Raw genomic sequence first — 56,526 nt, 5'->3', positions numbered from 1 at the left:
GCGGGTGCGGATTCCACCCCCAGGCTTGCAACGCCGCGTCCTGGCGCATAGTCGTCGTAATACCACTCGCCGCCGACGTTCACGATGCCCGAGGGCGGATTGGCCGACAGCTCGGTCACGGGCACGCCCTTGATGGCGGTTTCCATGTAGGTGATCCAGATCGGCAGGCTCAGGCCGCCGCCGGTCTCGCGGTCGCCCAGGTTGCGCGGCGTGTCGTAGCCGATCCACGAGATGGCCGTCATGGTGGGCTGGAAGCCGGCGAACCATGCGTCGAGCGAGTCGTTGGTGGTGCCGGTCTTGCCGTACAGGTCGGGGCGCTTGAGCATCGCCTGCGCCTTCGCGGCGGTGCCGCCGCGGGCCACGGAATTCAGCAGCGTGTCCATGATGAAGGCATTGCGTTGCGGGATGACGCGCAGCGATTCGCTCAGCAAGGGCGGCTGCTTGTCGACCAGTACCTTGTCCTTGTGGTCGGTGATGCGGGTCACGAGGTAGGGATTGACGCGGTAGCCGCCGTTGGCGAACACCGAATAGCCCACCGCCATCTGCATCGGCGTGACCGAGCCTGCGCCGAGCGCCATCGGCAGGTAGGCCGGGTGCTTTTCCTTGTCGAAGCCGAAGTTGGTGATCCATTCCTGCGCATAGCGCGTGCCGATGGACTGCAGGATGCGGATCGACACGAGGTTCTTCGATTTCATCAGCGCGGTGCGCATCGACATCGGGCCGTCGTAGCCGCCACCGTAGTTCTTCGGCTCCCAGGGCTGGCCGCCGGTGGTGCCGGCGTCGAAGAAGAGCGGGCCGTCGTTGATGACCGTGGCGGGGGTGAAGCCTTTCTCGAGCGCGGCCGAGTAGATAAAGGGCTTGAAGCTCGAACCCGGTTGGCGCCATGCCTGCGTCACGTGGTTGAATTTGTTCTTGCCGAAGTCGAAGCCGCCGACCAGCGCCTTGATGGCGCCGTCGCGAGGGTCCATCGCGACGAATGCGCCTTCGACCTCGGGCAGCTGAGTGATTTCCCAGGTGTTCTTCGGCGTCTTCACCACGCGGATGACCGCGCCGCGGCGGATCTTGATGTTCGGCGGGGCCTTGTCGGAGAGGCCGGACTGCGCGGGCTTGAGGCCATCGCCAGTGATCTGCACCGGGTCGCCGTTGCCGCGGACTGCATCGATCTGCTTGGGCGTGGCCTTGAGCACAACCGCCGCCATCACGTCGCCGTTGTCGGGGTGGTCGGTGAGCGCATCGTCCACGGCCTCGTCGAGTTCCTTGGGATCGTTCGGCAGGTCGACGAACTTCTCGGGGCCGCGATAGATCTGGCGGCGCTCGTAGTCCATGATGCCCTTGCGCAGCGCCTTGTAGGCGGCGGCCTGGTCGGCAGCGACCAGCGAGGTGTAGACCTTGAGGCCGCGCGTGTAGGTGCTGTCGCCGTACTGCGCGTACATCAGCTGGCGAACCGTTTCCGCGACGTACTCGGCGTGCAGGCGATTCGGGTCGGCGGCATCGCGCAGATGCAGCTCTTCCTTCTTGGCTTCCGCGGCTTGCTCGGCGGTGATGAAGCCGGCTTCCTGCATGCGGTCGATCACGTAGAACTGGCGGCCGCGCGCGCGCTGCGGGTTGTTGACGGGGTTGTTGGCGCCGGGTGCCTTCGGCAGGCCGGCCAGCATGGCGGCCTGCGCGATGGTGAGCTCCTGCAGGGGCTTGCCGAAGTAGGCTTCGGAGGCGGCGGCGAAGCCGTAGGCGCGGTTGCCGAGGTAGATCTGGTTCAGGTAGATCTCGAAGATCTGGTCCTTGGTCAGCAGGTGCTCCAGCTTGAAGGTGAGCAGCACCTCGTAGATCTTGCGGGTGAGCGTTTTCTCGGAGCTCAGGTAGACGTTGCGCGCCACCTGCATGGTGATGGTCGACGCGCCCTGGCTCTTCACGCGGTTCATGTTGGCCAGGCCGGCGCGCACCATGCCCTTGTAGTCGACGCCGCCGTGGTCGTAGAAGCGAGCGTCTTCAGCGGCCAGGACGGCATCTTTCACGACCTTCGGAATCGCCGAGATCGGGGTGAGGTTGCGGCGCTCCTCGCCGAACTCGCCGATCAGGATGCCTTCGGCCGAGAACACCCGCAGCGGCAGCTTGGGCCTGTAGTCGGAGAGCTCGCTGATGTCAGGCAGGTTCGGGTAGGCGACCGCGAGGGCCACGGCGACTACGCACAGCACGGCAAGCACGCCGGCCAGCGCGATGCCGAAGCTCCAGAAGAAAAAGCGCAACAGCCATTTCAGCCAGGTCGGGCGCTTGGTGGGAGGGGTCTTGGCTGGCCCTTTGGGGCTGGAAGTTTCTTGCATGAGGGGCCGCACAGAGTCACCCGACATTATAAAAAGCCGCCCCCTCCACACGATCCGATCTTTGAGGGGCTTGCATTGCCCTAATTCAAAAGTTACAAAATGCGGTTTTGACGTCAGGTTTTGACAACGCTTCAGGGTTTTGCCCTGCGGCGTTGCTTGGTTGCCGCTACGCCTGCTGCTAGCATGCAACCGAATTCAATTTTTTCTATTGGTTACAAATACAGGGGAAGAGGAACCTAACTTGGCTGCTCTTGGATCATTGTTTCGTCGTCAGAACGCTCCCCTGCTGGGGCTGGACGTAAGTTCGTCCAGCGTCAAGCTGGTCGAGCTCGGCCGCGAGGCCAGCGGCAAGCTGGTCCTGGAGCGCTGCGCCATCGAGCCCCTCGAGCGCGGCTGGATCACCGACGGCAACGTCGAGAAGTTCGACGAGGTGGCCGAAGCCGTCCGCCGCGTCATCCGCAAGAGCGGCACGCGTACCCGCAACGTGGCGCTCGCGCTGCCGCCCTCGGCCGTCATCACCAAGAAGATCATTCTTCCCGGCGGCATGAGCGAGCAGGAGCTCGAGATCCAGGTCGAATCCGAGGCCAACCAATACATCCCGTTCTCGCTGGACGAAGTCAGCCTCGATTTCTGCGTGACGGGACCGAGCACAACTTCCGCCGGCGACGTCGAAGTGCTGATCGCCGCATCGCGCAAGGAGAAGGTCCAGGACCGTGAAGGCCTGGCGGAAGCCGCCGGTCTGAAGGCGATGATCCTCGACGTCGAGTCCTATGCTTCGCGACTGGCAACAGCCCGCCTGATCGAGCAGCTGCCCGGCAAGGGCGTTGATTCGATCGTGGCTCTCTTCGAGGTGGGTGCCTTCACCACCAGCATGCAGGTGCTGCGCAACCAGGAAGTGCTGTACGACCGCGACCAGGCGTTCGGTGGTGCCCAACTCACGCAGCTTATCGTGCGCCAGTACGGTTTTTCCGCGGAAGAGGCCGAAGCGAAGAAGCGTAGCGGCGACTTGCCTGACGACTACGGCTCGGGTGTCCTGAAGCCCTTCGTGGAAAGCATCGCACAGGAAATCGCGCGCGCGCTCCAGTTCTTTTTCACCAGCACGCCGCACAACCGCGTCGATTACGTCCTGCTGGCGGGTGGATCGGCTTCGCTGCCGGGCCTGACCAATGCCGTCACGCGGCAGACGTCGTTCGCCTGCTCGTTGCTCAATCCCTTCGAAGGGATGGAAATCAGCTCGAACGTTCGCGAGAAGAAGGTACGTCGCGAGGCGCCGTCCTATCTCACCTCGTGCGGGCTGGCCATGCGGAGGTTCCTGCAGTGATCCTCATCAATCTGCTTCCGCACCGCGAAGCTGCGCGCAAGCGCAGGCGCGAGGCGTTCTATGGCACCCTGGGCGCCGCGGCGGTTCTGGGCGTCCTGATCGCAGGCCTGGGTTACCTCTGGTTCGAGGCCCAGATTTCGGCACAGCAATCGAAGAACAGCTTCCTCCAGGCCGAGATCAAGAAGCTCGAAGTCGAGATCAAGGAAATCTCGACCCTGCAGGAAGAAATCGCCGCGCTGCGCGCGCGCCAGCAGGCGGTCGAAGATCTCCAGGGCGACCGCAACCTTCCTGTGCACCTGCTCAACGAGCTGGTCCGGCAGTTGCCCGATGGCGTCTACCTGACCAACATGAAGCAGGACAACCAGACTGTCACGCTGCAAGGCATGGCGCAGTCGAACGAGCGTGTCTCGGAACTGCTGCGCAACCTTGGTAACAACAGCCCGTGGCTGGTGAAGCCCGAGCTGGTCGAAATCACGTCGGCGAACGTGAACCTGAATCCACGCGACCAGCGTCGCGTGGCGAACTTCACGATGCGCATTGGCCTGAAACGCCCCACCGATGCTCAGAAGGCCGCCGCCGATAAGGCGCTGGCCGCAACGGCGCAGTCCAAGGGGTAACCGATCATGGCAAGCAATCGCCCCTCCCAGAAAATCGACGTCGCCGCTGCATTGCAGCGCTTCGGCGACCAGTTTCGCGGGCTCAATCCGAACGATCCGTCGGCATGGCCGTCGGTGCCCCGTTATGCGCTCTGCCTGGCGGTCACCGCATTGGTGCTCGTCGCCCTCTGGTTCGCCTGGCTGACCAATTCGAACGACGAGCTCGAGAACGAGCGTTCCAAGGAAGTCGCGCTCAAGGCCGATTACCAGAAGAAGGTGGCCCAGGCAGCCAATCTCGAGTTGCTGAAGAAGCAGCGCGAGCAGGTGCAGCAGTACGTGACCCTGCTCGAGAAGCAGCTGCCCAGCAAGGCCGAAATGGATGCCCTGCTGTCGGACATCAACCAGGCGGGCCTTGGTCGCAGCCTTCAGTTCGAACTGTTCCGTCCGGGGCAGGTGTCGGTCAAGGACTACTACGCCGAGCTTCCGATCGCCGTTCGCGTGACCGGGCGCTACCACGACATGGGAGCTTTCGCCGCCGACGTGGCGGGCCTCTCGCGCATCGTGACGCTGAACAACATCTCCGTCACCCCGCAGAAGGACAAGGACGTGCTGACGATGGATGCCACCGCGCGTACCTACCGTTACCTCGATGACGACGAGCGGGCCGCGCAGAAGCGCGCTTCCGCACCGAAGGCGAAGAAATGAAGATCGTCGCCAAAGTACTGTGGCTGACGCTGGCGGCGTCGGCACTGAGCGCCTGCGATTCGGACCAGGAAGACCTGCAGCGGTGGATGGCCGAGCAACGCGCCCAGGTGAAGCCCTCGGTGCCGCCTATCTCCGAGCCCAAGAAGTTCACCCCGCAGGCGTACACCGAAGCCTCGGCGTTCGAGCCTTTCAACATCCTGAAGCTGACCCAGGCGCTGCGCCGCGAATCGAACCAGCCGAGCACCTCCGAGCTGATCGCGCCCGAACTGGCGCGCCGCAAGGAGGCGCTCGAGGCCTTCCCGCTCGACTCGATGGCCATGGTGGGAAGCATGAATCGCAACGGTCAGCCGGTGGCGCTGGTCCGTGTCGACAAGCTGCTCTACAAGGTGCGCGTCGGCGAATACCTGGGACTCAACTACGGGCGTATCACCCGAATCAACGAAACCGAAGTCGCCCTGCGTGAAATCGTGCAGGACGCCGCCGGTGAATGGATCGAACGCGTCGCGACGCTGCAGCTGCAAGAGAGTGCGAAATGAACCATAAGAAATCAACGATGGCACAGTGGCTGCGCGCTGCCGGCCTGGGTCTGCTGGCTTTCGGCGCATTGGCCGTGGCCCATGCGCAAAATGCCATCGAAGCCGTGACCAGCTCCACGCAGTCCGGCTCGGAAGTGATCCGTATCGATCTTGCGCAACCGCTCGCCGCGGTGCCCGCCGGATTCACCGTGCAGACGCCGGCGCGCATCGCGCTCGACTTCCCGGGCGTCACCAATGCCATCGGCCGTTCCGCCATCGAAGTGAATCAGGGCAACCTGCGCTCGGTGAACGTGGTGCAGGCCGGTGAACGCAGCCGCGTGGTGCTGAACCTGAAGCAGGCGACAGCCTACAAGGCCGAGATCCAGGGCAAGTCGCTGCTGGTTGTGCTGGAGCCGGTCGCCGGCGCCGCGCTTGCCGCATCGGCGGGCACGACCTTCGCGGAAAACCGCAACCGGGACACGCTGCCTCTCAAGGACGTCGATTTCCGCCTCGGCTCCGACAGCACGGGCCGGGTCATCGTCGATCTTCCGAACAACCAGGTGGGCGTCGACGTCAAGCAGCAGGGCAAGAGCCTTGTCGTGGAGTTCACCAAGTCCACGTTGCCCGAGGGCCTGCGCCGTCGTCTCGATGTCGCCGACTTCGGAACTCCGGTTCAACTGATCACTTCGCAGCAGTCGGGCGACCGTGTCCGCATGACGATCGACGCCAAGGGTGACTGGGAGCACAGCGCCTACCAGAGCGAGAACCAGTTCGTTGTCGAAGTTCGTGCCCGCAAGGTCGACCCGACCAAGCTGACCCAGGGCGTGGGCTACAACGGCGAGAAGCTGTCGCTGAACTTCCAGAACATCGAGATCCGCTCGCTGCTGCAGGTGATCGCCGACTTCACGAACTTCAACATCGTGACCTCAGACTCTGTGAGTGGTGCCCTGACGCTGCGGCTGAAGGACGTGCCCTGGGACCAGGCCCTCGACATCATCATGCAGGCGAAGAACCTGGGCATGCGCAAGAACGGCAGCGTGCTGTGGATCGCGCCGAAGGATGAGATCAACGCCAAGGAAAAGCTCGAGTTCGAGGCCAAGGCCGCGATCGAGAATCTGGAGCCGCTGCGGACCCAGTCGTTCCAGCTCAATTACACCAAGGCGATTGCCATTGCGCAGGGTCTGACGGGTACGGGGGCATCGTCTGGTGGCGGTGGGGGTAGTGGTACGACGACGCGTATCCTGAGCCCGCGCGGTAGCGTCATCGCCGAGTCGCGCACGAATCAGCTCTTCGTCTCCGACATCCCGTCGCGCTTGGCCCAGGTGACCGACTTGATCCAGAAACTGGACGTCCCGGTTCGCCAGGTGCTTATCGAGGCCCGGATCGTCGAAGCTTCCGACACCTTCGGTAAGTCGCTCGGTGTGCGGCTGGGCGGCGGTATCTCCGGCGAGCGTTTCGCCTCCTCTGCTGGTAATCGGGCCTACGGCAACATCGGCGTGATGCCTGTCGTCACGCCAGGCACCAACGGTAGTGCCAGCACCGCCACCACCACTTGGACTAACTCCAACTTCATCAACCTCCCTGCAGGCGACGCCGGCGGCACCGGTAACGCTGCAGGCACCTTCGCGATCTCGCTCTTCAATTCGAGCTTCTCGCGCATGCTGAACCTGGAAATCTCGGCGCTCGAGGCCGACGGCAAGGGCAAGCTGGTGTCCAGCCCCCGCGTCATCACGGCCGACCAGACCAAGGCGCTGATCGAGCAGGGCGAGGAAATCCCGTACCAGCAGGCCACGTCCAGCGGCGCTACTTCGATCTCGTTCCGCAAGGCGGTGCTGAAGCTCGAAGTCACGCCCCAGATCACGCCTGAAGGCAACATCATCCTGACGCTGGACGTGAGCAAGGACGCCCGTGGCGTGAACACGTCGGCGGGCCCGGCCATCAACACCAAGCACGTGCAGACCGAGGTGCTGGTCGAGAACGGCGGCACGGTTGTCATCGGTGGTATCTTCGAGCTCACCGAAACCAATGACGAATCGCGCGTGCCGGTGCTGGGTGAAGTGCCCTATCTGGGGGCACTGTTCCGCAAGCGCGAACGCGTTGCCAACAAGACTGAAATGCTCGTCTTTATCACCCCGAAGATGATTACCGACCGCAACGCCGCGCGCTGACGCGCGGGCGTAGCAGCCACCGCGTGGCGGTCGCACTCGTCGGCTTGCCCGGCGCCGGAAAATCCGCAGTGGGCCGGCGCCTGGGGATGCGGCTGGACCTTCCTTTCGTGGACACCGATCACGTGATCGAGCAGCGCATCGGCTGCTCGATCCGTGATTACTTCGAGCGCGAAGGCGAAATCGCCTTCCGGGATCTCGAACAGACCGTGATTGCCGATCTGGCGGCCAACGCCCAGGGCGTGCTGGCCACGGGAGGCGGTGCTGTTCTGCGGGAAGCCAACCGCAAGCAGTTGCGCGATCACTTCCACGTGATCTACCTGCGCTCCTCCCCTGAAGACCTGTTCCGGCGCCTGCGCCACGACGTGAAGCGCCCCCTGCTGCAGGTGGCCGACCCACTGGGGCGGTTGCGGGAGTTGCACGATGCGCGCGACCCGTTCTACCGGGAAACCGCCCATGACGTGGTCGATACCGGCCGCCCGACGATCGCCATGCTGGTGAACATCATCGTGATGCAGCTCGAGCTGGCGGGCGTCGTCGAACCGGGTGCTCATCCGGAAGATCCCCCCGCCTGAGCCTGCCGGCCGCGCAGCGCCTAAACTCGCTGCCCATGTCCCTGTCCGAACTCTCCGCTCCGCCAGAACGCGTCGACATCCAGCTCGGCGACCGCAGCTACCCGATCCTTATCGGCGCCGGCCTGCTGGACGACCCGCGGAGCTTCGCCGCCGTGCCCGCTTCGGCGACGGCCCTGATCGTCAGCAACACCACTGTGGCACCGCTCTATGCCAAGGCGCTGCAGGCGGCGCTGGCGGGCCGGTTCCGGGCGGTCCACCTGCTCGAGTTGCCCGACGGCGAGGTGCACAAGAATCTCCAGACGCTGAACCTGATCTTCGACGAGCTGCTCGGCCACGGCAGCGACCGCAAGACCGTGCTTTTCGCGTTGGGCGGCGGCGTGGTTGGCGACATGACCGGCTTCGCGGCCGCCAGCTACATGCGTGGCGTTCCCTTCGTGCAGGTGCCGACCACGCTGCTGGCGCAGGTCGATTCCTCGGTGGGCGGCAAGACGGCCATCAACCACCCGCTCGGCAAGAACATGATCGGCGCGTTCTACCAGCCCCAGCTCGTGGTCTGCGACCTGGGCACGCTGCAGACCCTGCCGCCGCGGGAGCTCAGCGCTGGCCTGGCCGAAGTCATCAAGTACGGCCCGATCCACGACATGGCTTTTCTCGACTGGATCGAGGCGAACATCGGCGCCCTCGTCGCGAGGGAGCCGGCCGCGCTGGCCTACGCGGTCAAGCGCAGTTGCGAGATCAAGGCGCTGGTGGTCGGGCAGGACGAGCGCGAAAGTGGCCTGCGGGCCATCCTCAACTTCGGCCACACCTTCGGCCACGCCATCGAATCGGGGCTCGGCTATGGCGAGTGGCTGCATGGCGAGGCCGTCGGTTGCGGCATGGTGATGGCGGCACGGCTGTCGCAGCGGCTCGGCGGCGTCGACGCCGCCTTCGTCGAACGGCTCACGCGGCTGATCGAACGGGCCGGCCTGCCGATCGTCGGCCCGGCGCTGGGCGCGGACCGCTACCTGGAGCTGATGCGCGTCGACAAGAAATCGGAGGCCGGCGAGATCCGTTTCGTGGTGATCGACCGGCCCGGCTCGGCGGTGGTCCGCAGCGCGCCCGACGCGCTCGTGCGCGAAGTGCTCGCTCAGAGCTGCGCGCAGCAGTAATGAGCCTCGCGGCCTATGCCTGCCTGCCCGCGCGCTCGCGCGGCCGTCGGCATGCGGAGCCGCCCGCGCCCACGCGCGATGCCTTCCAGCGCGACCGCGACCGGATCGTGCATTCCACGGCCTTCCGCCGGTTGGTCTACAAGACGCAGGTCTTCCTGAACCACGAGGGGGACCTGTTTCGCACCCGGCTCACGCATTCGCTCGAAGTGGCCCAGCTCGGCCGATCGATCGCGCGGGCGCTGCGCATCAACGAGGATCTGGTCGAGGCTATCGCCCTCGCGCACGACCTGGGCCACACGCCCTTCGGCCATGCGGGCCAGGATGCGCTCAACGACTGCATGGCCGGGCACGGCGGCTTCGAGCACAACCTGCAGAGCCTGCGCGTGGTCGACGCGCTGGAGCATCGCTATCCGCAGTACGACGGCCTGAATCTCAGTTTCGAGACCCGCGAGGGCATCCTCAAGCATTGTTCGCGCGCGAATGCCGAGCGCCTGGAGGCCGCGGAGCCCAACGGCGTGGCGCGGCGTTTTCTCGACCGCACGCAGCCGGGGCTGGAGGCTCAGCTGTGCAACCTGGCCGACGCCATCGCCTACAACGCCCACGACATCGACGACGGCGTGCGCTCGGGGCTCATCACGGTCGAACAGCTGTCCGACGTCGAGCTGTTCGCGCGCCATCGTCGCGAAGCGCTGGCCGAGCATCCGCACCTGCAGGGGCGCCGCGTGCTCTACGAGACCATCCGGCGCATGCTGAGCGCGCAGGTCTACGACGTGATCGACGCGACGCGCGCGGCGCTGGAGGCTCTGGCACCGGCTGATGCCGACGCGGTGCGCAAGGCCCCGCCCGTCGTCGCATTCAGCGACACCATGCAGGCCCAGTCGGAAGACCTGAAGCGCTTTCTTTTCCACAACCTCTACCGGCATCCCCAGGTCACCCAGACCACCGACCAGGCGCGGCAGGTGGTGCGGGAGCTGTTCGCGGCGTACCTGGAGCGTGGAGCCGAGATGCCGGCTTCCTACGACGAACGCCAGGACAGGCCCCGCGCGGTCGCCGACTACATCGCCGGCATGACCGACCGCTTCGCCGTGCGCGAGCATGAACGGCTGACCGGCCGGCGGGGCATCGCATGAGTGGGCAGGTCGTGCGACCGCGCGTTCCGGCTGCCGCATTCGCTGTCCTGCTGGGCGGTGTCAGCGGGGCCTTGCACCTGGGCAAGCTGCCGCCTGCCGTGCCGGCGCTGCAGGCATCGCTGGGCATCGGGCTGGTCGAGGCGGGGTTCCTGCTGTCGCTGGTGCAGGTCGCGAGCATGACGCTCGGGCTGCTGGTCGGGCTGGCCGCCGACACCATCGGCCTGCGCCGCAGCATGCTGACCGGGCTCGTGGTGCTCACGGTTGCCAGCCTGCTGGGCGGCCTGGCGGGCACCGAGCTGGGCGGGGCGCATGCCGTGCAATGGCTGCTGGTGCTGCGTGCCGTGGAAGGCGTCGGTTTCCTGCTGGCCGTGATGCCAGGGCCTGGCCTGATCCGTGCCCTCACGCCGCCCGGTGCCGACAAGGCGGCGCTGGGCCTCTGGGGTGCCTACATGCCGCTGGGCGTGGCCCTCGCGCTGCTGCTGGGGCCGGCCCTGATCGCCCGGGGCGGGTGGGCGGACTGGTGGTGGGCGCTCTCGGCCGTGTCCGCCGTGTCGGCCGTCTGGCTCTGGATGGCGGTGCCGGCCGACCGGCTCCGTCCCGCGTCGGCGGGGCCGGCTTCCGGCGGCTGGTCGTCCCGGCTGCGCGCCACCGTGGGGGCGCGTGCGCCGTGGCTGGTCGCGCTGACCTTCGCCGTGTACTCGTCGCAGTGGATGGCGGTGATCGGCTTCCTGCCCGCCATCTACGCGGGTGCCGGCGTGCCGGCTGCCTGGAACGCGGTGCTCACCGCGCTCGCCGCCGCCATGAACATCGTCGGCAACGTCGCCGGCGGGCGCTGGCTGCAGCGCGGCGTGGCTCCCGAGCGGCTGCTGCAGCTTGGTTTTCTGACGATGGCGCTGGGCGGCGTGGCCGCGTTCGCGCAGGCAGGGCAGGGTGCCGACGCCCTGGGCCTGCCGCCGGTGCTGCGCTACATCGCCGTCTGCGCCTTCTCGCTGGGGGGCGGCATGGTGCCCGCCACGCTGTTCCTGCTGGGCGTGCGGCTGGCTCCCGGGCCTTCCACCGTGTCGACGACCGTCGGCCTCATGCAGCAGGCCTCCTCGCTCGGCCAGTTCCTGGCGCCGCCAGCGGTGGCCTGGCTGGCGAACCGCGTCGGCGGCTGGCACTGGACCTGGACGGCCACGCTGGCCTGCTCGCTGATCGGCATGGCGATCGCCCGGCGCCTCGGGCGCATTCGCCCCGCCGCGGAGATGGCATGACGCACCCGGCGACAATCGGGGCCGCCCAGGCCGAGGCCGACACGCGGCGCTGGCTCGAACGCGCGGTGATCGGCCTCAACCTGTGTCCCTTCGCGAAAGCCGTGCACGTGAAGGGGCAGATCCACTACGCCGTGTACGAGCCCGCCGAAGAGCCCGACCTGATCGACGCGCTGCTTGCCCAGGCCGAAGAACTCGTGGCGCTGGACGCCGCCGTGCGCGACACAACCCTTCTGATTGCACCGAACGCCTTGGCCGACTTTCTGGACTTCAACGACTTCACGGCGCGAGCCGAGCGCCGGCTGGCGCGCGCCGGATTCGACGGCGTGCTGCAGCTGGCGAGCTTTCATCCGCGGTTCCAGTTCGCCGGCACCGAAGCCGACGACATCGGCAATGCCACCAACCGCGCGCCGTATCCCACACTGCATCTGCTTCGCGAAGACAGCGTGAGCCGTGCGGTCGAGGCGTTCCCCGAGGCCGAGGAGATCTTCGAGCGCAACATCGACAGGCTCGAGGCGCTGGGGGCCGAGGGCTGGGCTGAGCTCGACGTCGGGCCGGGGAGCGCAAGGCCATGAACACGAAGACTGCACCGAAAACGAACAAGGCCGCCAAGGCCGACGCCGAGCTGGCCGAGGCTCTGCGCCCCGGCCAGTCGGTCGAGCTGCTCAAGGAACTGCACATCCTGACCCGAGAGGGCCGACTCAACCAGGACTCGCGGCGCAAGCTCAAGCAGGTCTATCACCTGTTCCAGTTCATCGAGCAACTGCTGCGCGAACTGCCGGAAGAGGGCGCGGGCGCCACGCTGGCCGACCATGGGGCGGGCAAGTCGTACCTGGGCTTCATCATCTACGACCTGTTCTTCCGGGCCCGGTCGGGCGGCGGCCACGTCTATGGCATCGAGACGCGCGGCGAGCTGGTCGAGCGGTCGCGCGAGTTGGCGAAACGCCTGGGCTTCGAGCGCATGTCGTTCCTGAACCTCACGGTGGCCGAATCGGCCCAGGCGGGCGAACTGCCGACGCAGATCGACGTGGTCACCGCGCTGCACGCCTGCGACACCGCCACCGACGATGCCATCGCCTTCGGCCTGGCCAAGAAGGCTCGCTGCATGGTGCTCGTGCCCTGCTGCCAGGCCGAGGTGGCCGCCTGCCTGCGCGAGACCAAGGCGCTCGCGTTGTCGCGCACGCCGCTGGCCGAGCTGTGGCGCCATCCGCTTCACACGCGCGAGATCGGCAGCCAGCTCACCAACGTGCTGCGCTGCCTGTATCTCGAGGCCAACGGCTACAGCGTCACGGTGACCGAACTGGTCGGCTGGGAGCACAGCATGAAGAACGAGCTGATCCTGGCGCGCTACACCGGCCAGCGCAAAGCGAGCGCAGCTGCGCGGCTGCGCGAACTGCTGGCGCAGTTCGGGCTCGACAAGCTCGGCGACACGCGCTTCCGGCTCGCCTGAGCGCGGGCGCGCAACCCGCGTCTGCCGGATCGGATTCATCCATGGCCCGCCTTCCGCGCCTCACGCTGGCCGACATGCCGCACCACGTGATCCAGCGCGGCAACAACCGCCAGCCGATCTTCACGGACCGCGCCGATCACGAGAAGCTGCTCGCGCTGCTGGCCGAGAACGCCGCGCGCTTCGGCGTCGCGGTGCATGCCTACGTGCTGATGGACAACCACTTCCACCTGCTGGCTACGCCAGACAGCATCACCGGCCTGCCGCAGTTCATGCAATCGGTGGGGCGCAGCTACGTGCGCTACTTCAACGACCGCCACGGCCGCAGCGGCACGCTGTGGGAAGGACGCTACAGGTCGACGCTGATCCAGACCGATCGCTACTTGATGACCTGCATGGCCTACATCGACCTCAACCCGGTGCGGGCGGGCATGGTGGCCGATGCGCGCGACTTCCCGTGGTCCAGCCACGGCCACTACGCCGGCCTGCGGCACGACCGGCTGCTGACGCCGCACCCGCTGTACTGGGAGCTCGGCAACACGCCGTTCGCGCGGGAGGCGGCGTATGTCGAACTGGTGCGCGCCGGGGTGCGCGCAGCCGATCAGAAAGCCCTGACCGAGGCCACCCTGCGGGGCTGGGCTGCCGGCGACGACGACTTTCTCGAGAGCCTGCAGAAGTCCACCGAGCGCCGCGTGGTCAAGGCAAAGGCCGGACGGCCGCCATCCAACTCCCAATCCTGATCCGGAAAGCATGCCTCCATGCGTTGCATGGATTGGCTTTTTTGCTCCTGATTTTGATATGTCCCCAATTTAATTCCTATCGAAAAACTCAACATTTAAATGGAATCTGACCCCTATTAAAGTGTTTGGCATTCTTTGTGCAACGCAATATGCTCCGATTCCCTGCGAAAACTGAAGGAGCGCGCCATGACGACGGCTGCCGAGATCAAGCATCTCCAAGAACACGGTCTGTATTCCGCTGCCGACGAGCACGATGCCTGCGGCGTCGGCTTCGTTGCACACATCAAGGGCGAGAAAAGCCACGCCATCGTGCTGCAGGGCCTGAAGATCCTCGAAAACCTCGACCATCGCGGCGCAGTGGGCGCCGACAAGCTGATGGGCGACGGCGCCGGCATCCTGATCCAGCTGCCCGACCACCTCTACCGCGAGGAAATGGCGAAGCAGGGCGTCACGCTGCCCCCGCCGGGCGAATACGGCGTCGGCATGATCTTCCTGCCGAAGGAACACGCCTCCCGCGAAGCCTGCGAGCAGGAGATGGAACGCGCCATCAAGGCCGAAGGCCAGGTGCTGCTCGGCTGGCGCGACGTGCCGGTCAACCGCGACATGCCCATGTCGCCCACCGTGCGCGAAAAGGAACCGCTGCTGCGCCAGGTCTTCATCGGCCGCGGCAACGACGTGATCGTGCAGGACGCGCTGGAGCGCAAGCTCTACGTGATCCGCAAGACCGCCAGCGCCAACATCCAGCGCCTGAAGCTCAAGCACAGCAAGGAATACTACGTTCCCAGCATGTCGAGCCGCACCGTGGTCTACAAGGGCCTGCTGCTGGCCGACCAGGTCGGTACCTACTACCTCGACCTGCAGGACAAGCGCTGCGTCTCGGCCCTGGGCCTGGTGCACCAGCGCTTCTCGACCAACACCTTCCCCGAGTGGCCGCTGGCCCACCCGTACCGCTACGTTGCCCACAACGGCGAAATCAACACGGTCAAGGGCAACTACAACTGGATGAAGGCGCGCGAGGGCGTGATGTCCTCGCCGGTGCTGGGTGCCGACCTGCAGAAGCTCTACCCGATCAGCTTCGCCGGCCAGTCCGACACCGCCACCTTCGACAACTGCCTCGAGCTGCTGACGATGGCCGGCTACCCCATCAGCCAGGCCGTGATGATGATGATTCCCGAGCCCTGGGAACAGCACGCCACCATGGACCCGCGCCGTCGCGCGTTCTATGAGTACCACGCCGCCATGCTCGAGCCGTGGGACGGCCCGGCCTCCATCGTGTTCACCGACGGCCGCCAGATCGGCGCCACGCTCGACCGCAACGGCCTGCGCCCCTCGCGCTACTGCGTGACCGACGACGACCTGGTCATCATGGCTTCGGAGTCGGGCGTGCTGCCCGTGCCCGAGCAGAAGATCGTGCGCAAGTGGCGCCTGCAGCCCGGCAAGATGTTCCTGATCGACCTGGAACAGGGCCGCCTGATCGACGACGAGGAGGTCAAGGCCAACCTCGCCAACAGCAAGCCCTACAAGCAGTGGATCGAGAACCTGCGCATCAAGCTCGACAGCGTGAAGGCCGAGGCCGCCGAAGCGGTCAAGGCGCCGCTGTCGCAGGTGCCGCTGCTCGACCGCCAGCAGGCCTTCGGCTACACCCAGGAAGACATCAAGTTCCTGATGAGCCCGATGGCACAGGCCGGCGAAGAGGGCATCGGCTCCATGGGCAACGACAGCCCGCTGGCCGTGCTCTCGAGCAAAAACAAGCCGCTGTACAACTACTTCAAGCAGTTGTTCGCGCAGGTCACGAACCCGCCGATCGACCCGATCCGCGAAGCCATCGTGATGTCGCTGGTGTCCTTCATCGGCCCCAAGCCGAACCTGCTGGACATCAACCAGGTCAACCCGCCGATGCGGCTCGAAGTGAGCCAGCCGATCCTCGACTTCGCCGACATGGCGAAGCTGCGCGACATCGGCAAGTACACGCAGGGCAAGTTCAAGAGCTACGTGCTCGACATCACCTACCCGCTCGCGTGGGGCGACGAGGGCGTCGAAGCCAAGCTGGCCTCGCTGTGCGCCGAAGCCGTGGACGCCATCAAGGGCGGCCACAACATCCTGATCGTCAGCGACCGCGGCGTGAGCCCCACGCAGGTGGCCATTCCCGCCGTGCTGGCGCTGTCGGCCGTGCACCAGTACCTGGTGCGCGAGGGCCTGCGCACCACGGCCGGCCTGGTGGTCGAGACCGGTTCGGCGCGCGAAGTGCATCACTTCGGTGTGCTGGCCGGCTACGGTGCGGAAGCCGTGCACCCCTACCTCGCCATGGAAACGCTGGTCGCGATGCACGCCGACCTGCCGGGCGAGCTGAGCGCCGACAAGGCGGTCTACAACTACGTCAAGGCGATCGGCAAGGGTCTGTCGAAGATCATGTCGAAGATGGGTGTCAGCACCTACATGAGCTACTGCGGCGCGCAGCTGTTCGAAGCCATCGGCCTGAACAGCGAGACGGTGAGCAAGTACTTCACCGGCACCGCCAGCCGCGTGGAAGGCATCGGCGTCTTCGAGATCGCCGAGGAAGCCATCCGCATGCACAAGGCCGCCTTCGGCGACGACCCGGTGCTCGCCAACATGCTCGACGCCGGCGGCGAATACGCCTGGCGCACGCGCGGCGAGGAGCACATGTGGACGCCCGACGCCATCGCCAAGCTGCAGCACAGCACGCGCTCCAACAACTGGAACACGTACAAGGAATACGCGCAGCTCATCAACGACCAGAACCGTCGCCACCTCACGCTGCGCGGCCTGTTCGAATTCAAGATCGACCCGGCCAAGGCCATTCCGGTCGACGAGGTCGAGGCGGCGGCGGAAATCGTCAAGCGCTTCGCCACCGGCGCGATGTCGCTGGGCTCCATCAGCACCGAGGCGCACTCGGTGCTGGCCGTGGCCATGAACCGCATCGGCGGCAAGAGCAACACCGGCGAAGGCGGCGAAGACCCCGCGCGCTACCGCAACGAGCTCAAGGGCATCCCGATCAAGCAGGGCGACACGCTGCGCAGCATCGTCGGTGCCGAGAACGTCGAGGTCGACCTGCCGCTGAAGGACGGCGACTCGCTGCGCTCGCGCATCAAGCAGGTCGCGTCGGGCCGCTTCGGCGTCACTGCCGAGTACCTGCACTCGGCCGACCAGATCCAGATCAAGATGGCCCAGGGCGCCAAGCCGGGCGAGGGCGGCCAGCTGCCGGGCGGCAAGGTCACGCAGTACATCGGCAAGCAGCGCTATGCCGTGCCGGGCGTGGGCCTCATTTCGCCGCCGCCGCACCACGACATCTACTCGATCGAAGACCTGGCGCAGCTGATCCACGACCTGAAGAACACCGCGCCGCACGCCAGCATCAGCGTGAAGCTGGTGAGCGAGATCGGCGTGGGCACCATCGCGGCCGGCGTTGCCAAGTGCAAGAGCGACCACGTCGTGATCGCCGGCCATGACGGCGGCACGGGCGCCTCGCCCTGGTCGTCGATCAAGCACGCGGGCAGCCCGTGGGAAATCGGCCTGGCCGAGACGCAGCAGACGCTGGTGCTCAACCGCCTGCGCAGCCGCATCCGCGTGCAGGCCGACGGCCAGATGAAGACCGGCCGCGACGTCGCCATCGGCGCGCTGCTGGGTGCCGACGAGTTCGGCTTCGCCACCGCGCCGCTGGTGGTCGAGGGCTGCATCATGATGCGCAAGTGCCACCTGAACACCTGCCCGGTGGGCGTGGCCACGCAAGACCCGGTGCTGCGCAAGAAGTTCTCGGGCAAGCCCGAGCACGTCGTCAACTACTTCTTCTTCGTTGCGGAAGAAGTGCGCCAGATCATGGCCCAGCTCGGCATCCGCAAGTTCGACGACCTGATCGGCCGTGCCGACCTGCTCGACATGCGCAAGGGCATCGAGCACTGGAAGGCCGCGGGCCTGGACTTCAGCCGCCTGTTCGCGCTGCCGAACGTGCCGGCCGAAGTGCCGCGCTTCCATGTCGAGAACCAGGACCACGGCCTCGACAAGGCGCTCGACGTCAAGCTCATCGAGAAGTCGCGTCCCGCCATCGACAAGGGCGAGAAGGTGCAGTTCATCGAGGTGGCGCGCAACGTCAACCGCTCGGTGGGCGCGATGCTCTCGGGCGCGCTGACCAAGGTGCATCCGCAGGGCCTGCCCGACGACTCGATCCGCATCCAGCTCGAAGGCACGGGCGGCCAGTCGTTCGGCGCCTTCCTGGCGCGCGGCATCACGCTGTACCTGATCGGCGACGCCAACGACTACACCGGCAAGGGCCTCTCGGGCGGCCGCGTGGTGGTGCGTCCCAGCCTCGACTTCCGCGGTGAAGCGGCACGCAACACCATCGTCGGCAACACCGCGCTGTACGGCGCGACCACCGGCGAGGCCTACCTGTGCGGCGTGGCCGGCGAGCGCTTCGCGGTGCGCCTGTCGGGCGCCACGGCGGTCATCGAAGGCACCGGCGACCACGGCTGCGAATACATGACCGGCGGCACGGTGGCCGTGCTCGGCAAGACCGGCCGCAACTTCGCGGCCGGCATGAGCGGCGGCGTCGCCTTCGTCTACGACGAGGACGGCCAGTTCGCTTCGCGCTGCAACCTCTCGATGGTCTCGCTCGACAAGGTGCTGACCTCGGCCGAGCAGACCGCCAGCGTGCACCGCAAGATCTGGCACGGCGGCGAGACCGACGAGGCCCAGCTGAAGAAGCTGCTCGAGGAGCACCACCGCTGGACCGGCAGCAAGCGTGCGCGCGAACTGCTCGACAACTGGTCCGTGTCGCGCACCAAGTTCGTGAAGGTGTTCCCGAACGAATACAAGCGCGCGCTGGCCGAGCTGCACGACCGCAAGGTCGAGCTCACGAGCAGCGGCAACAACGCGCACATCGGCCTGGAGCCGCACGCGCTTGCCGCCCCCGCACCGCAGACGGTCCCCGCCGCGGCTTGAAGATCAACCAAAACAGAATGAACCTCTGTAAGGCATGCAGCGCGTGAAACTGTCACAGCCCCTTCGGGGAACACCGCGGAACCGGCTTTGCCGGGCCGCTGGTGTTGCCCCCTTGAGGGGGGAGGCGGCTACACGCAGTGAGCAAGCAACGGGGGTGTAAAGGAATCACGATGGGAAAGATCACCGGCTTCATGGAGCATGAGCGTATCGAAGAGGGCTACAAGCCCGTCGACGAGCGCCTCAAGCACTACAAGGAATTCGTCGTCGGCCTGGACACCGAACAGGCCAAGGTGCAGGGCGCGCGCTGCATGGATTGCGGCACGCCGTTCTGCAACAGCGGCTGCCCGGTCAACAACATCATTCCGGACTTCAACGACCTCGTGTACCGCAACGATTGGCAGAACGCCTTCGCGGTGCTGGACTCGACCAACAACTTCCCCGAGTTCACGGGCCGCATCTGCCCCGCGCCCTGCGAGGCGGCTTGCGTGCTCAACGTGAACGACGACGCGGTCGGCATCAAGTCGCTGGAGCACGCGATCATCGACCGCGCCTGGGACGAAGGCTGGGTGGCGCCGCGCGTCGCCAAGCACAAGACCGGCAAGAAGGTCGCGGTGGTGGGCTCGGGCCCGGCCGGCATGGCGGCCGCGCAGCAGCTCGCGCGCGCCGGCCACGACGTGACGCTGTTCGAGAAGAACGACCGCGTCGGCGGCCTGCTGCGCTACGGCATTCCCGACTTCAAGATGGAGAAGTCGCACATCGATCGCCGCGTCGAGCAGATGAAGGCCGAAGGCGTGGTGTTCCGCTCCGGCGTGATCGTCGGCGCTACGAAAGACCCGCTGGGCAAGGGCTCCAAGGTCACGAACCTGGCCAAGGAAACCGTCACGCCCGAGCAGCTGCAGAAAGAGTTCGACGCTGTGCTGCTGACCGGCGGCGCCGAGCAGTCGCGCGACCTGCCGGTGCCCGGCCGCGATCTCGACGGCATCCACTTCGCGATGGAGTTCCTGCCGCAGCAGAACCGCGTCAACGCGGGCGACAAGGTCAAGGGCCAGCTGCGCGCCGACGGCAAGCACGTGATCGTCATCGGCGGTGGCGACACCGGCTCCGACTGCGTGGGCACGAGCAACCGCCACGGCGCCGTCAGCGTCACGCAGTTCGAACTGATGCCGCAGCCGCCCGAGGAAGAGAACCGCCCGCTGACTTGGCCGTACTGGCCGATCAAGCTGCGCACCAGCTCCAGCCATGAGGAAGGCTGCGAGCGCGAGTTCGCGATCTCGACCAAGGAGTTCATCGGCGAGAAAGGCAAGGTCACCGGCCTGAAGACGGTTCGCGTCGAATGGAAGGACGGCAAGATGCAGGAAGTGGCCGGCAGCGAGCAGGTGCTCAAGGCCGACCTCGTGCTGCTCGCCATGGGCTTCGTGAGCCCCGTGGCCAACGTGCTCGACGCCTTCGGCGTGGAGAAGGACGCGCGCGGCAATGCGAAAGCAACGGTCGACTTCATCGGCGGCTATGCCACCAACGTTCCGAAGGTCTTTGCCGCGGGCGATATCCGCCGCGGACAGTCGCTGGTGGTGTGGGCGATTCGCGAAGGCCGCCAGGCCGCGCGCTCGGTGGACGAATTCCTGATGGGCTTCAGCGACCTGCCTCGCTGATCCCCGCGGATCGCGTTGGTAGCGAGTTCCTGACGAGGGTCTGACGGCCGCCGCGCTGAATTTTGTTTCAATTCGGCGTGGCCGCCCACGGCCCCGTTATCATCCGCGTCAAACCGCATGCCGGGATGCTTGAAAGAGCGCCCCGGCATTTTTATTGAGATGGACCCAGCCACACCACTGCCACATCCCTTCGTAGAGTTTCGCGACGTCAGATTCGGCTATGGCGCACGCGCCATCCTCGATGGCGTTTCGTTCGTCGTGCCGCGCGGCAAGGTGACGGCGCTGATGGGAGCCTCCGGCGGCGGCAAGACAACGGTGTTGCGCCTGATCGGCGGACAGCAGAAGGCGCAGCGCGGCGAGGTGCTCTTCGACGGCAGCGATGTCGGCAAGATGGATGTGAGCGCCCTCTACGCGGCGCGTCGGCGCATGGGCATGCTGTTCCAGTTCGGTGCGCTGTTCACCGACATGAGCGTGTTCGACAACGTCGCGTTCCCGCTGCGCGAGCACACGCAGCTCCCCGAGGCGCTGGTGCGCGACGTGGTGCTCATGAAGCTCGATGCCGTCGGCCTGCGCGGCGCGCGCGACCTGATGCCCAGCGAGGTGTCGGGCGGCATGGCGCGGCGCGTGGCGCTGGCGCGTGCCATTGCGCTCGACCCCGATCTCGTGATGTACGACGAGCCCTTCGCCGGACTCGACCCGATCTCGCTGGGCACCGCCGCGCGGCTGATTCGCCAGCTGAACGACGCGCTGGGGCTCACCAGCATCATCGTGTCGCACGATCTCGAGGAAACCTTCCGCATCGCCGATCACGTGATCATCCTGGCCAACGGCGGCATCGCCGCGCAGGGCACGCCCGCCGAGGTGCGCGAGAGCGCCGATCCGCTGGTTCATCAGTTCGTCAATGCGCTGCCCGACGGGCCGGTGCATTTCCATTACCCGGGCGTCAGCATCGAGGACGACTTCGGCAACGTCGAAGGAGGGCGCTCATGACCTGGTGGAAGCCATCCGACGCCGGCTTTGCCACGCGCCGCCACCTGGCCAACCTGGGCTATGGCGCGAAGCTCTTCATGCGGCTCGTCGGCCCGGGCGCGCGGATCATGCGCCGCTTCGGGCTGGTGCGCGACCAGATCCATTTCCTGGGCAACTACTCGCTCGCGATCATCGGCGTGTCGGGCCTGTTCGTGGGCTTCGTGCTCGGGCTGCAGATGTACTACGCGCTGCAGCGCTACGGATCTTCCGAGGCGCTGGGCCTGCTGGTCGCGCTGAGCCTCGTGCGCGAGCTCGGTCCGGTGGTGGCGGCATTGCTTTTCACCGGGCGCGCCGGCACCTCGCTGACGGCCGAGATCGGCCTCATGAAGGCCGACGAGCAACTGAGCGCCATGGAGATGATGGCGATCGACCCGGTGCAGCGCGTGCTCGCGCCGCGCTTCTGGGCCGGCGTCATCACGATGCCGCTGCTGGCGGCGGTGTTCAGCGCGGTCGGCATCCTGGGCGGCTACGTGGTGGGCGTGATGATGCTGGGCGTGGACCCCGGCGCGTTCTGGGGGCAGATGCAGGGCGGCGTCGACGTGTGGCGCGACGTCGGCAACGGCGTCATCAAGAGCATCGTCTTCGGCTTCACCGTGACCTTCATCGCACTGCTGCAGGGCTACGAGGCCCAGCCCACGCCCGAGGGTGTGTCGCGCGCGACCACGCGGACCGTGGTGTCCGCGTCGCTGGCCGTGCTGGGGCTGGACTTCCTGCTCACCGCCATGATGTTCAGCATCTGAAGAGGCCCGGCCTCCTTCGTTCTAGATAGACAGAGAGTCAAACCATGCAACGTTCCAACAACGACATCTGGGTCGGCCTGTTCGTCCTGATCGGCGCTGCTGCGCTGCTGTTTCTCGCGCTGCAGTCGGCCAACCTGCTGAGCCTGAACTTCCAGAAGACCTATTCGGTCACGGCGCGCTTCGACAACATCGGCGGCCTGAAGCCGCAGACCGCGGTGAAGAGCGCGGGCGTGGTGGTCGGCCGTGTGGAATCCATCTCCTTCAACGACAAGACCTTTCAGGCAGACGTCACGCTGGCTTTGCAAAACCGCTACAGTTTTCCCAAGGACAGCTCGCTCAAGATCCTGACCAGTGGCCTGCTCGGCGAGCAGTACATCGGGATCGAGGCGGGCGCCGAGGACAAGAACTTGCAAGCCGGCGACACCATCACCGCGACCCAGTCGGCCGTGGTGCTGGAGAACCTGATCAGCCAGTTCCTGTACAGCAAGGCGGCGGAGGGAAATTCGACGTCTGGAACAGCCAATAAGAAATGAAAACACGATCTTCTTTGTTTTTTGCTATGAATAACGTAGCAAGCTGGGCCCGCTGGATTGGCGCCGGCGCAGTACTCGCCTTGGCCGCCGGTTGCGCGACCGGCCCCAATGCCAACCCCGCCGATCCCTTCGAGCCGTTCAACCGGGGCGTCTCGCGCTTCAACGACGCCGTCGACGACGCCGTGCTGGTGCCCGCGGCCACGGCCTACCAGAACGTGCTGCCCTCGATGGTGCGCACAGGCGTGAACAACTTCTTCGGCAACATCGGCGACGTCTGGAACCTGGCCAACAACGTGGCCCAGCTGAAGCTGCAGAACAGTGCCGAGACCTTCATGCGCCTGAACGTCAACACCTTCTTCGGTCTCGGCGGCGTGCTGGACGTGGCGACCGAGGCGGGCATTCCGCGCCACGAGGAAGACTTCGGCCAGACCCTGGGCCGCTGGGGCGTGGGCGCCGGCCCTTACGTGGTGCTGCCGCTGCTGGGTTCCTCCACGCTGCGCGACACAGCCGCCAAGCCGCTCGACATGTGGGGCGACCCGCTGGGCCATGTGGAGGACATTCCCTGGCGCAATTCGCTGACGGTGCTGCGCGTCGTCGACACGCGCTCGCAGTACCTGCGCGCGAGCCGTCTGCTCGGCGACGCGGCGCTCGACAAGTATTCGTTCACGCGCGATGCGTTCCTGCAGCGCCGTCGCAGCCAGGTCTACGACGGCAACCCGCCGGACGACGGCGGCGGCATGGACAAGGGCGCCGACAAATAAACAAAGTGACGCGGTGGAGGGGGGCTGCTTGCATCCGGTTGCAAGGCTTCACCTCCCGGACAGGAACCCGGTCCACCCTGGTGGGCTCGAATCCGTTCCTGTCTCAGCAGCCGGTTTTTCCGGGTGCCTGCGGATTTTCAAACTTGAATGAGGGAATCTCCATGAACAACAAGACCCTGCAACGTCGCGATCTCGGCCGCCTGGTGCTGGCTGGCGCCCTGCTGTTCGGTGCCGCCGTCGCTTTCGTCCAGCCCGCCCGTGCCGCCGATGAAGCGCCCGACGCACTGGTCAAGCGCCTGTCGACCGACGTGCTCGAGACGATCAAGGCCGACTCGTCCATCAAGTCGGGCGACGTCAACAAGATCATGGTGCTGGTCGACAGCAAGATCATGCCGAACGTCAACTTCCAGCGCATGACCGCCTCGGCCGTCGGCCCGGCCTGGCGTACTGCCACCCCCGAGCAGCAGAAGCGCCTGCAGGACGAGTTCAAGGCCCTGCTGGTTCGCACCTACGCCGGCGCGCTCGACCAGGTGACCGACCAGACCGTGACCATCCGTCCGTTCCGCGGCTCGCCCGACGACAAGGACGTGCTGGTGCGCACCGAGGTCAAGGGCCGCGGCGACCCGGTCCAGCTCGACTACCGCCTCGAGAAGACCCCCGGCCAGGGCGCCGGCTGGAAGGTCTACAACCTCAACGTGCTGGGCGTCTGGCTGGTCGATACCTACCGCACCCAGTTCGCGCAGGAAATCAACAAGAGCGGCATCGACGGACTGATCGCCGCGCTGGCCGCGCGCAACAAGGGCAACGGCAAGAGCTGAGCGGGAGCTGCGCGCGATGCTGGTCCTGCCCGCCCGACTCACCCATGACGAGGCTCCCGCCTGCATGCGCATGCTGCAGCAGGGGTTGAAGGGCCAGGCCGACTCGTCGTCCACCGTGGTCGACGCGACGGCGCTGACCCAGTTCGATTCCTCGGCACTGGCCGTGCTGCTGGAATGCCGGCGTGAATCGAGCGCGCTGGGCCGGGGGTTCTCCGTCAAGGGCCTGTCGCCCCGGCTGCGCGAGTTGGCTGCGCTGTACGGCATTGCGGGCCTTTTGCCCGCCGCGCCCTGAAAAAGTAACGGCACCTTAAAATCGCGGGCTCCCATGCCCGCGATCTCATTCCAGTCGGTCTCCAAGACCTATCCCCCCTCCAGACAGCAGAAAGCCCAGGGCAAGCCGGGGCTGAAGGCGGTCGACGAGGTCAGCTTCCAGATCGAAGAGGGCGAGTTCTTCGGCCTGCTCGGCCCGAACGGCGCGGGCAAGACCACCCTGATCAGCATGCTCGCGGGCCTTTCCCGGCCCACGGCGGGCGCCATCAGCGTCCATGGCTTCGACGTGCAGCGCGACTACGCGCAGGCGCGCCGCCAGCTCGGCATCGTGCCGCAGGAGCTGGTGTTCGACCCCTTCTTCAACGTGCGCGAGTCGCTGCGCATCCAGTCGGGCTACTTCGGCATCACCAACAACGAAGCCTGGATCGACGAGCTGCTGCAGAGCCTGGGTCTCGCCGACAAGGCCACGGCCAACATGCGTCAGCTCTCCGGCGGCATGAAGCGCCGCGTGCTGGTGGCGCAGGCGCTGGTGCACAAGCCGCCGGTGATCGTGCTCGACGAACCCACCGCCGGTGTCGACGTCGAACTGCGCCAGACGCTGTGGCAGTTCGTCGCCAGGCTCAACAAGCAGGGCAGTACCGTGCTGCTCACCACCCATTACCTCGAAGAAGCCGAGGCGCTGTGCAGCCGCATCGCTATGCTCAAGCTGGGCAAGGTGATCGCACTCGACCGCACCAGCGAACTGCTGAAGTCGGCCGCGAGCAACGTGCTGCGCTTCAAGACCGATGCCATGCTGCCCTGGGCCATCGCCCAGCATGCGCGCATCACCGGGCGCATCGTGCAGCTGCCCGCGCAGAACGCGCATGAAGTCGAACAACTGCTGGCCGCGATCCGCGAAGCCGGCGTCGCGGTGGAAGACGTGGAAATGCGCAAGGCCGACCTGGAAGACGTGTTCATCGACCTGATGGCCGGCGAGCAGACCCCGCTGGAGGTGGCGCGATGATGGCCGTCACGGGCTGGCGCGCGCTGCTCTACAAGGAAACGCTGCGCTTCTGGAAGGTCGGCTTCCAGACTGTGGGCGCGCCGGTGCTCACCGCGCTGCTGTACCTGATGGTGTTCGGCCACGTGCTCGAAGACCACGTGAAGGTCTACGGCACGGTCGGCTACACCGCCTTCCTCATTCCCGGCCTGGTGATGATGAGCGTGCTGCAGAACGCCTTCGCCAACAGCTCGTCGTCGATCATCCAGAGCAAGATCATGGGCAACCTGGTCTTCGTGCTGCTCACGCCGCTGTCGCACTGGGGCTGGTTCTTCGCCTACGTGGGCTCGTCGATCATCCGCGGGCTGGCCGTGGGCGTGGGCGTGTTCGCGGTCACTATCTTCTTCGCGGTGCCGGGCTTCGAGGCACCGGGGTGGATCCTGGTGTTCGCGCTGCTGGGCTCGGCCATGCTGGGCACGCTGGGCCTCATCGCCGGTCTCTGGGCCGAGAAGTTCGACCAGATGGCGGTGTTCCAGAACTTCCTGATCATGCCCATGACCTTCCTGTCGGGCGTTTTCTATTCGATCGGCTCGCTGCCGCCGTTCTGGCAGAAGGTCAGCCACCTGAACCCGTTCTTCTACATGATCGACGGCTTCCGTTACGGCTTCTTCGGCGTGAGCGACGCCTCGCCCTGGCTCAGCCTGGGCATCGTCGGCACCGCGTGGCTGGTGGTGAGCGCCATCGCCGTCCATCTCCTGCGCACAGGCTACAAAATCCGGGGCTAGAACATGGCTCTCCCCCAGTCTTCGCGCACTTCGTGTCGCTTCGCCAACCCCCTTCCGGGGGCAACACCTGCGGCCCGGCAAAGCCGGTTCCGCGGTGTTTTCCAATAAATGCTCATCCCATGACCGCTGACCAGCTCCAAGCCATCATCACCGCCCACCTGCCGTGCGAGCACATCTCGCTGGAGGGCGATGGCCGACATTGGTACGCGACCATCGTCTCGGCCGAGTTCGAGGGCAAGCGCTCGATCCAGCGCCACCAGCGGGTCTACGCCACCCTGGGTGCGAAAATGCATACCGACGAGGTGCATGCGCTTTCGATGAAGACATACACGCCGGCCGAATGGGCGGCGGTGGAAAAATAACTCCCCGGCCCCTCGTGGCCCCCTGATTTCGCTGGAACTTCGATGGACAAACTTCTGATTCGCGGCGGGCGAGAGCTCCGCGGCGAAGTACTCATTTCCGGCGCCAAGAACGCAGCGCTGCCCGAACTGTGCGCGGCCCTGCTGACCGACCAGCCCGTGACGCTGCACAACGTGCCGCGCCTGCAGGACGTGTCGACCATGCTCAAGCTGGTGCGCAACATGGGCGTTTCGGCCGAGCGCGACGACAACGGCACCGTGCAGCTCAACGCGGCCGAACTCACCAGGCCGGAAGCGCCCTACGAGCTGGTCAAGACCATGCGCGCCTCCGTGCTGGCCCTGGGCCCGCTGCTGGCGCGCTTCGGCCATGCCAAGGTGTCGCTGCCGGGCGGCTGCGCCATTGGCTCGCGGCCGGTCGACCAGCACATCAAGGGCCTGCAGGCCATGGGCGCCGAGATCGTGGTCGACCACGGCTACATGGTCGCGCGCCTGCCGGCCGGTCGCACGCGGCTGAAGGGCGCGCGCATCCTGACCGACATGGTCACCGTCACCGGCACCGAGAACTTCCTCATGGCCGCCGCGCTGGCCGAGGGCGAGACGCTGCTCGAGAACGCCGCGCAGGAGCCGGAGATCGTCGACCTGGCCGAAATGCTGATCCGCATGGGCGCGAAGATCGAAGGCCACGGCACCAGCCACATCCGCATCCAGGGCGTCGAGAAGCTGCACGGTTGCGAGCACGCCGTGGTGGCAGACCGCATCGAGGCCGGCACCTTCATGTGCGCCGTGGCGGCCACCGGCGGCGAGGCCTTCCTGCGCAATGCGCGCGGCGATCACCTCGACGCGGTGATCGACAAGCTGCGCGACGCCGGTTGCAAGGTCACCCCCGAGAAGGACGGCGTGCGCATCGCCTCCAAGGGCCCGGCCTACGAGCACCTGAAGGCGCAGAGCTTCAGCACCACCGAGTACCCGGGCTTCCCGACCGACATGCAGGCCCAGTTCATGGCCCTGAACGTGATCGCGCGCGGCGCCTCGATGGTCACCGAGACCATCTTCGAGAACCGCTTCATGCACGTGAACGAGATGGTGCGCCTGGGCGCCCACATCCATGTCGAAGGCAAGGTGGCGATGGTCGAGGGCGTGCAGCAGCTCTCTGGCGCCACCGTGATGGCCACCGACCTGCGCGCGTCGGCCAGCCTCGTCATCGCCGGCCTCGTGGCCGAGGGCGAGACGCTGGTCGACCGCATCTACCACCTCGATCGGGGCTACGACCGCATGGAAGCCAAGCTGCGCGGCCTGGGCGCCGACATCGAACGACTGACGGGAGCGGCCGCCGCATGATTACCCTTGCATCACAGGAGTCGCAATCGTGATCACGCTTGCTCTGTCCAAAGGCCGCATCTTCGAAGAGACGATGCCCCTGCTGGCCGCCGCCGGCATCGAGGTCACCGAAGACCCCGAGAAGTCGCGCAAGCTCATCCTCGGCACCACCCGCCCCGACGTGCGCGTGGTGCTGGTGCGCGCCTCCGACGTGCCCACCTACGTGCAGTACGGCGGCGCCGACCTCGGCGTGACCGGCCTCGACGTGCTGCTGGAGCACGGCAACCAGGGCCTCTACCAGCCGCTGGACCTGCGCATCGCCGCCTGCCGCCTGAGCGTCGCCGTGCGCGCCGACTACGACTACGCCTCGGCCGTGAAGCAGGGCTCGCGCCTGCGCGTGGCCACCAAGTACGTGGGCCTCGCGCGCGACTTCTTCGCCAGCAAGGGCGTGCACGTCGACCTGATCAAGCTCTACGGCAGCATGGAGCTGGCGCCGCTCACCGGCCTGGCCGACGCCATCGTCGACCTGGTCTCCACCGGCAACACGCTCAAGGCCAACCACCTCGTCGAGGTGGAGCGCATCATGGACATCAGCGCCCGCCTGGTGGTGAACCAGGCCGCGCTCAAGCTCAAGCGCGAGCCGATCCGCCACATCATCGACGCGTTCGCATCCGCCATTCCTTCCGCCTGAACCCTTCCGTCCAGTCCCATGACCCTGAAAGCAGCCCCCCTCCGCCTGTCCACGACTTCAGCCAGCTTCGACGCTGAATTCAAGGCGCGGCTGCATTGGTCCGCGGACGCCGACGCGGCCATCGAGAAAGTCGTGGCTGACATCCTCGCCGACGTGCAGAAGCGAGGCGACGAGGCGGTGCTCGAGTACACGAACCGTTTCGACAAGCTCGACGCGAAGACGCTGCCCGAGCTGGAGTTGACGCAAGCTGAGCTGAAGGCCGCTTTCGAGGCTCTGCCCGCCGCGCAGCGCGACGCGCTCGAAGCTGCCGCGCGCCGCGTGCGCAGCTATCACGAGGCCCAGAAGAAGGCCAGCGGCGAGAGCTGGAGCTACCGCGACACCGACGGCACGCTGCTCGGCCAGAAGGTCACGCCGCTCGACCGCGTCGGCATCTACGTGCCGGGCGGTAAGGCCGCCTATCCGTCGAGCGTGCTGATGAACGCCATTCCGGCGCACGTTGCCGGCGTGGGCGAGATCATCATGGTCGTGCCGACGCCGAAGGGCGAGAAGAACCAGCTGGTGCTGGCAGCGGCCTACGTGGCCGGCGTGACGCGCGGCTTCACCATCGGCGGCGCCCAGGCCGTGGCCGCGCTGGCCTACGGCACCGCCACCGTTCCCGCCGTCGACAAGATCACCGGCCCGGGCAACGCCTACGTCGCGGCCGCCAAGCGCCGCGTGTTCGGCACCGTGGGCATCGACATGATCGCGGGCCCCAGCGAGATCCTGGTGCTGGCCGACGGCACCACGCCGCCCGAGTGGGTGGCGATGGACCTGTTCAGCCAGGCCGAGCACGACGAGCTGGCCCAGAGCATCCTGCTGTGCCCCGACGCGGCCTACATCGACCGCGTGCAGGCCGAGATCGACCGCCTGCTGCCCGCCATGCCGCGCGCGGAAATCATCGCCGCCTCGCTCAACGGACGCGGCGCGCTGATCCACACGAAGAGCATGGAAGAGGCCTGCGAGATCAGCAACCGCATCGCTCCCGAGCACCTGGAAGTGAGCAGCAGCGAGCCGAACCGTTGGGAGCCGCTGCTGCGCCACGCCGGCGCGATCTTCCTCGGCGCCTTCACCAGCGAGAGCCTGGGCGACTACTGCGCCGGGCCGAACCACGTGCTGCCCACCAGCGGCACGGCGCGCTTTTCGAGCCCGCTGGGCGTGTACGACTTCCAGAAGCGCTCCAGCCTGATCGAGGTCAGCGAGGCCGGCGCGCAGGTGCTGGGTCCGGTCGCCGTGACGCTCGCCGAAGGCGAAGGCCTGCAGGCGCACGCCGAGGCCGCCCGCATGCGGCTGCGTAAGATCTGAATTCCAATAACAACCCGCATGCGGGAGGAGCACGCCTGATGATCGATCGTCTTTTCGGTTTGCGTTTCTTCGGTTCGCGCCTGTTCAGATTCACCACCACGGCCATCGCGGGCGCCGCGCTGCTGGCGGCCTGCAGCCAGATGCCGCAGGCGCCGCGCGAATCGGTGGCCGCCACTGCCACGCCCAGCGCCGCGCCTGCAGCGCCGGCACCGCAGCTCGGCACGCAGTGGGGCGAGGGCATCGAATCGAAGACCCGCACGGTCGTCACCAAGCGCCTTTCCGACCGGCCGGACGACCTGGCCTCGCTGGGCTACAACGAAGCCTCCGCCGTGCGCCGCGCGGTGGGCGCAAACGCCGAAAGACGCCTGAACCTGCTGCTGGCCGACGGCGACGTCGAGTGGTCGGTGCTCGACGAGGACGGCCGCCCGCTGCCGCTGCAGCGCGCCCGCCGTGGCAGCGGCGGCGACGACATGTTCCGCCTCGCCGGTGTCGAGGGCTCGCGCTACACGCTGCGCTTTCGCAACCTGAGCGAGCGCAGCTACGAGGTGATCGCCACGGTCGACGGCCTCGACGTGCTCAGCGGCAAGCCCGGCAGCCTGCGCAACGGCGGCTACGTGCTGCAGCCGCTGCAGTCGCTGACCATCGAAGGCTTCCGCAAGAGCCAGAACGAGGTGGCCGCCTTCCGCTTTTCCGCGCCCGGCCGCGCCTACGCGGCGAACACCGAGGCCGGCGACGTGCGCAACATCGGCGTGATCGGCGCCGCGCTGTTCGAGCTCGAGCAGCGCGACGTGCCCCGCCGCCAGCGCCGCGACGCCGCGCCGCAGCAGCCCAGCGCATTCCCCGCCGACGGCACCTACGCGCCGCCGCCGCGCTACCGCAAGTGATGCCCATGAAGCGTGCCGTCTTCCTGCTGCTCGTGCTGGCGGCGGCCGCCGGCGGCGCGCGGGCCATGAGCATCCGCGAGCTGCGCACGCTCGAGGCCGGCGAGAAGGACGGCAAGGCCTACGCCAGCTACTACCTCGTCGGCGTGCTCGAAGGCCTGCGCGAAGGCGTGGAAGCCTCGCAGCGCAACGGGCAGAAGCCCGTGTTCTGCGTCGAGGGCCGCCGCCTCGAGCCCTCCATGGCGCGCTCGCTCTACCAGACCGAGCTGAGCCGCAATTCCGACAGTTACGAAGCCGACATGCCCGTGCAACTGGTCATGATCGGCGCCCTCCGCAACAGCTACCGCTGCACCCGATGACCGCACCTGCCCCCGAATCCGCCCGCCCTTCGCTCGAACGCATCCGCGACGATGTGCGGTCCATGCATGGCTATGCGGTGCAGGACGCGCGCGGCTTCGTCAAGCTCGACGCGATGGAGAACCCCTACGGCCTGCCGCCCGCGCTGCAGGCCGAGCTCGGCGCGCGGCTCGGCGCGCTGGCGCTCAACCGCTACCCGGGCGAGCGCGGCGCCGACCTGCGGCGCGCGCTGGCCGCGCATGCGCGGATGCCCGAGGGCTTCGAGCTGGTGCTGGGCAACGGCTCGGACGAGCTGATCTCGCTGCTGGCCATCGCCTGCGACCTGCCCGGCGCCACGGTGCTGGCACCCGTGCCCGGCTTCGTGATGTACGCCATGAGCGCGAAGCTGCAGGGCCTGAAGTTCGTCGGCGTGCCGCTCACGGCCGATTTCGAGCTCGACGAGGCCGCCATGCTGGCCGCCATCGCGCGGGAGAAGCCCGCCATCGTCTACCTCGCCTACCCGAACAACCCGACCGCCAACCTGTGGGACGACGCGGTCATCGAGCGGATCGTCGAGGCCCAGGGCGCGCAGGGCGGCCTGGTGGTGATCGACGAGGCCTACCAGCCCTTCGCCGCTCGCAGCTACATCGACCGGCTCGCGAAGCACGGCCACGTGCTGCTGATGCGCACGCTCAGCAAGTTCGGCCTGGCCGGCATCCGCCTGGGCTACCTGATGGGCCCGGCCGCGCTGGTCGCCGAGATCGACAAGGTGCGCCCGCCCTACAACGTGAGCGTGCTCAACTGCGAGTGCGCGCTGTTCGCGCTGGAGCACGCCGACGTGTTCGAGGCTCAGGCCCGGCAGATCCGCGAGGAGCGCGAGCGCCTGATGATGGGGCTCGGCCGCCTGCCCGGCGTGAAGACCTGGCCGAGCGACGCCAACATGATCCTGCTGCGCGTGCCCGATGCCGCCAAGACCTTCGAGGGCATGAAGGCGCACGGGGTTCTGGTGAAGAACGTTTCTAAAATGCACGAACTGCTCGCAAACTGCCTGCGCCTCACCGTCGGAACGGCCGACGAGAATGCGCGGATGCTCGCGGCACTCGAAGCCTCACTATGACCACCCCCACCACCACGGGCAGCACCGATCGCATCGCGACGGTCACCCGCAACACCGCCGAGACGAAGATCACCGTCAGCGTCAACCTCGACGGCACCGGAAAAGCCAAGCTCTCCACCGGCATCGGCTTCTTCGACCACATGCTCGACCAGATCGCCCGCCACGGGCTGATCGACCTCGACATCGACTGCCAGGGCGACCTGCACATCGACGGCCACCACACGGTGGAAGACGTCGGCATCACGCTGGGCCAGGCCGTGGCCAAGGCCGTGGGCGACAAGAAGGGCATTCGCCGCTACGGCCATGCCTACGTGCCGCTCGACGAGGCCCTGAGCCGCGTCGTGATCGACTTCTCGGGCCGTCCGGGCCTGGTGATGCACGTGCCGTTCACCAGCGGGATGATCGGCACCTTCGACAGCCAGCTCACCTACGAGTTCTTCCAGGGCTTCGTGAACCACGCCTTCGTCACGCTGCACATCGACAACCTCAAGGGCGTCAATGCGCACCACCAGTGCGAGACCGTCTTCAAGGCCTTCGCGCGCGCCATGCGCGGCGCGCTGGAGCTCGATCCCCGCTCGGCGGGGGTGATCCCGTCGACCAAGGGCTCGCTCTGAGGCCGGCGATCGTCAAGCTATGAAATCTGTAGCAGCAAACACCGTCGCGGTCGTCGACTACGGCATGGGCAACCTGCATTCCGTGTCGCAGGCCGTGCGCCATGCGGCCGACCAGGTCGGCGTGGAGGTGTTCGTCACCTCCGACCCCGACGTGGTCCGCAAGGCCACCCGCGTGGTTCTGCCGGGGCAGGGCGCAATGCCCGACTGCATGCGCGAACTGCGCGACTCCGGCCTGCAGGAATCGGTGCTCGAGGCGGCGGCGAGCAAGCCGCTCTTCGGCGTGTGCGTGGGCATGCAGATGATGCTGTCGCGCAGCGACGAGGGCCCGACCGACGGCCTGGGCCTCATTCCGGGCGAGGTGGTCAAGTTCGACCTGGCCGGCCGCCTGCAGCCCGACGGCAGCCGCTTCAAGGTGCCGCAGATGGGCTGGAACCAGGTGCGGCAGGCCCAGCCGCACGCGGTGTGGGCGGGGGTTCCCGACCTCAGCTACTTCTATTTTGTGCACAGCTTCTATGCCCGCCCGGCCGACCCCAAACACAGTGTGGGTGAAGCGGAATATGGCGCGAGCTTTACCGCGGCCATCGCACGCGATAACATTTTTGCAACCCAGTTCCACCCGGAGAAGAGTGCGGACCACGGGCTGCAGCTATATCGCAATTTCCTCCACTGGAATCCCTGAACTTGTTTTTTCCAGCCGGGCTGAAGCTCCGACAGCCCGGATTTCGCATACTCGCGTCACTTCCATGCTCCTCATTCCCGCCATTGATCTCAAAGACGGCCACTGCGTTCGACTCAAGCAGGGCGACATGGATCAGTCCACCATCTTCAGCGAAGACCCCGCAGCCATGGCCCGCAAGTGGGTCGACGCCGGCGCGCGGCGGCTGCACCTGGTCGACCTGAACGGCGCCTTCGCCGGCAAGCCGCAGAACCACGCGGCGATCAAGGCGATCCTGAAAGAGGTGGGCGACGACATCCCGGTGCAGCTCGGCGGCGGCATCCGCGACCTCGACACCATCGAGCGCTACATCGACGACGGCCTGCGCTACGTGATCATCGGCACCGCCGCGGTCAAGAACCCCGGCTTCCTGAAGGACGCCTGCAGCGCCTTCGGCGGCCACATCATCGTGGGCCTCGACGCCAAGGACGGCAAGGTCGCCACCGACGGCTGGAGCAAGCTCACGGGCCACGAGGTGGCCGACCTGGGCAAGAAGTTCGAGGACTACGGCGTCGAGTCGATCATCTACACCGACATCGGCCGCGACGGCATGCTCTCTGGCATCAACATCGAGGCCACCGTCAAGCTGGCGCAGGCGCTGACCATCCCGGTGATCGCCTCGGGCGGCCTGTCGAACATGGCCGACATCGACCAGCTCTGCGCGGTCGAGTCCGACGGCGTCGAGGGCGTGATCTGCGGCCGCGCCATCTATTCGGGCGATCTCGACTTCGCCGCCGCGCAGGCCCGCGCGGACGAACTGGCCGCCTGACGCTCCCGGCGCGCAGCGCGTGCTCTCCGCGCTCGCCATTGCCAATTACCGATCGCTGCGGCAGCTGACCGTGCCGCTGGGCCGGCTCACGGTCGTGACCGGGCCCAACGGCAGCGGCAAGTCGAGCGTGTATCGCGCGATGCGCCTGCTGGCCGACATCGCCAACGGCGGCGTGATCCGCTCGCTGGTGCGCGAAGGAGGGCTTTCATCCACGCTGTGGGCCGGGCCCGAGCGCTTCTCGGCCGCCATGCTGCGCGGCGACGTGCCGGTGCAGGGCACGGGCCGCAGCGAACCGGTGGCGCTGAAACTGGGCTTTGCGGGCGTCGAGGCCGAAGACTTCGGCTACGCCATCGACATCGGCCTGCCGCCGCCGATTCCCTCGACCGCGTTCTCGCACGACCCGCAGATCAAGCACGAAGCCATCTGGAGCGGCCCGCTGCTGCGGCCCTCCACGCAACTGGTCGACCGCAAGGGTGCTGCCCTGCGCCTGCGCGAAGGCAAGGGCTGGCATGCCGTGGGCCGGCCGATCCCGGCCTTCGCCAGCATGATGACCGAGCACGCCGACCCGCGCGACGCGCCCGAGATGCTCACGCTGCGCGAGCAGATGCGCTCCTGGCGCTTCTACGACCATTTCCGCTCCGACGCCGATGCGCCCGCGCGCCAGCCGCAGCTGGGCACCTACACGCCGGTGCTCGCCAACGACGGCGCGGACCTGGCGGCCGCGCTGCAGACCATCCGCGAGATCGGCGACAACGAGGCGCTCGACCGCGCCGTGGACGACGCCTTCCCGGGCGCCGGCATCGAGATCCGCGTGACCGGCGACCGCTTCGAGACGCTGATGCACCAGCACGGCCTGCTGAGGCCCCTGACAGCCGCCGAGCTCTCCGACGGCACGCTGCGCTACCTGTTGTGGATCGCGGCGCTGCTCACGCCGCGGCCGCCCGCGCTGCTGGTGCTCAACGAACCCGAAACCAGCCTGCACCCCGACCTGCTGCCGGCGCTGGGCCGCCTCATCGCGCAGGCCGCGCGGCAGTCGCAGGTGATCGTGGTGTCGCACGCGGCGCGGCTCATTTCCGCGCTGGACGACAGCGACGGCATGCAGCCGGTGGTGCTGGAGAAGCGTTTCGGCGAGACGCGCATCGCGAACCTCGACATGAGCGAGATTCCGCGATGGGAGTGGCCGGCGCGGTAGTGGTGGCCGGTCGATCGAGGGCTTATTCCGCCTTGACCGACATGGTCTGGATGATCGTCTCCAGCTGCGCGCTCATCGGCAGGTTGATGCTTTCCCCCGACGGCAGCTTGCGCAGGAACCAGCGCTTGTACTGGCGCTCGATCTCGCCATCTTCCGCGAGCACCTGGAAGGTGTCGATCACCACCTTGTTGAGCTGCGGGTCGCCCTTGCGGTACATGATCCCGTAGGGGTCGTAGGAGAGGAAGTCGCCGACCACCTCGTAGTCGGACTTGGCGGCGTCCTTCGCGATCAGGCCGTAGAGCAGCACGTCGTCGGTGGCGAAGGCGTCGGCCTGGCCGCTCTTCACCAACCCGAACGACTCCGCATGGTCGCGCGTCACCTGCAGGTTGATGTTCAGCTTGAACTTGTCCGACAGGTCGCGCAGCGTCTTCTCGTTGGTGGTCCCGGCCGTGACGGCCACCTTCCTGCCCGCGAGGTCGCGGAACGACTTGATCGGCGAGCCCTTCTTCACCAGCACCTTGGTGCCCGAGACGAACATCGTGGGCGAGAAGCTCACGCGCTTCTGGCGCTCGAGGTTGTTGGTGGTGGAGCCGCACTCCAGGTCGACCTTGCCGCTCACGACCGCGTCGATGCGCGAGTCGGAGGTCACGGGCACCCATTTGATCGTGAGGCTCTTGTTCACCGCGTCCTCGATGGCCGTCACCAGTGCGCGGCAGAGCTCGATCGAATAGCCGATGGGCTCGTTGCGCGCATTGAGGTACGAGAACGGCACTGACGACTCGCGGTAGCCGATGGCGATGGTGCCGGTTTCGCGGGCCTTGGCCAGCGTGCCCGTGAGCTGCTCCTGCGCCCGTGCGGGCCCCGCGGGCAGCGCCGCGAGAACCACGGCCGCCAGCAGCGCGGCGAAGAAAGCGGATGGCAGCTTGCCGATGCGCTTCATGGTGTTTCTTCTTCGGCTCAGGCGTGCGCCGGGTGGGCGAGGGTGGCGTTGGCTTCCTCGTCGAGCGCCTTGGCGTTGATCTCGGCGTCGCTCTCGGAAAGCAGCTCGCCCTCCCACTTGGCGACCACCGCAGTGGCGATGGAGTTGCCGACCGCGTTGGTGGCCGAGCGGCCCATGTCGAGGAAGGTGTCCACGCCAAGGATGAGCAGCAGGCCGGCCTCGGGAATGTCGAAGTGGTTCAGCGTGGCGGCGATCACCACCAGCGAGGCGCGCGGCACGCCGGCCATGCCCTTGGAGGTGAGCATCAGGATCAGCAGCATCGTGATCTGCGTGCTAATCGGCATGTGGATGTTGTAGGCCTGCGCGATGAAGAGCACGGCGAAGGTGCAGTACATCATCGAGCCGTCGAGGTTGAACGAGTAGCCCATCGGCATCACGAAGCTGGAGATCTTGCGCTTCACGCCGAAACGGTCGAGCGCCTGCAGGATCTTCGGATAAGCCGCCTCGGAGCTGGCGGTTGCGAACGACAGCAGGAAGGCTTCCTTGATGAGCACCAGCAGCTTGAGCACGCGCGGGCCGAGGAACAGGAAGCCAGCCAGGATCAGCACGCCCCACAGCACGAACAGGCCCAGGTAGAAGTCGCCCATGAACACCGCGAACTTCAGCAGGATGCCCAGGCCGTTGACGGCCACCGTGGCGGCCATGGCGGCCAGCACGGCGAGCGGTGCGAGCTTCATCACGTAGCCCGTGATCTTGAGCATCGCGTGCGAGAGTTCCTCGATGGCGGCGACCAGCGTCTTCGCCTTGTCGCCCAGCGAGGCCAGCGCCACGCCGAAGAACATCGAGAACACCACGATCTGCAGGATCTCGTTGTTGGCCATGGCCTCCACGAAGGACTTCGGCACCGTGTGGCTCACGAAGTCCTTCAGCGTGAATTTCGAGGTGGCGAGGTTGGCCGAGGCGCCGATGTCGGGCAGCGGCAGGCCGAGGTTCTCGCCGGGCTTGAGCAGGTTGGCCATGACCAGGCCGATGACCAGCGAGATCAGCGAGGCGGTGAGGAACCAGCCGATGGCCTTGCCGAACACGCGGCCGACCGACTTGGCGTCGCCCATGTGCGCGATGCCCACCACCAGCGTGGAGAACACCAGCGGGCCGATCAGCATCTTGATGAGGCGCAGGAAGACGTCCGAGACGATGGAGACGTAGTCCGCGATTTCCTTGGCGGCTTTCTTGTCCGGAAAGCTCGAGAAGATCATGTAGCCGACGATGATGCCCAGCACCATCGCGATCAGGATCCATGCGGCCATCGGCAGCTTCTTCATGCGTATCCCCTTTTTGTCGTGTGAGAGTAGTTTTTCGAGCGCTCGGGACCGACTTGCACGTTGTCCCTCGATGCAAGCGATCACAGGGTATCCAAGAAGGCCCCGGGCACGCAATGGCCCTTGATGCCAATTCCGTGCCACGGTATGGGTGCTGCCTACAATTCTCGCCATGAAAATCACCCCGATCGAGTTTCGCGGCCAGCCCGCATTGCGCGCCAGTACCGCCGATGGAAGCACCCTCACGGTGGCCCTGCACGGCGCGCAAGTGCTGTCCTGGACTGCTGCCGACGGGGTGGAAAGGCTCTACCTGAGCCCTTCGGCGGTGTTCGACGGGCAGGCGGCCATCCGTGGCGGGGTGCCCATCTGCTGCCCTCAATTCAACCAGCGCGGCATGTTGCCCAAGCATGGATTCATGCGCAATTTGCCTTGGGTGCATGAGGCTTCGGGCACTCCGGAGACGCTGAGGCTGACGCTTCGCGATTCCGAAGCCACGCGAAAGCTCTGGCCGCACGCTTTTGAGGCGCGGCTGGAGGCCACCCTGTCCACTGGCGGGCTGCGCACCGCGCTCACGCTGGTCAACTGCGGCACGGCGCCCTGGACCTTTGCCGCGGCGCTGCACACCTATCTGCGCGTCGACGACATCTCCGGCGTGCGGCTCGAGGGCCTGCAGGGCTCCAACCGCTGGGATTCGCTGCGCGACGACCGCCATGTGGAAACCTTGGCCGCGTTGCATTTCGATGCAGAGTTCGACAGCGTCTATGCCGCGCCCGCCCAGCCGCTGCGGCTGGTGCAGCCCAGCGGCACGCTCGAGATCTCCCAGAGCGCCAGTTGCAGCGAAACCGTGGTCTGGAACCCCGGCGCCGTGCTCGGTGCGAAACTCGCCGACATGCCCGCCGACGGCTTCCGCCACATGCTCTGCGTGGAAGCGGCCCGCATCGACGAGCCCGTGCTGCTCGCGCCCGGCGCCCAATGGCTCGGCTGGCAACAGCTGCGCGTTCTCTGATTCCTACCGGTTCCTAACCCCACCATGCTTGCCAAACGCATCATTCCCTGCCTCGACGTCACCGGCGGCCGTGTCGTCAAGGGCGTCAACTTCGTCGAACTGCGCGACGCCGGCGATCCGGTCGAGATCGCCGCGCGCTACAACGCGCAGGGGGCCGACGAGCTCACTTTCCTCGACATCACCGCCACCAGCGACGGTCGCGACCTGATCCTGCCGATCATCGAGGCGGTGGCCTCGCAGGTCTTCATTCCCCTGACCGTGGGCGGCGGCGTGCGCACCGTGGCCGACGTACGGCGGCTGCTCAACGCCGGAGCCGACAAGACCAGCTTCAACTCGGCCGCCATCGCCGATCCGCAGGTGATCAGCGACGCATCGCAGAAGTACGGCTCGCAGTGCATCGTGGTCGCCATCGACGCCAAGCGCCGCAGCCCCGAAGAGGCGGCCACGCGCGGCGCGGGCTGGGACGTCTACAGCCACGGCGGGCGCAAGAACACCGGCCTCGACGCCGTCGAATGGGCCACCGAGATGGCGCGCCGCGGCGCTGGCGAGATCCTGCTGACCAGCATGGACCGCGACGGCACCAAGAGCGGCTTCGACCTGGAGCTGACCCGCGCGGTGAGCAACGCCGTCAGCGTGCCGGTGATCGCCTCGGGCGGCGTGGGCAGCCTCGACGACCTGGCCGACGGCATCCAGACCGGGGGCGCCGACGCGGTGCTGGCCGCGAGCATCTTCCACTACGGCGAGCACACGGTGGGCGAGGCTAAGGCCCGCATGGCCGCGCGGGGCATTCCCGTGCGCATCGACCGCTGAGCGGCCCGCCGGACGGCCGCCAAAAGGCTGTCCAAGGGTCTTTTGCCATCCCCGACAATACTTTCCATGAACTGGCTCGATGAAGTGAAGTGGGACGCGAACGGCCTTGTGCCCGTGATCGCGCAGGAACAAGGCAGCAACGACGTGCTGATGTTCGCCTGGATGAACCGCGAGGCGCTCGAGAAGACCGCCGAGCTGGGCCGCGCGGTGTATTTCAGCCGCTCGCGCAACAAGCTGTGGTTCAAGGGCGAGGAATCGGGCCACGTGCAGACCGTGCACGAGATCCGCCTGGACTGCGACAACGACGTGGTGCTGCTCAAGGTCACCCAGCTCGGCCACGAGCCCGGCATCGCCTGCCATACCGGCCGCCACAGCTGCTTCTTCAGCAAGTACGAGAACGGCGGCTGGACGGTGGTCGAGCCCGTCTTGAAAGACCCGGAGTCGATCTACAAATGACGGCCACAGTGAACAACGACGGCAGTACCTCCGACGCTCTCGCGCGCCTGGCCGCGGTCATCGAGAGCCGCCTGCCCGCGCGCGGCGGCGATCCCGAGAAGAGCTATGTCGCGCGCCTGCTGCACAAGGGCCCCGACGCCTTCCTCAAGAAGATCGGCGAGGAAGCCACCGAGGTCGTGATGGCCGCCAAAGACGCCGACCACGGCGGCGACCGCTCGAAAATAGTGAACGAAGTGGCCGACCTGTGGTTCCACACCATGGTGGCGCTGGCGCACTACGGTTTTTCCCCGTCCGACGTCACCGCGGAGCTCGAGCGGCGCGAGGGCACCAGCGGCATCGAGGAAAAGGCGCTGCGCAAGGTGAAGGCGCGGGAATCCGAGGCACCCAACGACTGAAAGGACACCGGTCATGGCCAACGACATCGTGAACGTGGAACCCGACGACTCCCTCAAGACCTGGGGCTGGGTCAGCTACATCCTGCACCTGATCGTGGCCATCGGCGCCGTCGTGCCGGGGGCGCAGGCCTCCGTGCTGCTGCTGCTGATCGCGCTGGTGATCGACTTCGTGAAGCGCGACGACGCGGCCGGCACCTGGCAGGCCTCGCACTTCAGCTGGCGCATCCGCTCGGTGCTGTGGGCCGGCCTGCTCTACATCGTCACCTCGTGGCTCTGGCTGCTGCTCTTCATCCCGGGCTGGATTGCCTGGAGCCTGATCTCGCTGTGGTTCCTCTACCGGATCGTGAAGGGCATGATCCGGATGAACGACAGCCGTCCCATGGAACCCAAAGATGTCATCTGATCCGAACTGCGTCTTCTGCAAAATCATCGAGGGCAAGATTCCCTCCCGCAAGGTCTACGAGGACGAGGACCTGTTCGGCTTCCACGACATCGCGCCCTGGGCGCCGGTGCACTTCATGCTGGTGCCCAAGAAGCACATCGCCTCGATGGCCCAGCTGACGCCCGAAGACTCGGCGCTGATGGGCAAGATCATGACCCTGGCGCCCAAGCTGGCGCTGGAGCAGGGCTGCAGGCCCTATCCGGACGGCGGCTACCGGGTCGTGGTCAATACGGGCGCCGAGGGCGGGCAGGAGGTTCACCATCTCCATGTCCATGTCATGGGTGGCCCCCGGCCGTGGCTTCGCGGCTGAGCGGCATTAAGCCAAACTGTCACATTCCGCCCGACTAAAATCGGACACATTCTTAGGAGTTCTCCATGGGTTCTTTTTCCATCTGGCACTGGCTGATCGTGCTGCTCGTAGTGGTCATGATCTTCGGCACCAAGAAGCTGCGGAACATGGGTTCGGACCTTGGCGGCGCCGTCAAGGGCTTCAAGGACGGCATGAAGGACGGCGCGTCGTCCGATGCCCCCGCTGCCTCGTCGGCCCCCGCCCAGCAAGTGACCGGCCAGCCGGCCAACAGCGACAAGTCGGCGATCGACGTCGAAGCGCGTCAGAAGTCCTGAGCACGGGCAGCAGCACGTGCTCGATCTCGGCATTGAGAAGCTGGCGCTGATCGGCGTCGTGGCGCTGATCGTCATCGGCCCGGAGAAGCTGCCGCGCGTGGCCCGCACCGTCGGCACGCTGCTGGGCAAGGCGCAGCGCTACGTGAACGACGTCAAGGCCGAAGTCAACCGCTCGATGGAGCTCGACGAGCTCCGCAAGATGAAGACCACCGTCGAGGATGCGGCGCGCGACGTCGAGCACAGCATCCACACGGGCGCGAGCGAATTCGAGAAGCAGTTCAGCGGTTCGGGCGAAACCCTCTCGGCGCTGGCCGAACCCGAGCCGCCACCGCCGCCCGTCTACAGGCACCCCCGCAAGAACTGGCGCCTGAAGCAGGGCGCCACGCCGCAGTGGTACAAGGCGCGCAACGGCGTGCGCACCAAGGCGCTTTCGGGCGCCGCGCGCGTCGCCCGTTTCCGCCCTCACACGATCAACAAGATCGACTAGCGGCTTTCCTTCACCGCGTTCCTCGGGCGCCGCTTGCCGGCCGACGTCACGCTATCTTCTTTTCCAATGGCCGATTCAGACAACAAGAGCAAAGACAAGGAAGACGAGCTCGCGGGCACCGAACAGCCGTTCGTGGCGCACCTGATGGAGCTTCGCGACCGCCTGCTCTATTGCGTCTACGGCCTCGTGGTCGCGGGTGTGCTGCTGGCGATCTGGCCCGGTCCGGCCGGCCTGATCGACCTGATCGCAGTGCCTATCAAGGCGCACATGCCGCACGACGCGAAACTCATCGCCATCGGCGTGTTCTCGCCGTTCTTCGTGCCGCTCAAGGTGCTGATGATGGCGGCCGTGCTGCTGGCGCTGCCCTGGCTCATGTACCAGGCGTGGATGTTCATCGCGCCCGGCCTCTACAGCCACGAAAAGCGCTTCGCACTGCCGCTGATCTTTTTCGGCAGCCTGCTGGCTTATGCGGGCATCGCCTTCGTGCAGTTGTTCGTGCTGGACAAGATGTTCAGCTTCATCCAGCGCTTCGCGCCGGCCGCGGTACAGGCGACACCCGACATCTCTTCGTACGTCGAGGCGATCCTGTCGCTCTACATCGCCTTCGGCGTGGCGTTTCAGGTGCCGATCGTCGTCATGCTGCTGGTGCGCTTCGAGATGGTGACCATCGAGAAGCTGAAGTCCTTCCGCGGCTACTTCATCGTGGTCGCGTTCGTCGTCGCCGCAGTGCTCACGCCGCCCGACGTGGTGTCGCAGCTGGCGCTGGCGATACCGATGTGCCTGCTGTACGAGGTGGGCATCGTGGGCGCCAAGTATTTCGCCAGCTCGGGCAAGAAGCCTGAAGACGAACAAAGCACTGACTCGGCTTCGAGCTGAGCAAGCCGTCAAGACCCACCCCGCGGCAGGATTCGCGCCGGCCTTCAGCGCCGCCCGTCAGCCGTCAAAGCATCCCTGAAAGTTCCAGAAACACCGCGGAACCGGCTTTGCCGGGCCGCAGGTGTTGCCCCCGGAAGGGGGTTGGCGAAGCGACAAGAAGTGCGCGAAGCCTGGGGGTGAGCCTTGTTACTCCTGCTGGTTGGGCACCTGCCGGACCGGGCTCTTCGGCCGCAGACCCGGCGTCACGTCCAGCTCCATCTTGTCGCTGCCGCGCTGAAGCGCGAAGCGCGAGGTGCTGCCCGGCTTCAGGCCTGCCACCGCGGTCAGCAGCGCCTGCACGTTGTCGGTCTTCTTCTCGCCAACCGAGGTGATCACGTCGCCCGGGCGGATGCCGGCCTTGGCGGCGGGGCCGTTCTGCAGCACGCCGGTGATGATCACGCCGGAATCGGCCTTCACGCCGAAGGTCTCGGCCAGCTCGGGCGACAGGTCGCTGGGCTCCACGCCGATCCAGCCGCGGCGCACCTGGCCTTCCTTCACGATCCCCTCGAGCACGATCTTGGCCATCGACACGGGAATGGCGAAGCCGATGCCCATGCTGCCGCCCGAGCGCGAGTAGATCGCGGTGTTGATGCCCTGCAGGTTGCCGTTCACGTCGATCAGCGCGCCGCCCGAGTTGCCGGGGTTGATGGCCGCGTCGGTCTGGATGAAGTTCTCGAAGTTGTTGATGCCCAGCTGGTTGCGGCCCAGCGCCGAGACGATGCCGCTGGTCACGGTCTGGCCCACGCCGAAGGGGTTGCCGATGGCCAGCACCTGGTCGCCCACCTGCAGCGCGTCGGAGTCGCCCAGCACGATCACCGGCAGCTTGTCGAGCTCGATCTTCAGCACGGCCAGGTCGGTGTCGGGGTCGGTGCCGATCACCTTGCCGCGCGCGTGGCGGCTGTCGTTGAGCGTCACCTCGATTTCGTCGGCGCCTTCCACCACGTGGTTGTTGGTGAGGATGTAGCCGTCGGGGCTCACGATCACGCCGCTGCCCAGGCCCACCTGGGGCTGGTCGTCCTGGTCGCCGAAGAAGAAGCGGAACCACGGGTCGTTGCTTCGCGGATGGCGCTGCGCGGCCTTGCTGGTGTTGATGCTCACCACCGCCGGCGAGGCCTTCTTGGCCGGCACGCTCAGGCTGCCGGCCGCCGGCACGCCCGGGTTGTTGCCGGCCGGGGCCTCGATGATCGACACCACGCCGCCCAGCGAGGTCGCGCGCTTGTTGAGCCACTCGGGCTTGAGCGTCGCGACGACGAAGTAGGCCGCGAGCAGGACGGTCACGGCTTGGGCGAATAGCAGCCAGGTGCGTTTCATGAAAGATTGGTGAAAAAGACGTTGGAAGCCGCAGTGCAGCGCAGCAATGTTGTCAATTGTCCCTCAACCGCATGGCCCAGAAACCGCTCGCCGAGGTCGAGATTAGGACTTACTGCGTACGTAAACCCGGGTTAACACCTAGCATTGCGGGTCGGACCCATCCGGTCCGGGCTTTTCCGGCCTCCCGCGCTGCCCACCCGGTGGAAGCGGCCAGGCATTCCGCCCGCCAGCGCGCCATTCTTCCGTCTTCTCACCCGGCCTTGCGGCTGGCGCGCGGCCAAGACCTCCCTGCCAGCCATGACTTCAGAAGCAAACTTCCCGGACGGCGCGCAGCCGGCACCGGCGCGCACGCTCGGTACGCGCGACTACAAGACCCTCGGCCTGTCCGCCCTCGGCGGCACCCTGGAGTTCTACGACTTCGTCATCTACGTGTTCTTCGCCACCGTGCTGGGGGCGCTGTTCTTCCCGACGGACATGCCCGACTGGCTGCGGCAGCTGCAGACCTTCGGCATCTTCGCGGCCGGCTACCTGGCGCGCCCGGTGGGCGGCATCGTCATCGCGCATTTCGGCGACATCTTCGGCCGCAAGCGCATGTTCACGCTGTCGATCTTCCTGATGGCGGCCCCCACGCTGGTGATCGGCCTGCTGCCGACCTACGCGAGCATCGGCGTCGCCGCGCCCCTGCTGCTGCTGGCGATGCGCGTGCTGCAGGGCGCGGCCATCGGCGGCGAGATGCCCGGCGCCTGGGTGTTCGTTGGCGAGCACGTGCCGGCCAAACGCTACGGCCTGGGCATCGGCGTGCTGACCTCGGGCATCACCGGCGGCATCCTGCTGGGCTCACTGATCGCGGTGGCCATCAACCGCCACTATTCGCCCGAGCAGGTGAGCGATTTCGCGTGGCGCATTCCCTTCATCCTGGGTGGCGTGTTCGGGCTGGTGTCGGTGTACCTGCGCCGGTTCCTGCACGAGACGCCGGTGTTCAGGGAACTGGCCGACCGCCGCAGCGTGGCGCGCGAGCTGCCGCTTCGCACGGTGCTGCGCGAGCATCGCCTGGCCTGCGTTTACGTCGCGCTGCTGACCTGGGTGCTGTCGGCCGCCATCGTGGTCGTGGTGCTCTACACGCCCACCTACCTGCAGAAGGTGCACCACATTCCCGCCGCGATGGCGCTGGAGGCCAACGCGCTCGCCACGCTCACCCTGACGCTGGGCTGCGTGCTGGCCGGCTGGGCCTGCGACCGCATCGGCACGCGCATCGTGATGCTGATCGGCTGGGGCGGCCTCTTCGTCACCGCCTACCTGTTCTACAGCGGCCTGCCCGGCACGCCGGCCACGCTGTTCTGGCACTACGGGCTGGTGGGCCTGTTCGTGGGCACCATCGCCACCGTGCCGATCGCCGGCGTGCGCGCCTTCCCGGCGCCGGTGCGCTTCACCGGGCTCTCGTTCGCCTACAACATGTCGTACGCGGTGTTCGGCGGGCTGACGCCGGTGATCCTCACGCTCTGGCTGCAGCGCGACACGATGGCGCCCGCCCACTACGTGGCGGTGCTGGCCGCGCTGGGCTTCCTGCTGGCCCTGCTGCCCATGGCCGCGCGCGGCCATGCGATGCGCGATGGCGTGGCCCCCGCCCGCGGCGCGACAATGGCGCGATGAGCACCACCCGCCACGAACTGCTTCACGCATTCGACCTGCTGCTGGCCCCCGGGCGCTTCAAGGACTACGGACCCAACGGCCTGCAGGTCGAAGGGCGCACCGTGGTCCGCAAGATCGTCTCGGGCGTGACCGCCAGCCGCGCGCTGATCGAGGCCGCGATCAGCGCCGAGGCCGACGCCATCTTCGTCCACCACGGCCTGTTCTGGCGCGGCCAGGATGGCTGCGTCACCGGCTGGATGAAGCAGCGCCTGGGCCTGCTTTTGGGCGACGACGTCAACCTCTTCGCCTACCACCTGCCGCTCGATGCGCACCCCGAGCTCGGCAACAACGCCCAGCTCGGCCTGAAGCTGGGGCTCGTCGCGCATGCCGGCTCGGCCGGGCGCTTCGGCGAGCAGGAGCTGGGCTTTCTCGGCGCGCAGGAAAGCGGCGAGAGCTTCGGCAGCGCCAAGGCGCTCGCCACGCATGTCGAGAGCGTGCTGAAGCGGCCGGTCACCCTCGTCGACACGGCGAATCGTCCCATCCGGAACGTGGCCTGGTGCACGGGCGGCGCGCAGGGCTACTTCGAGGCGGCCATCGCGGCCGGCGCCGACGCCTTCATCACCGGCGAGATCTCCGAGCCGCAGGCCCACTACGCGCGCGAGATGGGCGTGGCCTTCCTGGCCTGCGGGCACCATGCCACCGAGCGCTACGGCGCGCCTGCGGTGGCAGGGCACGTGGCGGCGCAGCTCGGGCTGAAGCACGAGTTCATCGACATCGACAACCCGGCATGAGCGCCGCGATCGCCATCACGCTGGGCGACCCCGCGGGCATCGGGCCCGAGATCATCGCCAAGGCTTTCCGCGACGCGCCGGAGGCGACCCATGGCGCTTTCGTTGCCGGCGACGTCGGCACGATGCGCAAGGCATCGCAGGCGCTGGCGGCACCGGGCCGGCCCGCATGGCCGGTGGTCGAGATCGAATCGGTCGCCGGGGCAGCGGCGGTGCCGCCCGGCTGCATCCCGGTGCTGCAGGTGATCGCGCCGCCTTCGCACATCGAAACGGGCCGCATCAGCGCCGAGGCCGGTCGCGTGGCGGGTGAATGCGTGGTCTGGGCCGCGCGCGCCGCGTTGCGCGGCGAGATCGCCGCCATCGTGACCGCGCCGCTGCACAAGGAGGCGCTGTCGGCCGCGGGCTTTCCGTATCCCGGCCACACCGAGCTGCTGCAGGCCGAGGCGGCTGCGCATCTGGGCCGCACGGTGGCCGACGTGCCGGTGCGCATGATGCTGGCCAACGACGAGCTGCGCACCGTGCTCGTCAGCATCCACATGTCGCTGCGCCATGCCATCGAGGCGGTCCGCTTCGAAGGCGTGCTCGAAACCCTGCGCATCACGCACCGCGCATTGATGCAAGCGCTGGGCCGCGCGCCGCGCATCGGCGTGGCGGGCCTCAACCCGCATGCGGGCGAGGGCGGCCTCTTCGGGTCGGAGGAGCGCGAGATCATCGCGCCGGCCGTCGAGGCCGCGCGCGCCGAAGGCATCGACGCCAGCGGGCCTCACGCGCCCGACACCGTCTTCATGCGCGCGCGGGCCAAGCACGGCGTGCCGTCCAGCGGCGAGTTCGACGTGGTGGTCGCGATGTACCACGACCAGGGCCTGATCCCGGTCAAGTACCTGGGCGTGGAGAAGGGCGTGAACGTGACGCTGGGGCTGCCGCTGGTGCGCACCAGCCCCGATCACGGTACCGCGTTCGACATCGCGGGTACCGGACTGGCCGATGCCTCGAGCCTTGTCGAGGCGCTGCGCATGGCTCGCACGCTGAGCTGAACGGAGTTTTCCAGAAACACCACGGAACCGGCTTAGCCGGGCCGTCGGTGTTGTCCCCGGCAGGGGGAAGGCGCTCGCGGCACGAAGTGCGCGCAGCCCGGGGCGAGCAGCAAGCTCAGCGTTGCTTGAGGCTGTCGCGGATCTCGCGCAGCAGCACCACGTCTTCGGGCGTTTCGGGAGCGGCGGCGGGTGCCGGCTCTTCGCTGCGCTTCAGGCGGTTGATCTGCTTGACCATCATGAAGATGATGAAGGCGAGGATCACGAAGTTGACCGCGATGGTGATGAAGTTGCCGTACGCCAGCACCGGCACGCCGGCCTTCTTCAGGTCCGCCAGCGTGTTCGCCACGCCGGCCGGCACGGTGCCCAGCACCACGTAGAGGTTGGAGAAATCGAGCTTGCCGAACACCACGCCCACCAGCGGCATGATGATGTCGGCCACGAGCGAATCGACGATCTTGCCGAAGGCGGCTCCGATGATCACGCCGACCGCGAGGTCGATGACGTTGCCCTTGACGGCAAATTCCTTGAATTCACTGAGGATGCTCATGATTCAAAAGGCTGCTGGAGCTCTGCTGTTGAAGGAGAGCCGAGTATGCCTGCGATTGCTCACTTCTCCTGCGGGCGCGGCGCGACGTCGACGTGCGCGGACGGCAAACCTTCACGACTGCGCGCGGCAATCTGCCGGTAGCCGTCCTCGAGGTGGCGCACGAAGCGCGGGGTGTCGAAGTAGCCGCGGCGCGCGTCCTTGGCCGCGGCGAGTCGATCGCGCAGTTCGGCCAGCTCGTCGGGGTGCGTGGCGTAGTGGACGGCCTTGCGCACGTACTCATCGTGGCCCGCGGCCACCAGCTCCGGCAGCCCGATGGCGCGCAGCAGGCTGCCCGCCATGCGCGAGACCATCGTCGTGCCCGTGAGCGCCAGCAGCGGCACGCCCGACCACAGCACGTCGTTCGCGGTCGCGCCGCTGCTGTAGGGGAAGGTGTCGATGAACAGGTCGGCCAGGCCGATGCGCGCCAGGTGCTGGTCGACCGGCATGCGCGGCGACACGATCAGCCGCTCGGCCGCCAGGCCCGCCTTCTCCCACTGCACGCGCAGGTTCTGCTCGAAGCCGTTCGGGCCCTGTGCCAGCCACAGCACCGAGTTCGGAATGCCCTGCACGATGCGCACCCAGGCCTCGAAGGTCTCGGGCTGGATCTTGAAGGACTGCGAGAAGTTGCACAGCACGAAGGCGTCCTCGGGCAGGCCGTGCTCGGCGCGCGTGGGTCGGTGCGGGTTGACCGGGCGCTTGGTGTCGATCACCTGGAAGGTCTCGGGCAGGCGCAGCAGCTTCTCGGAGTAGCAGTCTTCGGTGCCCGGCGGCGAGAGGAAGTTGTCGGACACCAGGTAGTCGTAGTTCGGCGTGCCGCTGGTGCCCATGTAGCCCAGCCACATGAGCTGCGCGGGCGCCGCGTGGTAGGCCATCACCTGCGGCTTGGCGCCGCGCGTGTCGCCCGAGAGGTCGACCAGGATGTCGATCTCGTCCTCCCGGATGCGCTCGGCCATCTGCTGGATCGACTGGCCCTGCATGTCGACGAAATGCTCGGCCGAGGCGGCGATGCGTGCCCGCGCCGGATGGCCGTCGTCCGGGCCGTAGGAGTAGACGAAGACTTCGAAGTCCTTGCGGTCGTGCTGGCCGTAGAGCTCGGCCGTCAGGTGTGCGACCGGGTGGTTTCGGAAGTCGAACGAGTAGTAGCCCACGCGGATGCGCGGCGACGTGCGGCGCACGCCTGCGTCGGCAAAGGGCCTGATGGCCGCGTTGCGGTCGGCCAGCAGGGCGGAGCGCTGCGTCCAGTTCATGAGGCGGCGCGCGTCATCGTAGTTCGACATCAGGATGAACGACGACACCGTCTGGTCGTTGCTCGGGTTGTCCAGCAGCGCCGCGATTCGCTCGCGCAGTTCGGGCACGCCGTTCCAGTCGGCGATGTGCGCCTTCTCGCCCAGCATCCACACCATGGCGGGCATGAAGTCCGGGTCGTCGCGCAGGCACTGCTCGAACTCGGCGATGGCAGCCTCTGACTGGCCCGCCATCACGTAGGTCACGCCCAGGTTGCAGCGCGCGAGCACCTGGCGCGGATGCACCTCGAGCGCCTTCTTCAGCACCTCGATGGCGGTGTCGAAACGGCCCAGCCGGAAGTTCACCGTGCCCAGGTTGTTCAGCAGCAGCTCGTGCTCCGGCAGGCTCTCGAGCGCGAGCTTGTAGAGCTCGGCCGATTCCGCGAAGCGCATCGACACGCCCTCGAGCGCGCCGCACACGCCGTAGAGCGCGGCCACGCCCTCGGGGTCGGACAGCGCCTTGTGGCGTTCCTCGGCCGGCCAGTTGCGCATGGCGCGCTGCATGGGCTCGATGGCTTCCTCGGTGCGCCCGCAGGCCTGCAGCGCGCGGGAAAGCATGAAGGCGGCCTCGCAGTCCAGCGGATCGGCGGCGGCGTGCGCGTACGAGTCGAGCGCGGCGGCCCAGTCCTTCTGGTGCGCGCGGATCTTGCCGATGTTCTTGTGCGCGGCGCCGTAGTTGCCGTCGAGCGCCAGTGCCTGGCGGAACTGCACGATCGCCTCGTCGAAGCGGTCCTGCTCCATGTCGATCGCGCCGGCGTTGTTCCAGGCCGCGGGCGCCTGCGGTGCGAGCCGCGTGGCCTCGGCGGCGGCTTCGCGCGCCTGCCGGAACTTCTTCTGCTGGCGGTAGACCGCCGACAGGTTCACGTATGCCTCGGGGTAGTTCGGCAGTGCCTTGATCGCGCGGCGAAGGTCCTGCTGCGCTTCGTTCGGCAGGCCCATGTGCATGAAGATCGTCGCGCGGGTGTTGAAGTAGAAGTGGTGCGGCGAACGCGCGATCGCGCGGTTCACGTAGTTCAGCGCCAGCTTCGCCCGGCCCTGGCGGTACAGCGCCTCGCCCGTCAGGTGCAGCGCGTCGGCATGCTCCGGAAAGCGCGACAGCAGCGCCTCGTAGACCTGGATGGCTTCCGCGAAACGACCCACCCGGTGCAGCGCCAGCCCCTGTTCCAGGAGACTGCCGGCATCCTCGGCCGGTGCGGAAGGAGCGGGAGCGAGAGAAGGTGAGTTCATGAATCCGTGTGATGGACGGGTCAGAAAAGGGCGGCCGCCTGGGGTACCGGCCCCCCGCGCAAACGGGTGAAAAGGAGGTGAAAAAGGCCGGTCACCCAGTATAGGGGCCGGCCTTTTGTTTCGATCCGCTGGCAATCCCGTGGCGCGCAGGGCGCCGCCGGAATGCCGGGCCGGATTACCAGGACCAGGAGGCGCCGATGCCGCCGCCGACCTTGCCGCTGCTGCCGCTGCCGATGTTCACCTTGATCTGCGCGCCTTCCCCGATGCGGAAGCTGGCGGCAGCCGCGATGGCCGAGCGGCCGTCGAAGGAGCCCACGCCCACGCCGATGCCGAAGCTCTTGCCCGCTTCGAGCGCCGGCACCGAGGCGGCGGCCAGCGCGATGGCCGCGCCGGTGCTGCTGGTCTTGCGCATGTCCTGCACTTCGTTGCGGACCTGGTTCAACTGCGACATGTTGGCCGCGTCCGTCGGCAGCACGCCCGGAGCCACGTTCTGCACCCGGCCGTTGGCGACCACGCCGTTGCCCGCCGTGATGGTACCGCCCGCATTCACGTTGCCGGTGACGTTGACCGTGCCCGCATTCAGCGTCGTGACGTTGCCGGTCACAGCGTTGATCGTGGTGATGTTGCCGGTCTGCGTGTTCAGCACCGTGATGTTGCCGTTGGCCGCGGTGATCGTCTGGAAGTTGCCGGTGGTCGCATTCACCGTGCTGGCGTTCACCGTGTTCGCGTTCACCGTCGTGGCGCTGACCGTGTTGGCCGTCAGTGCATTGATGGTGGCGCTGGCGGCCGACAGGTTGGTGGTGCTGACGTTCGTCGCGCTCAGCGTGTTGATCGTGCCGCGGCTCGCCGTCAGGTTGGTGGTGCTGACGTTGGTGGAGCTCAGCGTGTTGATGGTGCCGGCGTTGGCCGTCAGGTTCGTGGTGCTGACGTTGGTGGCACTCAGCGTGTTGATGGTGCCGGCATTGGCCGTCAGGTTCGTCGTGCTGACGTTGGTGGCGCTCAACGTGTTGATCGTGCCGGCGTTGGCCGTCAGGTTCGTCGTGCTGACGTTGGTCGAGCTCAGCGTGTTGATGGTGCCGTTGTTGGCCGTCAGGTTGGTGGTGCTGACATTGGTCGAGCTCAACGTGTTGATCGTGCCGTTGTTGGCCGTCAGGTCCGTCGTGCTGACGTTGGTCGCGCTCAGCGTGTTGATGGTGCCGGCGTTGGCCGTCAGGTTCGTCGTGCTGACGTTGGTGGCGCTCAACGTGTTGATGGTGCCGTTGTTCGCCGTCAGGTTCGTGGTGCTGACGTTGGTGGCACTCAGCGTGTTGATCGTGCCGTTGTTGGCGGTCAGGTCCGTCGTGCTGACATTGGTCGCGCTCAGCGTGTTGATGGTGCCGGCATTGGCCGTCAGGTTCGTGGTGCTGACGTTGGTGGCGCTCAACGTGTTGATCGTGCCGTTGTTGGCGGTCAGGTCCGTCGTGCTGACATTGGTCGCGCTCAGCGTGTTGATGGTGCCGGCATTGGCCGTCAGGTTCGTGGTGCTGACGTTGGTCGAGCTCAGCGTGTTGATCGTGCCGTTGGCGGCCGTCAGGTCCGTCGTGCTGACGTTGGTGGCGCTCAGCGTGTTGATGGTGCCGTTCGATGCCGTCAGGTTGGTGGTGCTGACGTTGGTCGAGCTCAACGTGTTGATCGTGCCGTTGCTCGCCGTCAGGTTCGTCGCGCTGACGTTGGTGGCGCTCAGCGTGTTGATGGTGCCGTTCGTCGCGCTCAGGTTGGTGGTGCTGACGTTGGTCGAGCTCAGCGTGTTGATCGTGCCGTTGCTGGCCGTCACGTTGGTCGTGCTGACGTTGGTGGAGGTCAGCGTCGAGATGCTGCCGGTGTTCGACGTCAGGTTGGTCGTGACGACGTTGGTGGCATCGACGTTGGTCGCCAGCACGTTCGTCGAGGTGATGCCGGTCGCCATGATGTTGGTCGAGGTCAGCGACTGGATCGTGCCGTTGACCGACGAGATGCTGCCGGTGGTCACGCTGTTCGAGCTCAGCGAGTTGACCGTGCCGTTGGCGGCCGAGACGTTGGTCGAGGTGACGTTCGTTGCGGAGACAGTACCCGCGCTGACGCTGCCGGCGGACACGGTGCCAGCGGTGAGGGTGGCCGTGCTGATGCTGGTGGAGGTCAGGCTGTTGACCGTGCCGCTGTTGGCGGACAGGTTGGTCGAGGTGACGTTCGTTGCGGAGACGGTACCCGCGCTGACGCTGCCGGCGGACACGGTGCCCGCGCTGAGGGTGGCCGCGCTGATGCTGGTGGTGGTCAGGCTGTTGACCGTGCCGCTGTTGGCGGAGAGGTTCGTCGAAGTGACGTCCGTGGCGGAGACCGTACCTGCACTGACGCTGCCGGCGGACACGGTGCCTGCGGTGAGGGTGGCCGTGCTGATGCTGGTGGACGTCAGGCTGTTGACCGTGCCGCTGCCGGCCGAGAGGTTGGTCGCGGTGACGTTGGTCGAAGACACGGTGCCGGCAGTGATGCTGCCCGCGGACACGGTGCCCGCGGTGAGCGCGCCAGTGCTGATGCTGGTGGAAGTCAGGCTGCTGACAGTGCCGCTGGTGGCCGAGAGGTTGGTCGCGGTGACGTTGGTCGAAGACACGGTGCCGGCAGTGATGCTGCCCGCGGTGAGCGTGCCCGTGCTGATGCTGGTGGAGGTCAGGCTGCTGACCGTGCCGCTGGTGGCGGAGAGGTTCGTCGTGGTGACGTTGGTCGAAGACACGGTGCCTGCGGTGAGCGTGGCGGTGCTGATGCTCGTGGAGGTCAAGCTGTTGACCGTGCCGCTGCCGGCCGAGAGGTTGGTCGCGGTGACATTCGTGGAGGACACGGTGCCTGCGCTGACGCTGCCTGCGGACACGGTGCCCGCTGTGAGGGTCGCCGTGCTGATGCTGGTCGAGGTCAGGTTGGTTGCCGTTGCCGATGTCGTGCTCAGGCTGGTGGTGGTCACGCGTGTTGCGGTAATGCTGCCTGCCGCGACCGTGCCGGAGGTGATGCTGCCGGAACTCAGGGTGTTGATGGTGCCGTTGTTGGCGGTCACGCTGCCTGCGCTGACGCTCGTTGCCGTGAGCGTCGGGGTGGAAATGCCGTCATCGGAAACGAGCACGCCGTTGTTGTTGCTTGTGGTCCCGCCTGGGCCGGGCGGGTCGACGACCACGGAGTCGCCGCCGATGGTGACCTGCGCGTGAGCGACAGGCAGTGTCAGCACATATCCAGCGCTCAGAAGCACCGAAGCGAGAAGCTGGCTCACGCCAGGACGGCGAACAATGAAAGAGCGAACGCTGGGACGCTGGGATGTAGTCATTTGGACTTTCTTCCTTGGAAAATCAGTTGCCATTTCTGGTCTTCCAGGCGCCCTCGTCGCGTGGAAGCAGGGTTGGGTTTCATCGAGTTACCCAATGCAACCGATGCTAGGAATCGAGGTCTTCGCTGAACATCACCGGGATCCGTAGTTCTGGATGTATGCATGCAGGTCGATGCGGCATCGACGAATGCATGCATGGCCCGCGAAGCCAATGCACATGCGGCTTCGCGGGCATCGCGCAAATCGCGTGGTGACGTTTCGAAACGCGATCTCGAGCGCGTTTCGTGTGGCGTGGTGCTACGTAACACGCGCGGTAACTCGCACGTAACAACGACGCAAAAACGGCCTTCAAAGGGCCCGCCCGTGTGCCTGTTTTTCAGGCGGTTCGAGGCAATTTCTTCAAAGAAATCAAAGTACTACACGCGCCGAAGCATCGCGCGCGCCGTTGTTCGCCCGCGTGGGCATCGTTCCTGCGGTATCTGAAACGAAAGACAACATTTCGATGCTGCCCGCAGGGTAGCCAGATAGCCAGAGGAAGTCGCGTGATCAATTTTTTCTTGGGCATCGACAACGCATGCGGCACGGACGAAGTCCGGTGCGCGAGGGCAGGAGAGCGGACATGGAAATGAACATCCCGTACACCACAGCCTCCGCGAGGCCGGTGCCAACGGCCGCGCAGTTGTATGGCGGCGTCTTCCATGCAGCGCTGATCGTCGCGGACGATTCCGTCTCCGCCGATCGCATGCGGCGCATCCTCTGCGACCTCGCGCCGCATCGCCGCGTGGTGGTCGCCTCGGGCCGCGCCGAAGCGTTCAATCTGCTGGCGGCCTTGCCCTACGACCTCGTGCTGGTCGACATGCGGCTGCCGGGCAACGACGGCGTCGCGGTGCTGCAGCATGTGCGCCAGGCCTATCCGCGCATCGAGAGCGTCGGCATGTCGGCAACCGACGACCAGCAACTGGTGAACGCAGCCATCGCCGCCGGCGCCATCGGCTACCTGCTGACGGAGACCGACGATGCGGAGCTCGGCTATCTGCTGCGTTCGATCGAGCGCGGCGGCTCGCCGATGGACTCGCGCATCGCGCGGCGCATCCTCGGTTCGATCGCCGCCTCCGCGAAGGCGCGCACGATCGAGGCCATCCGCGTGCAGGGCCAGACGCCGCAGCAACAGCAGCCACATCAATATCAGCAGCAGCAACATCAGCAGGGGCCGGACTCGCGGCTGCCGCAGGGGCTGCTGTCGCCCCGCGAGCTCAAGGTGCTGCGCCTGATCGCGCAGGGCTGGAGCAACAGGCAGATCGCCGAGGCGGTGTACCTGTCGGTCAACACCATCGAGTTCCACGCCAAGAGCATCTACCGCAAGCTCTCCGTCAAGTCGCGGACCCAGGCGGTCCACGAGGCGATGCAGCACGGCCTTCTGAACTGAAGTCCCCGCGGCGACAGGCTCCTGTCGCCCCCGGCGGGCGCCCGCGTACGCGGCGCGCCTTGCCGTCGTTCGCCGGCCACGCGCATGGCGGCCATTGAATATCCCTTTAGCGCCCCGCTACAATCGCGGGTTGACTCCTGCTCCAGCGAAGAAGACAAGAGGATCCCCCCATGAGTGACATGAATTCCGGCTCGACCCGGATCGACACCAGCAAGCGGACTTGGCTGATTGCATCAGGCTGTGCCGGCGTGGCGGGCGGTGTGGCCACTGCCATCCCGTTCGTGAGCACTTTCCAGCCTTCCGAGAAGGCCAAGGCTGCGGGTGCCGCGGTCGAGGTCGACATTTCGGCACTCAAGGTCGGCGAGAAGATCACCGTCGAATGGCGGGGCAAGCCGGTCTGGATCCTCAAGCGCTCCCCCGAGCAGATCGCGGAGCTCCCCAAGCTGGACGGCCAGCTGGCCGACCCCCTCTCCAAGCGTCATCCCGACGAATTCACCCCCAAGTACGCACAGAACGAGCACCGCTCGATCAAGCCAGACGTACTGGTCGTGGTCGGCATCTGCACCCACCTGGGCTGCTCGCCGACCGACCGCTTCCAGGCCGGTCCGCAGCCCTCGCTGCCGAACGACTGGGAAGGCGGCTTCCTCTGCCCCTGCCACGGTTCCACTTTCGACCTGGCCGGCCGGGTCTTCAAGAACAAGCCTGCGCCCGACAACCTGCCGGTGCCGCCGCACATGTACCTGTCGGACACCAAGCTCCTGATCGGT

54 protein-coding genes (2 of these 54 running past the window's edge) are annotated in these 56,526 nt (G+C 66.7%); 47 read left to right on the top strand and 7 right to left on the bottom strand.

Annotation, left to right across the window (positions count from 1 at the left end):
- Positions 1-2,318, bottom strand: the 5' portion of a protein-coding gene (locus BMY35_RS07275) for a penicillin-binding protein 1A (protein WP_093196409.1). It extends 91 nt beyond the left edge of the window; only the first 2,318 of its 2,409 coding nucleotides appear in the window; its start codon is at positions 2,316-2,318; the stop codon falls past the left edge of the window.
- Positions 2,319-2,559: 241 nt separating this feature from the next.
- Between BMY35_RS07275 and BMY35_RS07270 the strand changes: the two genes are divergently transcribed.
- The 33 genes from BMY35_RS07270 to BMY35_RS07110 all read left to right on the top strand — a co-directional run bounded on the left by BMY35_RS07270 (position 2,560) and on the right by BMY35_RS07110 (position 35,759).
- Complete coding sequence (locus BMY35_RS07270; protein ID WP_093196407.1) at positions 2,560-3,639, top strand: pilus assembly protein PilM; 1,080 nt, start codon at positions 2,560-2,562, stop codon at positions 3,637-3,639.
- Complete coding sequence (locus tag BMY35_RS07265; protein WP_093196406.1) at positions 3,636-4,256, top strand: PilN domain-containing protein; 621 nt, start codon at positions 3,636-3,638, stop codon at positions 4,254-4,256. Before BMY35_RS07270 ends, BMY35_RS07265 begins: the two co-directional genes overlap by 4 nt.
- Before the next feature lie 6 nt (positions 4,257-4,262).
- Positions 4,263-4,940: a type IV pilus inner membrane component PilO gene (locus BMY35_RS07260; protein ID WP_093196404.1), complete on the top strand. Its 678-nt coding sequence runs from the start codon at positions 4,263-4,265 to the stop codon at positions 4,938-4,940.
- Positions 4,937-5,476, top strand: a complete 540-nt coding sequence (locus BMY35_RS07255; protein ID WP_093196402.1) for a pilus assembly protein PilP — start codon at positions 4,937-4,939, stop codon at positions 5,474-5,476. The genes BMY35_RS07260 and BMY35_RS07255 overlap by 4 nt, the downstream gene beginning before the upstream one ends.
- Complete coding sequence (pilQ, locus tag BMY35_RS07250; RefSeq protein ID WP_093196400.1) at positions 5,473-7,623, top strand: type IV pilus secretin PilQ; 2,151 nt, start codon at positions 5,473-5,475, stop codon at positions 7,621-7,623. Before BMY35_RS07255 ends, pilQ begins: the two co-directional genes overlap by 4 nt.
- Positions 7,624-7,646: 23 nt before the next feature.
- The gene (locus BMY35_RS07245; protein WP_093196399.1) at positions 7,647-8,195 is read left to right on the top strand and encodes a shikimate kinase; all 549 of its coding nucleotides are present in this window, start codon (positions 7,647-7,649) and stop codon (positions 8,193-8,195) included.
- Positions 8,196-8,230: 35 nt separating this feature from the next.
- Positions 8,231-9,343: a 3-dehydroquinate synthase gene (gene aroB / locus BMY35_RS07240; RefSeq protein ID WP_176947388.1), complete on the top strand. Its 1,113-nt coding sequence runs from the start codon at positions 8,231-8,233 to the stop codon at positions 9,341-9,343.
- Positions 9,343-10,473 carry a deoxyguanosinetriphosphate triphosphohydrolase gene (locus tag BMY35_RS07235; protein ID WP_093196395.1) on the top strand — a complete coding sequence of 377 codons (1,131 nt, stop codon included), beginning with the start codon at positions 9,343-9,345 and terminating at the stop codon, positions 10,471-10,473. Before aroB ends, BMY35_RS07235 begins: the two co-directional genes overlap by 1 nt.
- Positions 10,470-11,726 (top strand): MFS transporter, encoded by a 1,257-nt coding sequence (locus BMY35_RS07230; protein WP_093196393.1) that lies wholly within the window; start codon positions 10,470-10,472, stop codon positions 11,724-11,726. Before BMY35_RS07235 ends, BMY35_RS07230 begins: the two co-directional genes overlap by 4 nt.
- Positions 11,723-12,298, top strand: coding sequence for a DUF1415 domain-containing protein (locus BMY35_RS07225; protein ID WP_093196391.1), 576 nt, complete (start codon positions 11,723-11,725; stop codon positions 12,296-12,298). Before BMY35_RS07230 ends, BMY35_RS07225 begins: the two co-directional genes overlap by 4 nt.
- On the top strand, positions 12,295-13,173 hold the full coding sequence (locus BMY35_RS07220) for a class I SAM-dependent methyltransferase (RefSeq protein WP_093196390.1): 879 nt from the start codon (positions 12,295-12,297) through the stop codon (positions 13,171-13,173). Before BMY35_RS07225 ends, BMY35_RS07220 begins: the two co-directional genes overlap by 4 nt.
- A 41-nt stretch (positions 13,174-13,214) precedes the next feature.
- Complete coding sequence (locus BMY35_RS07215) at positions 13,215-13,910, top strand: transposase (protein WP_093196388.1); 696 nt, start codon at positions 13,215-13,217, stop codon at positions 13,908-13,910.
- A 186-nt stretch (positions 13,911-14,096) separates the two neighbouring features.
- Positions 14,097-18,863 (top strand): glutamate synthase-related protein, encoded by a 4,767-nt coding sequence (locus tag BMY35_RS07210; protein ID WP_093196386.1) that lies wholly within the window; start codon positions 14,097-14,099, stop codon positions 18,861-18,863.
- A 170-nt stretch (positions 18,864-19,033) separates the two neighbouring features.
- Positions 19,034-20,512, top strand: coding sequence for a glutamate synthase subunit beta (locus BMY35_RS07205; protein ID WP_093196384.1), 1,479 nt, complete (start codon positions 19,034-19,036; stop codon positions 20,510-20,512).
- Between the two features lie 159 nt (positions 20,513-20,671).
- Positions 20,672-21,502 (top strand): ABC transporter ATP-binding protein, encoded by an 831-nt coding sequence (locus tag BMY35_RS07200; protein ID WP_093196382.1) that lies wholly within the window; start codon positions 20,672-20,674, stop codon positions 21,500-21,502.
- Positions 21,499-22,281: a lipid asymmetry maintenance ABC transporter permease subunit MlaE gene (mlaE, locus tag BMY35_RS07195; RefSeq protein ID WP_093196380.1), complete on the top strand. Its 783-nt coding sequence runs from the start codon at positions 21,499-21,501 to the stop codon at positions 22,279-22,281. The genes BMY35_RS07200 and mlaE overlap by 4 nt, the downstream gene beginning before the upstream one ends.
- 44 nt (positions 22,282-22,325) lie before the next feature.
- Positions 22,326-22,814 carry an outer membrane lipid asymmetry maintenance protein MlaD gene (gene mlaD, locus BMY35_RS07190; RefSeq protein ID WP_093196378.1) on the top strand — a complete coding sequence of 163 codons (489 nt, stop codon included), beginning with the start codon at positions 22,326-22,328 and terminating at the stop codon, positions 22,812-22,814.
- A 26-nt stretch (positions 22,815-22,840) separates the two neighbouring features.
- Positions 22,841-23,575, top strand: coding sequence for an MlaA family lipoprotein (locus tag BMY35_RS07185; RefSeq protein ID WP_177213587.1), 735 nt, complete (start codon positions 22,841-22,843; stop codon positions 23,573-23,575).
- 161 nt (positions 23,576-23,736) lie between these two features.
- Positions 23,737-24,393, top strand: a complete 657-nt coding sequence (locus BMY35_RS07180; RefSeq protein WP_093196375.1) for an MlaC/ttg2D family ABC transporter substrate-binding protein — start codon at positions 23,737-23,739, stop codon at positions 24,391-24,393.
- A 16-nt stretch (positions 24,394-24,409) separates the two neighbouring features.
- Positions 24,410-24,685, top strand: coding sequence for an STAS domain-containing protein (locus BMY35_RS07175; protein ID WP_093196373.1), 276 nt, complete (start codon positions 24,410-24,412; stop codon positions 24,683-24,685).
- A gap of 33 nt (positions 24,686-24,718) precedes the next feature.
- Positions 24,719-25,666, top strand: coding sequence for an ABC transporter ATP-binding protein (locus BMY35_RS07170; RefSeq protein WP_093196372.1), 948 nt, complete (start codon positions 24,719-24,721; stop codon positions 25,664-25,666).
- On the top strand, positions 25,663-26,427 hold the full coding sequence (locus tag BMY35_RS07165; protein ID WP_093196370.1) for an ABC transporter permease: 765 nt from the start codon (positions 25,663-25,665) through the stop codon (positions 26,425-26,427). Before BMY35_RS07170 ends, BMY35_RS07165 begins: the two co-directional genes overlap by 4 nt.
- Before the next feature lie 119 nt (positions 26,428-26,546).
- Positions 26,547-26,789 (top strand): BolA family protein, encoded by a 243-nt coding sequence (locus BMY35_RS07160; protein ID WP_019654412.1) that lies wholly within the window; start codon positions 26,547-26,549, stop codon positions 26,787-26,789.
- 42 nt (positions 26,790-26,831) lie between these two features.
- On the top strand, positions 26,832-28,124 hold the full coding sequence (murA, locus tag BMY35_RS07155; RefSeq protein ID WP_093196368.1) for a UDP-N-acetylglucosamine 1-carboxyvinyltransferase: 1,293 nt from the start codon (positions 26,832-26,834) through the stop codon (positions 28,122-28,124).
- 28 nt (positions 28,125-28,152) lie between these two features.
- Positions 28,153-28,794, top strand: a complete 642-nt coding sequence (gene hisG / locus BMY35_RS07150) for an ATP phosphoribosyltransferase (protein WP_093196366.1) — start codon at positions 28,153-28,155, stop codon at positions 28,792-28,794.
- Positions 28,795-28,812: 18 nt separating this feature from the next.
- The gene (gene hisD, locus BMY35_RS07145) at positions 28,813-30,135 is read left to right on the top strand and encodes a histidinol dehydrogenase (protein WP_093196364.1); all 1,323 of its coding nucleotides are present in this window, start codon (positions 28,813-28,815) and stop codon (positions 30,133-30,135) included.
- A gap of 38 nt (positions 30,136-30,173) precedes the next feature.
- The gene (locus BMY35_RS07140) at positions 30,174-31,019 is read left to right on the top strand and encodes a hypothetical protein (protein WP_093196363.1); all 846 of its coding nucleotides are present in this window, start codon (positions 30,174-30,176) and stop codon (positions 31,017-31,019) included.
- Positions 31,020-31,024: 5 nt separating this feature from the next.
- Positions 31,025-31,375, top strand: a complete 351-nt coding sequence (locus BMY35_RS07135; protein ID WP_240652113.1) for a hypothetical protein — start codon at positions 31,025-31,027, stop codon at positions 31,373-31,375.
- Positions 31,372-32,469 (top strand): histidinol-phosphate transaminase, encoded by a 1,098-nt coding sequence (gene hisC / locus BMY35_RS07130; protein WP_093196359.1) that lies wholly within the window; start codon positions 31,372-31,374, stop codon positions 32,467-32,469. Before BMY35_RS07135 ends, hisC begins: the two co-directional genes overlap by 4 nt.
- A complete protein-coding gene (gene hisB / locus BMY35_RS07125; protein WP_093196357.1) occupies positions 32,466-33,083 on the top strand; it encodes an imidazoleglycerol-phosphate dehydratase HisB in 618 nt (205 codons plus the stop codon). Before hisC ends, hisB begins: the two co-directional genes overlap by 4 nt.
- Before the next feature lie 19 nt (positions 33,084-33,102).
- A complete protein-coding gene (gene hisH / locus BMY35_RS07120) occupies positions 33,103-33,762 on the top strand; it encodes an imidazole glycerol phosphate synthase subunit HisH (protein ID WP_093196355.1) in 660 nt (219 codons plus the stop codon).
- Between the two features lie 64 nt (positions 33,763-33,826).
- On the top strand, positions 33,827-34,567 hold the full coding sequence (gene hisA / locus BMY35_RS07115) for a 1-(5-phosphoribosyl)-5-[(5-phosphoribosylamino)methylideneamino]imidazole-4-carboxamide isomerase (RefSeq protein ID WP_093196354.1): 741 nt from the start codon (positions 33,827-33,829) through the stop codon (positions 34,565-34,567).
- 19 nt (positions 34,568-34,586) lie between these two features.
- Positions 34,587-35,759: an AAA family ATPase gene (locus BMY35_RS07110; protein WP_093196353.1), complete on the top strand. Its 1,173-nt coding sequence runs from the start codon at positions 34,587-34,589 to the stop codon at positions 35,757-35,759.
- Positions 35,760-35,781: 22 nt separating this feature from the next.
- Here BMY35_RS07110 and BMY35_RS07105 read toward each other — a convergent pair whose 3' ends face one another.
- On the bottom strand, positions 35,782-36,699 hold the full coding sequence (locus BMY35_RS07105; protein WP_093196351.1) for an amino acid ABC transporter substrate-binding protein: 918 nt from the start codon (positions 36,697-36,699) through the stop codon (positions 35,782-35,784).
- A 17-nt stretch (positions 36,700-36,716) separates the two neighbouring features.
- Positions 36,717-38,021, bottom strand: coding sequence for a dicarboxylate/amino acid:cation symporter (locus tag BMY35_RS07100; protein WP_093196350.1), 1,305 nt, complete (start codon positions 38,019-38,021; stop codon positions 36,717-36,719).
- Positions 38,022-38,190: 169 nt separating this feature from the next.
- Here BMY35_RS07100 and BMY35_RS07095 point away from each other — a divergent pair, with 169 nt between their 5' ends.
- From BMY35_RS07095 to tatC, 9 genes are all read left to right on the top strand, one after another.
- Positions 38,191-39,024: a D-hexose-6-phosphate mutarotase gene (locus BMY35_RS07095; protein ID WP_093196348.1), complete on the top strand. Its 834-nt coding sequence runs from the start codon at positions 38,191-38,193 to the stop codon at positions 39,022-39,024.
- Between the two features lie 24 nt (positions 39,025-39,048).
- A complete protein-coding gene (gene hisF, locus BMY35_RS07090; RefSeq protein WP_093196346.1) occupies positions 39,049-39,834 on the top strand; it encodes an imidazole glycerol phosphate synthase subunit HisF in 786 nt (261 codons plus the stop codon).
- Positions 39,835-39,891: 57 nt separating this feature from the next.
- A complete protein-coding gene (gene hisI, locus BMY35_RS07085; protein WP_177213594.1) occupies positions 39,892-40,290 on the top strand; it encodes a phosphoribosyl-AMP cyclohydrolase in 399 nt (132 codons plus the stop codon).
- Positions 40,287-40,685: a phosphoribosyl-ATP diphosphatase gene (locus BMY35_RS07080; RefSeq protein ID WP_093196345.1), complete on the top strand. Its 399-nt coding sequence runs from the start codon at positions 40,287-40,289 to the stop codon at positions 40,683-40,685. The genes hisI and BMY35_RS07080 overlap by 4 nt, the downstream gene beginning before the upstream one ends.
- A gap of 13 nt (positions 40,686-40,698) precedes the next feature.
- The gene (locus BMY35_RS07075) at positions 40,699-41,088 is read left to right on the top strand and encodes a DUF4870 family protein (protein ID WP_093196343.1); all 390 of its coding nucleotides are present in this window, start codon (positions 40,699-40,701) and stop codon (positions 41,086-41,088) included.
- Positions 41,078-41,437 carry a histidine triad nucleotide-binding protein gene (locus BMY35_RS07070; protein ID WP_093196341.1) on the top strand — a complete coding sequence of 120 codons (360 nt, stop codon included), beginning with the start codon at positions 41,078-41,080 and terminating at the stop codon, positions 41,435-41,437. Before BMY35_RS07075 ends, BMY35_RS07070 begins: the two co-directional genes overlap by 11 nt.
- Positions 41,438-41,502: 65 nt before the next feature.
- Positions 41,503-41,751: a Sec-independent protein translocase subunit TatA gene (gene tatA, locus BMY35_RS07065; RefSeq protein WP_093196339.1), complete on the top strand. Its 249-nt coding sequence runs from the start codon at positions 41,503-41,505 to the stop codon at positions 41,749-41,751.
- 16 nt (positions 41,752-41,767) lie between these two features.
- Positions 41,768-42,238 (top strand): Sec-independent protein translocase protein TatB, encoded by a 471-nt coding sequence (tatB, locus tag BMY35_RS07060; RefSeq protein WP_093196337.1) that lies wholly within the window; start codon positions 41,768-41,770, stop codon positions 42,236-42,238.
- Positions 42,239-42,304: 66 nt separating this feature from the next.
- Positions 42,305-43,114 (top strand): twin-arginine translocase subunit TatC, encoded by an 810-nt coding sequence (gene tatC, locus BMY35_RS07055; protein ID WP_093196335.1) that lies wholly within the window; start codon positions 42,305-42,307, stop codon positions 43,112-43,114.
- Positions 43,115-43,300: 186 nt separating this feature from the next.
- On the opposite strand, the gene BMY35_RS07050 is transcribed toward tatC, so the two are convergent.
- Positions 43,301-44,464, bottom strand: a complete 1,164-nt coding sequence (locus tag BMY35_RS07050; protein ID WP_093196332.1) for a trypsin-like peptidase domain-containing protein — start codon at positions 44,462-44,464, stop codon at positions 43,301-43,303.
- 297 nt (positions 44,465-44,761) lie between these two features.
- Here BMY35_RS07050 and BMY35_RS07045 point away from each other — a divergent pair, with 297 nt between their 5' ends.
- Genes BMY35_RS07045 through pdxA form a run of 3 tightly spaced genes read left to right on the top strand, consistent with a single transcriptional unit; the run spans position 44,762 to position 47,915 of the window.
- Positions 44,762-46,114, top strand: a complete 1,353-nt coding sequence (locus tag BMY35_RS07045; RefSeq protein ID WP_093196330.1) for an MFS transporter — start codon at positions 44,762-44,764, stop codon at positions 46,112-46,114.
- The gene (locus BMY35_RS07040) at positions 46,111-46,884 is read left to right on the top strand and encodes a Nif3-like dinuclear metal center hexameric protein (RefSeq protein WP_093196327.1); all 774 of its coding nucleotides are present in this window, start codon (positions 46,111-46,113) and stop codon (positions 46,882-46,884) included. The genes BMY35_RS07045 and BMY35_RS07040 overlap by 4 nt, the downstream gene beginning before the upstream one ends.
- Positions 46,881-47,915, top strand: coding sequence for a 4-hydroxythreonine-4-phosphate dehydrogenase PdxA (pdxA, locus tag BMY35_RS07035; protein ID WP_093196325.1), 1,035 nt, complete (start codon positions 46,881-46,883; stop codon positions 47,913-47,915). Before BMY35_RS07040 ends, pdxA begins: the two co-directional genes overlap by 4 nt.
- A gap of 115 nt (positions 47,916-48,030) precedes the next feature.
- Here pdxA and mscL read toward each other — a convergent pair whose 3' ends face one another.
- The 3 genes from mscL to BMY35_RS07020 all read right to left on the bottom strand — a co-directional run bounded on the left by mscL (position 48,031) and on the right by BMY35_RS07020 (position 54,237).
- Positions 48,031-48,462, bottom strand: coding sequence for a large conductance mechanosensitive channel protein MscL (mscL, locus tag BMY35_RS07030; protein WP_093196323.1), 432 nt, complete (start codon positions 48,460-48,462; stop codon positions 48,031-48,033).
- Positions 48,463-48,521: 59 nt separating this feature from the next.
- Positions 48,522-51,011, bottom strand: a complete 2,490-nt coding sequence (locus BMY35_RS07025) for a tetratricopeptide repeat protein (RefSeq protein ID WP_093196321.1) — start codon at positions 51,009-51,011, stop codon at positions 48,522-48,524.
- Between the two features lie 175 nt (positions 51,012-51,186).
- Positions 51,187-54,237: a beta strand repeat-containing protein gene (locus BMY35_RS07020; RefSeq protein ID WP_256228258.1), complete on the bottom strand. Its 3,051-nt coding sequence runs from the start codon at positions 54,235-54,237 to the stop codon at positions 51,187-51,189.
- A gap of 715 nt (positions 54,238-54,952) precedes the next feature.
- Here BMY35_RS07020 and BMY35_RS07010 point away from each other — a divergent pair.
- Positions 54,953-55,759: a response regulator transcription factor gene (locus BMY35_RS07010; protein ID WP_093196317.1), complete on the top strand. Its 807-nt coding sequence runs from the start codon at positions 54,953-54,955 to the stop codon at positions 55,757-55,759.
- A gap of 170 nt (positions 55,760-55,929) precedes the next feature.
- Positions 55,930-56,526: the 5' portion of a ubiquinol-cytochrome c reductase iron-sulfur subunit gene (gene petA, locus BMY35_RS07005; protein WP_093196315.1), read on the top strand. It continues 21 nt past the right edge of the window; only the first 597 of its 618 coding nucleotides appear in the window; its start codon is at positions 55,930-55,932; its stop codon lies beyond the right edge, outside the window.

Origin of the sequence: Variovorax sp. YR750 (assembly GCF_900109805.1) — a bacterium.
GTDB classification, from domain to species: Bacteria; Pseudomonadota; Gammaproteobacteria; order Burkholderiales; family Burkholderiaceae_C; genus Variovorax; species Variovorax gossypii.
Note: the sequence above shows the minus strand (reverse complement) of the source record. Positions and strands in the feature narration are given on the sequence as shown.

Bases quoted from the DNA above. Each gene is read 5' to 3' on its own strand.
- BMY35_RS07260 (WP_093196404.1), top strand. From the start codon at position 4,263: ATGGCAAGCAATCGCCCCTCCCAGAAAATCGACGTCGCCGCTGCATTG.
- BMY35_RS07255 (WP_093196402.1), top strand. From the start codon at position 4,937: ATGAAGATCGTCGCCAAAGTACTGTGGCTGACGCTGGCGGCGTCGGCA.
- pilQ (WP_093196400.1), top strand. From the start codon at position 5,473: ATGAACCATAAGAAATCAACGATGGCACAGTGGCTGCGCGCTGCCGGC.
- aroB (WP_176947388.1), top strand. From the start codon at position 8,231: ATGTCCCTGTCCGAACTCTCCGCTCCGCCAGAACGCGTCGACATCCAG.
- BMY35_RS07235 (WP_093196395.1), top strand. From the start codon at position 9,343: ATGAGCCTCGCGGCCTATGCCTGCCTGCCCGCGCGCTCGCGCGGCCGT.
- BMY35_RS07230 (WP_093196393.1), top strand. From the start codon at position 10,470: ATGAGTGGGCAGGTCGTGCGACCGCGCGTTCCGGCTGCCGCATTCGCT.
- BMY35_RS07225 (WP_093196391.1), top strand. From the start codon at position 11,723: ATGACGCACCCGGCGACAATCGGGGCCGCCCAGGCCGAGGCCGACACG.
- BMY35_RS07220 (WP_093196390.1), top strand. From the start codon at position 12,295: ATGAACACGAAGACTGCACCGAAAACGAACAAGGCCGCCAAGGCCGAC.
- BMY35_RS07215 (WP_093196388.1), top strand. From the start codon at position 13,215: ATGGCCCGCCTTCCGCGCCTCACGCTGGCCGACATGCCGCACCACGTG.
- BMY35_RS07210 (WP_093196386.1), top strand. From the start codon at position 14,097: ATGACGACGGCTGCCGAGATCAAGCATCTCCAAGAACACGGTCTGTAT.
- BMY35_RS07205 (WP_093196384.1), top strand. From the start codon at position 19,034: ATGGGAAAGATCACCGGCTTCATGGAGCATGAGCGTATCGAAGAGGGC.
- BMY35_RS07200 (WP_093196382.1), top strand. From the start codon at position 20,672: ATGGACCCAGCCACACCACTGCCACATCCCTTCGTAGAGTTTCGCGAC.
- mlaE (WP_093196380.1), top strand. From the start codon at position 21,499: ATGACCTGGTGGAAGCCATCCGACGCCGGCTTTGCCACGCGCCGCCAC.
- mlaD (WP_093196378.1), top strand. From the start codon at position 22,326: ATGCAACGTTCCAACAACGACATCTGGGTCGGCCTGTTCGTCCTGATC.
- BMY35_RS07185 (WP_177213587.1), top strand. From the start codon at position 22,841: ATGAATAACGTAGCAAGCTGGGCCCGCTGGATTGGCGCCGGCGCAGTA.
- BMY35_RS07180 (WP_093196375.1), top strand. From the start codon at position 23,737: ATGAACAACAAGACCCTGCAACGTCGCGATCTCGGCCGCCTGGTGCTG.
- BMY35_RS07175 (WP_093196373.1), top strand. From the start codon at position 24,410: ATGCTGGTCCTGCCCGCCCGACTCACCCATGACGAGGCTCCCGCCTGC.
- BMY35_RS07170 (WP_093196372.1), top strand. From the start codon at position 24,719: ATGCCCGCGATCTCATTCCAGTCGGTCTCCAAGACCTATCCCCCCTCC.
- BMY35_RS07165 (WP_093196370.1), top strand. From the start codon at position 25,663: ATGATGGCCGTCACGGGCTGGCGCGCGCTGCTCTACAAGGAAACGCTG.
- BMY35_RS07160 (WP_019654412.1), top strand. From the start codon at position 26,547: ATGACCGCTGACCAGCTCCAAGCCATCATCACCGCCCACCTGCCGTGC.
- murA (WP_093196368.1), top strand. From the start codon at position 26,832: ATGGACAAACTTCTGATTCGCGGCGGGCGAGAGCTCCGCGGCGAAGTA.
- hisD (WP_093196364.1), top strand. From the start codon at position 28,813: ATGACCCTGAAAGCAGCCCCCCTCCGCCTGTCCACGACTTCAGCCAGC.
- BMY35_RS07140 (WP_093196363.1), top strand. From the start codon at position 30,174: ATGATCGATCGTCTTTTCGGTTTGCGTTTCTTCGGTTCGCGCCTGTTC.
- BMY35_RS07135 (WP_240652113.1), top strand. From the start codon at position 31,025: ATGAAGCGTGCCGTCTTCCTGCTGCTCGTGCTGGCGGCGGCCGCCGGC.
- hisC (WP_093196359.1), top strand. From the start codon at position 31,372: ATGACCGCACCTGCCCCCGAATCCGCCCGCCCTTCGCTCGAACGCATC.
- hisB (WP_093196357.1), top strand. From the start codon at position 32,466: ATGACCACCCCCACCACCACGGGCAGCACCGATCGCATCGCGACGGTC.
- hisH (WP_093196355.1), top strand. From the start codon at position 33,103: ATGAAATCTGTAGCAGCAAACACCGTCGCGGTCGTCGACTACGGCATG.
- hisA (WP_093196354.1), top strand. From the start codon at position 33,827: ATGCTCCTCATTCCCGCCATTGATCTCAAAGACGGCCACTGCGTTCGA.
- BMY35_RS07105 (WP_093196351.1), bottom strand. From the start codon at position 36,699: ATGAAGCGCATCGGCAAGCTGCCATCCGCTTTCTTCGCCGCGCTGCTG.
- BMY35_RS07100 (WP_093196350.1), bottom strand. From the start codon at position 38,021: ATGAAGAAGCTGCCGATGGCCGCATGGATCCTGATCGCGATGGTGCTG.
- BMY35_RS07095 (WP_093196348.1), top strand. From the start codon at position 38,191: ATGAAAATCACCCCGATCGAGTTTCGCGGCCAGCCCGCATTGCGCGCC.
- hisF (WP_093196346.1), top strand. From the start codon at position 39,049: ATGCTTGCCAAACGCATCATTCCCTGCCTCGACGTCACCGGCGGCCGT.
- BMY35_RS07080 (WP_093196345.1), top strand. From the start codon at position 40,287: ATGACGGCCACAGTGAACAACGACGGCAGTACCTCCGACGCTCTCGCG.
- BMY35_RS07075 (WP_093196343.1), top strand. From the start codon at position 40,699: ATGGCCAACGACATCGTGAACGTGGAACCCGACGACTCCCTCAAGACC.
- BMY35_RS07070 (WP_093196341.1), top strand. From the start codon at position 41,078: ATGTCATCTGATCCGAACTGCGTCTTCTGCAAAATCATCGAGGGCAAG.
- tatA (WP_093196339.1), top strand. From the start codon at position 41,503: ATGGGTTCTTTTTCCATCTGGCACTGGCTGATCGTGCTGCTCGTAGTG.
- tatC (WP_093196335.1), top strand. From the start codon at position 42,305: ATGGCCGATTCAGACAACAAGAGCAAAGACAAGGAAGACGAGCTCGCG.
- BMY35_RS07050 (WP_093196332.1), bottom strand. From the start codon at position 44,464: ATGAAACGCACCTGGCTGCTATTCGCCCAAGCCGTGACCGTCCTGCTC.
- BMY35_RS07045 (WP_093196330.1), top strand. From the start codon at position 44,762: ATGACTTCAGAAGCAAACTTCCCGGACGGCGCGCAGCCGGCACCGGCG.
- BMY35_RS07040 (WP_093196327.1), top strand. From the start codon at position 46,111: ATGAGCACCACCCGCCACGAACTGCTTCACGCATTCGACCTGCTGCTG.
- pdxA (WP_093196325.1), top strand. From the start codon at position 46,881: ATGAGCGCCGCGATCGCCATCACGCTGGGCGACCCCGCGGGCATCGGG.
- mscL (WP_093196323.1), bottom strand. From the start codon at position 48,462: ATGAGCATCCTCAGTGAATTCAAGGAATTTGCCGTCAAGGGCAACGTC.
- BMY35_RS07025 (WP_093196321.1), bottom strand. From the start codon at position 51,011: ATGAACTCACCTTCTCTCGCTCCCGCTCCTTCCGCACCGGCCGAGGAT.
- BMY35_RS07010 (WP_093196317.1), top strand. From the start codon at position 54,953: ATGGAAATGAACATCCCGTACACCACAGCCTCCGCGAGGCCGGTGCCA.